Consider the following 57,104-nt stretch of genomic DNA (forward strand, 5'->3'; position numbering starts at 1 on the left):
CGGGCGCCGGCGGAGCACTCCCCCGGTGCCGTGATCGGCTCAGACGGTGGGCCCGTCCTGTCGCACGATCTGCTCGGAGACCCCGCGCGCGTCGTCGTCACGGGGATCGGCGAGCCGGGTCTCGTGGGCCGTGCGGATGATGGCCGACCACGCGTCCTTGTGCTCGAGCAGCTGGTCGCGCCAGCGCTGGTCCAGGGCCTCGGCCCGGGCCGTCCAGCGGTCCATCAGGGCGGCGGCGCGCTCGCGCTCGGCCGGGTCGGCGTCCTCGGCCAGCTTCGAGTACCGATACGAGTACTTCTCGGCGTTCTGCAGCGCCCGCAGGGCCTGGCCCTTCGGCGAGGCCAGGGAGATCGCCACGGTGATCGCCAGGATCACGACGACGACCACGAGGGACAGCGTCGTGGGGATCTCGACGACGGGCACGTTCTCGCCGCCGTTGATGAACGGCAGGTTGTTCTCGTGCAGGGCGTGCAGGATCAGCTTCACGCCGATGAACGCCAGCAGCGCGGAGAGCCCGTAGGCCAGGTAGACGAGGCGGTCGAGCAGGCCGTCGATCAGGAAGTACAGCTGGCGCAGGCCCATGAGCGAGAACGCCGTGGCGGTGAAGACGATGTACGCCTCCTGGGTCACGCCGAAGATCGCGGGGATGGAGTCGAAGGCGAAGAGGATGTCCGTGGCGCCGATCGCGATCATCACGAGGAGCATCGGCGTCATGAGGCGCTTGCCGTCCACCGTCGTGAAGAGGCGGTCGCCGTCGAACTGCTCGGAGGCGGGCAGGAACCGCTTGACGAGGCGGACCATCACGTTGTCCGCCTCGTCCTGGGCGCCCTCGGCGTCGCCGGACATCTCGCCCTTGAGCTGGCCGCCGGCGATGATCAGCAGGAACAGGCCGAAGAGGTAGAACACGTCCGACCACGCGGCGATGACGGCGGCGCCCAGCAGGATGAACAAGGTGCGCGAGATCAGCGCGAACGTGATGCCGAACAGCAGCACCTTCTGCTGGTAGTCGCGGGGCACGCGGAAGCTGGCCATGATCACCAGGAAGACGAACAGGTTGTCGACGCTGAGCGCCTTCTCCAGCAGGTAGCCGGTGTAGTACTCGACCGCGTGCTGGGTGTCGCCGAAGGCGAAGAACACGAGGCCGAAGACGAGCGCGAGGCCGACGTAGACGCCGGACCAGATCGCGGCCTCCCGGATCGACGGCGTGTGCGCCTTGCGGACATGGGCGAAGTAGTCGAACGCGAGGAGCCCGACGATCAGCGCGATCGTCAAGCCCCAGGTCAGGCCGTTGATTTCCACGGGTCACCTCTCGGCGTCAGGGGTCAGGACGGTGCCGCAAGTCTCTCCGCCCGCCGCGACCGCGGCCCGGGCCCCTGTGTCCGGCCGGCGGCGCGCTCTCGGCGGCCGCGGCGTGCTGACGTCCACAGTGTTCGGGATACTCCCCTACGTCGCCGGTCAGTCTACCCGGTCGCACGACGACGCCCCGACCCGCGGCGGGCGGAGCGGGGCGTCGTCGGGCCCGCTGGCGCAGGCCCATGAGGGCGAAGATATTGGCGGTCAGGACGATGAACCAGTTCTGGGTGAGGCCGAAGATCGCCGGGATGGAGTCCACCGCGAACATCACGTCCGTCAGGCCGATCGTGATGAACACGACCACCATGGGGGTGAACATGCGCCGGCCGTCCACGGTGGTGCGCAGTCGGTTGCCGTCGTAGTCCGGCGCCACGTTGAGGCGGCGGGTCAGGCGGGCCACGACGCCCGGCTCGGACTCCTCGTCCCCGCCGTCGTCCTTGAGCTGCTGCCAGGCGGTCCAGAGCAGGAAGGCGCCGAAGATGTAGAACTCCCACGTCAGGTGCTCGATGGCGACGGCGCCGACCGCGATGAACACCGCGCGGGCGATCAGCGCGATGATGATGCCCACCATCAGCACCTCCTGCTGGTAGCGGCGGGGCACCTGGAACGTGGCCATGATGATGAGGAACACGAACAGGTCGTCCACGCTGAGGCTGTACTCGGTGACCCAGCCGGCGAGGAACTCGGTGCCGTGCTGCGCATCGCCCAGGGCGAAGAGCAGCCCCGCGAAGAGCAGCCCCGCGAAGACCAGCGCCAGCGCCACGTAGAACCCGATCCACAGGCCGGCCTCCTTCATGGAGGGCTCGTGGGGGCGGCGCGCGACGTACAGCAGGTCGAGCAGGAGGATGACGCCGAGGACCACAAGGGTCGTGGTCTCGAAGGCGGGACTGAGCACGTCCTTGGAGGGGTTCCTTTCGTGGGGGCCGCGCCAGTCTAGACGGGTGCGGTCCCGCGCGCGGACGCGGGGGGCCGGTCTCAGACTGCGCCGGGAGCGGTCAGGCCCAGGGCGAGCCAGACGACGACGGCACCGGCGGCGGCCAGGCCCCAACTGGCGAGGGAGCCGATGAGGAACTCCTCCGCGCGCGAGCCGGCGCCGCGGTCCGCCGAGATCTCCGGGAAGCGCACGATGCCCTTGGCCGCCATCAGGGCCGCGATCACCGGATAGGCCTGCGCGAGCCCCAGGACGACCATGAGCAGTCGCTCCATGGGCCCGATGTAGCGACCGCCGCGCAGGCCGTCGGCCGCGGGGTCCGTGGGCGCGGCGGACGGCACGGTCGTGGGCTCCGCCGCGGGGTCCTCCGCCTCCTCGTCGCCTCCGTCGGCGGGCCGGCCCGCCAGGGCGAGGACCGCGCGGGTGACCCGGTTGCCGGTCTCGGTCAGGGCCAGCGCCACCGCCAACAGCGTGAGGGCCGGGGGCGCGGAGCGCAGGCCCGCGGGCGCCAGGGTCGACTCGAGCACGGCCACCAGGCCGACCACGGCCACCACCGCGACCACCCCGAGCGGCCGGTCCGGGTGCAGCCACGTCCAGCCCATCAGCAGGCCGAGGGACACCAGGCCGCCGCCCACCGCGACGGCCACGCCGGTCGGCGCCAGCACGGCCACCAGCACCGCGGCGAGGACGGCGGCCACGGCCGCGCCGGCCCGGGCGAGCCACCGCCGCCGTGGGGCGGGCCAGGCGCCGGGCAGGACGGCGTCGAGCAGGTCGTGCAGCCCCAGGGCGAGCAGTGCGAGGGCGGTCACGGCGCGACCTCCGTCGCCGCGGCGGCGAGCTCGGCGTCCAGCTCGAGCAGCCGGCCGATCCCGGACCGCGCGACGGTCTGCGACACCGCGGACTGCGTGATCCGCTCCGCCCGTGCGGCCTCCGCCTGGGTCGCCCCGCCCAGCAGGGCTGCGGCGATCCGGCGTTCGCGGGCCTTGAGCCGGCCGAGGACGTGGTCGCGCAGCAGGGCGAGCCCGTCCACGGCGGCGGTGAGGGACGGGTCCGCGGCACGGAAGGCGGTCGCGGCGCCGGCGGCCCGCTCGTGCGCGTGCTCGACGGCCTCGCGGGCCCGATACCAGGCCGTGCCGTCCTCGATGCCGTCTCCGCCGGCGTCCAGGGCCCGCCGCTGCCCCAGGCCGATCCCGAAGCGCAGGTCGAGGCCCGGGGGCAGGGCGAGCGTGACGCGGACGGTCAGCCGGAGCGCGTCCGGCCAGGTGCGGTGCAGCGCCTGGAACTCGTCGCCGACGCTGGCCCAGGCGGGGCGCAGCGGCGGGACGTCCTGTTCCGCGGCCGCGAAGGCGGCCAGGATCTGCTCCTGCGCGCGCTCCCGGTCCGGGAGGGCGCGGGAGCCGACGATGTCCGCGATCACGGCCGCGACCGGGGGTGCTGCGCTCATGGCGTCACACTATCACTGATATGACGACATTCATCAGTGTTTTCATAACACCCTGGGTCGGCATCATGCCGGGTGGTCACTGCTCCCGCTTCATCTGCCGCAGCTCCTTCTTGAGCTCGCCGACCTCGTCGCGCAGGCGGGCGGCGAGCTCGAACTGCAGGTCCGCCGCCGCCTGGTGCATCTGCTTCGACATCTGCTCGATCAGATCGGCCAGGTCCTTGGCGGGCAGCGACGCCGGGTCCACCGCCGGAGCCTCGGTGCCCTCCCCTGTGGTCGCGTCCCGGTCCAGCGAGCTGAGGCCTCGGTGGCCCATGCCGAAGTCGAACCCGGACTTCACGCCGCCCATGCCCTTGAGGAAGTCGGCGGTGTCCGCGTCCTCCCGGGCCAGCTGGTCCGTGATGTCCGCGATGCGCTTGCGCAGCGGCTGGGGGTCGATCCCGTGCTCCTCGTTGTACGCGATCTGCACGGCCCGGCGCCGCTCGGTCTCGTCGATCGCCCGCCGCATGGAGTCCGTGACGTTGTCGGCGTACATGTGGACCTCGCCGGAGACGTTGCGGGCGGCGCGGCCGATGGTCTGGATGAGGGAGGTGGTGGAGCGCAGGAACCCCTCCTTGTCCGCGTCCAGGATCGCCACGAGCGAGACCTCGGGCAGGTCCAGGCCCTCGCGCAGCAGGTTGATGCCCACCAGCACGTCGAAGGTGCCCTTGCGCAGCTCCCGCAGCAGCTCCACGCGGCGCAGCGTGTCCACATCCGAGTGGAGGTACTCGACCTTCACCCCCGCCTCGAGCAGGTAGTCCGTGAGGTCCTCGGCCATGCGCTTGGTCAGCGTGGTCACCAGGACGCGCTCGTCCTTGGCCGTGCGCACGCGGATCTGCTCGAGCAGGTCGTCGATCTGCCCCTCGGTCGGCTTGACCACCACCTGCGGGTCCACCAGCCCGGTGGGCCGGATGATCTGCTCGACGTAGCCGTCCGCCTGGCCGAGCTCGTAGGCGCCCGGCGTCGCGGAGAGGTACACGGTCTGCCCGATCCGCTCGAGGAACTCGTCCCACTTCAGCGGGCGGTTGTCCATGGCCGAGGGCAGGCGGAAGCCGTGCTCCACGAGGGTGCGCTTGCGGGACATGTCCCCCTCGTACATCGCGCCGATCTGCGGGATGGTCACGTGGGACTCGTCCACCACGAGCAGGAAGTCGTCCGGGAAGTAGTCCAGCAGGCAGTGCGGGGCGGAGCCGGCGGGACGGCCGTCGATGTGGCGCGAGTAGTTCTCGATGCCGTTGCAGTAGCCCATCTGCTGCATCATCTCGAGGTCGTACGTGGTGCGCATGCGCAGCCGCTGCGCCTCGAGCAGCTTGTCCTGGGACTCCAGCTCCTGCAGCCGCTCCCGCAGCTCGTCCTCGATGGTGGTGATCGCCCGGCCCATGCGCTCGTCGCCGGCCACGTAGTGCGAGGCCGGGAAGATGTACATCTCCTCCTCCTCGCGCACCACCTGGCCGGTGAGCGGGTGCAGGGTCTGGATGGACTCGATCTCGTCCCCGAAGAACTCGATGCGCACCGCGAGCTCCTCGTACATGGGGATGATCTCCACGGTGTCCCCCCGCACCCGGAAGGTGCCGCGGTGGAAGTCGACGTCGTTGCGCACGTACTGCATCTGCACGAACCGCCGCAGGAGCACGTCCCGGTCCATCTCCGCACCGCGGCGCAGGGTGACCATCTGCTCGATGTACTCCTCGGGCGTGCCGAGGCCGTAGATGCAGGAGACGGTGGCCACCACGATCACGTCCCGCCGGGTCAGCAGCGCGTTCGTGGCCGAGTGGCGCAGCCGCTCGACCTCCTCGTTGATGGAGGAGTCCTTCTCGATGAAGGTGTCCGTCTGCGGGACGTACGCCTCGGGCTGGTAGTAGTCGTAGTAGGAGACGAAGTACTCGACCGCGTTGTTGGGCAGCAGCTCCCGGAACTCGTTGGCCAGCTGCGCCGCGAGCGTCTTGTTCTGCACCATCACCAGCGTGGGCCGCTGGAGGCGCTCGACGAGCCACGCCGTCGTCGCCGACTTGCCCGTGCCGGTGGCGCCCATCAGGACGACGTCCTTCTCCCCCGCCTCCACGCGCTCGGCGAGCTCGGCGATGGCCTTCGGCTGGTCACCGGAGGGCTGGTAGGGGGAGATGACCTCGAACGGGGCGACGACGCGGTTGATCTTCTGGGCCAGGCTCATGGCAGAACCCTACGTCGCGCCCCGGACACCCCGGCGGTCAGTCCGCCGAGGGCTCAGCCGCGCCGGGGGCGAGGAACCGGTCCCACACCTGGTTCGCCACGGACGCGAGCCGCTCGAGGTCGGCGTCGTTGACGATGACCACGTCCGCGACGGCGCGCCGCTGCTCGTCCGTGGCCTGGGCCGCGATCCGCGCCTCGGCGTCCGCGCGGCTCATGCCGCGGTCCTCCACCATCCGGCGCAGGCGCTCCTCGAGCGGGGCCTCCACCACGATCACGAGGTCGAACGCGTCCGCCTGCCCGGTCTCCACCAGCAGCGGCACGTCCTGGACCACGACGGCGTCCGGCCCGGCCTCGGCGACGATGCGCCGGGCCGCAGCCCGGATCCGGGGGTGCACGATGCGGTTCAGGCGCTGTCGGGCGCCCTCGTCCCCGAAGACGATGCGGGCCATCTCGACGCGGTCGAGCTCACCGTCCGCGGTGATGACGCGGTCCCCGAACTCGTCCTGGACGGCGGCCAGCCCGTCGGTGCCCTTCTCGAGGACCAGCCGGGCGAGGGCGTCCGAGTCCACCAGGAGCGCGCCACGCTCCTGCAGGACACGGGCCACCGCGGACTTGCCGGCGGCGATCCCGCCGGTCAGGCCCACATGGACGCGCGGCCGTTCGGCCACCGGGTCGGTCTCGGTCATACGCGCTCTCCTCGGGCGGCCTCGAGCTGAGGCTGGATCTTGGCCTCCCAGTATGCCCGGACGGCCTCCTGCAGGTCCTCGAGCGAGCCGTCGTTCTCGATCACGGTGTCCGCGATCTCGGCCCGCTCCTCGTCCGCCGCCTCCTCGTCGATGAAGGCCCAGGCCCGCTCGCGGGTCATGTCGTGGGACTCCATGAGCCGGGCGACGCGCACCTCGGCGGGAGCGGAGACGGCCAGCACCTGGTCGAAGTCCTGTCCGGAGCCGGTCTCGGCCAGCAGGGCCAGGTCGACCACCAGCACGGAGTCCTCGCCGATCTCGCGGGCCCGGCGGTTCGCCTCGTCGCGCACCGCCGGGGAGACGATCTCGTACATGCGCGTCCGGGCGGTCGAGCTCTCGGTGGTGAGCCGGTTGAGGGTGCGCGCGTCCAGGGTGCCGTCCGCGCGGACGATGTCCTCGCCGAAGACCGAGCGGAGCTCCTCGAGCACGGGGTTGCCGGGCACGAGGATCTCCCCCATCAGGTCGTCGAACTCCACGACGACGGCGCCCAGCCGCTCGAGCTCCGCGCCGACCTCGGTGCGGCCCGCGGCGATGCCGCCGGTCAGGCCGACGGTGACGAGGGCCTTGGCCGCGTCGATGCGCTGCTGGTGCCACGTCTTCGGGGTGTGCGTGTCGTTCTCCGGCTCGGTGCCGACCTCGAACTCGGGGCGGATCACGAAGTCCGAGACGTCCACGCCGTCCTCGGTGGCGCGGCGGCGGTACTCCTCGACCGGCAGCACCTGCTTCCACTGGCGGGTCCGCATGGGCCGCGCGGCACCCGCGTCCTCGCGCAGGGCCTGCAGCAGCAGTGCGGCCTGCGTGACGGTGATGAGCAGGATGGGCAGGCCGATCACGATGATGACCTCCTGCAGCGCCGCCAGGCCGTTCTCGCCCGCGGTGAGGATGATGGCCGCGCAGACCGCGCCGATGGACACGGCCCAGAACACGGACTGGCGGCGGGGCGCGGCATCCTCGTGGCCATTGGCCATCGCGTCCATCACGAGCGCGCCCGAGTCGATCGAGGTGATGAAGAACAGCGTGATGACCACGAGCGCCACGACCGCGGCCACCGTGTAGAGCGGCGTGCCCTGCAGGTGCTGGAACAGGGCGGCCTGGACGTTGCCGTCGGTGACGATCGTCTGCGTGAGGTCACCGCCCTGGCCCGGCGCCGGCGCGGTGGCGCGGTCCGACTGGAACGCGGAGTAGCCGTAGATGCCCATCCAGATGATGACGAACGCCGTGGGCAGGCCGAGGCCGGCCATGATGAAGGAGCGGATGGTGCGGCCGCGTGAGATGCGGGCGAAGAACATCCCCACGAAGGGCGCCCACGTCACGGTCCAGGCCCAGTAGAAAACGGTCCAGTCACCGGACCACTGGCCCGAGTTGTACGTGTCGTTGTAGGTGGAGAGCACGGGCAGCATGGAGGCGTACTCGCCGATCGCCTGCACGGTGCCGCGGATGACGTCCATGCTGGAGACGGCCCACATCAGGACGTACACGAGCAGGGCGATCGCCAGCAGGATGTTGGCGTAGGACAGCCGCTTGACGCCCTTGTCCATGCCGACCAGCACGGAGGCCGTGCCCACGGCGGTGACGACGGCCAGGATGAGCGCCTGGACCCAGCCGGCCACGGGGGTGCCCAGCACGTAGTTCATGCCCGCGTTGATCTGCAGGGCGCCCAGGCCCACGGACACGCCGAGGCCGAACACGGTGGAGACCACGGCGATGATGTCGATCGTCTTGCCGATGGGGCCGTGGATGCGATCGCCGAGGAGGGGCTGGAAGGCGGAGGACACGCGCGGGGGCAGCTTGCGCTTGTACGTGAAGTAGCCGAAGCACAGGCCCGGGACGAGCAGGATCGCCCACATGTGGATGCCGAAGTGGAAGTTCGCGATCGCCATGGCCTCCGAGGCCGCGCGGTCGGAGAACGGCTCCGTCCCCGCCATGGGCGGGTTGGCGTAGTGGTTCATCGGCTCCGCGATGCCCCAGAACATCAGCACCGCGCCGACGCCGGCGGCGAACATCATGCCGAACCAGGTCAGGCCGGAGTACTCCGGCACCGCGTCGTCGTCGCCGAGCTTGACCCGGCCGTACCGGGTCACGGCGAGGATGAACAGGAACGCCACCAGCAGGGTCAGGCTGAGGGTGTAGATCCAGCCGACGTCGTAGCGCAGCCAGCTCGAGACCACGCCGAAGGCCGCCTGGACCGGGCCAGGGAACAGGCCCATCGCGGCGGTGAAGAGCACGACCGCGGCGGCCGAGCCGAAGAAGATCGCCGGACTCGTGCGGAGCCCCAACGTGTCGTGCAGGCGAGTGAGCGGGGAAGTCATGAGTCTCCCGGGACAGGGTCGTGGGAGGCCCGCGGCGGCACGCGTGCTCGCTCACCGGTGGGCCGGTGCCGGGTGGCACGGTCTTCCACTGTACCGAAGCTCACGTCCGGGCTCGACGGCGTGCCCGTCCTCGGCCGGCCCCTAGGGTGGGGTCATGCCCGATCCCGCCCCCGCCCCGACCGCGCGCTGCACGGTCCTGCCGGCGTCCGCCCGCGACCCCGACGGCTGGCTGGAACGGGAGGTGGAGATCCGCCGCAGCCGCTTCCTCACCTACCTCGGGCGCGTCGAGGACGAGGCGCAGGCGCGCGAGATGGTCGCCGTCCTGCGGCGCCGGCACCACGACGCGCGGCACGTGTGCAGCGCGTTCGTCCTCGGCCCCGCCCGGGACCGGATGCGCTCCAGCGACGACGGCGAGCCCGCCGGCACGGCCGGCGTCCCCATGCTCGAGGCCGTCCTCCAGCGCGAGACCGCGCCGGGCCGGACCGACCTGACGGACGTGTGCGCCGTCGTCGTGCGCTGGTTCGGGGGGATCAAGCTGGGCGCCGGGGGCCTGGTGCGCGCCTACTCGGACTCGGTGTCCGGGGCACTCGACGCCGCCCCGCTGCGCACCCGCTCCCGGCTGGCCCTGCTCGCGGTGGAGGCGCCCCACACCGACGCCGGCCGGTGGGAGAACGAGCTGCGCGCGGCGGGCGTGTCGGTGCTGGAAGCGAGCTACGGCGCCGCGGCGGTCCGCCTGACGGTCGGCGTGCCGGACACCGAGGAGGCCCGCGCGGCGTTCGCGGCGCGGCTCGCGGACGTCACGGCCGGCGCGGGGCGTGCGGAACGGATCGGAGAGGACTGGGTGGACCATGAGTGAGCCGTTGCCCCGGGGGGTCACCCCCGATGTCGCCCGTGGCGGGCTGCCGGACGACCTCACCGCGGGCGTGGACTTCGCGGCGCTGGATCGGTGGCCGCTGCCGACCGAGCCCGACCGCCAGGCCCACGACACGGCGGACCTGCTCCTGCTCGACACCCTGGCCGGGTGGATCGCGAGCGGGCACGTCCCCGGCCCGGTGGCCGTCCTGGAGGACCGGCACGGCGCGCTGACCCTGCCCCTGCTCACGGCCGGCCACGACGTGCGGATCCACCAGGACGACGCCTCCGCCGAGCGCTCGCTGGACGCGAACCTCGCCGCGTGGCGCGCCGCCGGTCGCCTCGGCGGGGAGACGGGCGAGCTCGAGCGAACGGCCACGCCTGAGGAGGCGGCCCGGGGCGCCCGGACGGTCCTGCTGCCGCTGCCCCGCTCGCTCGACGAGCTCGACCGGCTGTCCCGGATCGTGTCGGCCGCCGCCGACCCCGGCGTGGTCCTGCTGGCCGGCGGCCGCGACAAGCACATGAGTCCGCGCATGAACGCGGTGCTGGGCGCGGCGTTCGAGGACGTCGTCGCCGGACGGGGACGCCGCAAGGCGCGCGTGCTCACGGCCCGGGGCCCACGTCCCGGCGTGACCGCCCGGCCGCCGGAGGAGGCCGACCGCGACGTCCCCGGCGTGGGGCGCCTGCACCTGGTGGCCCACGCCGGCACCTTCGGCGGAGCCGCCGCCGACCCGGGCTCCCGTCTGCTGCTCGCCTCGCTCGCCGACGACCCGCGCCCGCCGGGGCGCGTCGTGGACCTGGGCTGCGGCAACGGGCTGCTCTCGGTCGGGGCAGCGCGGCTGTGGCCGCACGTCACCGTGGTGGCCACCGACCAGTCCGCCGTGGCGGTGGCCTCGACGCTGGCCACGGCCCGTGCGAACCGCGTGGCGGACCGCGTCCGGGCCGTGCGCGACGACGCGCTGGCCACGTGGCCGGACGGGGAGGAGGAGTGCGTGCTCCTGAATCCCCCGTTCCACGACGGCAACGCCGTGGACCCCTCCGTGGCGCACCGGCTGGTGGCGGCCGCGGCGCGGGTGCTGGAGCCGGGCGGCCGGCTGTGGTGCGTCTGGAACTCGCACCTGCGGTACCGGTCGGTGCTGGAGGACCTCGTCGGGCCGACTCGGCAGACGGCGCGCGACCGCACGTTCACCGTGACGGTCTCCGAGCGCCGCTGAGCGCGGCCGCCGGGTCCCGTCCGCTCCCCCGCGGCCAGTCCCCCGGGACACGACGACGCCCCGCCCCTCCGGAGGGAGGGACGGGGCGTCGGGTGCTCGGCGCGGGCCGTCAGGGACGGCCACGCACGGCGGCGATCAGTTGCCGGTGAGCTTCTCGCGCAGGGCGGCGAGGGCCTCGTCGGAGGCCAGGGTGCCTCCGTCCGAGGACGGGGCCTCGGAGGAGTAGGACGAGCCGCCCAGGCCCGCACCGGCGTCGGCGCCGGCGGTGGCCTCCTCCTGGAGGGAGCGGCGCACCTGCTCCTTGTGGGCCTCCCAGCGGGCCTGAGCGTCGGCGTACTGCTGCTCCCAGGCGGCGCGCTCGGTCTCGAAGCCCTCCATCCACTCGTTGGTCTCGACGTCGAAGCCCTCGGGGTACTTGTAGTTGCCCTCCTCGTCGTACTCCGCGGCCATGCCGTAGAGCGCCGGGTCGAACTCGGTGCCCTCGGGGTCCACGCCCTCGTTGGCCTGCTTGAGGGACAGGGAGATGCGGCGACGCTCGAGGTCGATGTCGATGACCTTGACGAACAGCTCGTCGTTGACCGACACGACCTGCTCGGCGGTGTCGATGTGGCGCGAGGCCAGCTCCGAGATGTGCACGAGGCCCTCGATGCCGTCCTCCACGCGGACGAACGCACCGAACGGCACGAGCTTGGTGACCTTGCCCGGCACGACCTGGCCGAGGGCGTGGGTGCGGGCGAAGAGCTGCCACGGGTCCTCCTGGGTCGCCTTCAGCGACAGGGAGACACGCTCGCGGTCCATGTCCACCTCGAGGACCTCGACGGTGACCTCCTGGCCCACCTCGACGACCTCGGACGGGTGGTCGATGTGCTTCCAGGACAGCTCGGAGACGTGCACGAGGCCGTCCACGCCGCCCAGGTCCACGAAGGCGCCGAAGTTGACGATGGAGGACACGGTGCCGTTGCGGACCTGGCCCTTCTCCAGCTTGTGGAGGAAGTTGGAGCGGACCTCGGACTGGGTCTGCTCGAGCCAGGCGCGGCGGGACAGGACCACGTTGTTGCGGTTCTTGTCCAGCTCGATGATCTTCGCCTCGAGCTTCTGGCCGATGTAGGGGGCCAGGTCGCGCACGCGGCGCATCTCCACGAGGGAGGCCGGGAGGAAGCCGCGCAGGCCGATGTCGAGGATGAGGCCGCCCTTGACCACCTCGATGACGGTGCCCTCGACGACGCCGTCCTCCTCCTTGATCTTCTCGATGTCGCCCCAGGCGCGCTCGTACTGGGCGCGCTTCTTCGAGAGGATCAGGCGACCCTCCTTGTCCTCCTTGGTGAGGACCAGGGCCTCGACGGTGTCGCCCACGGCCACGACCTCGTCCGGGTCCACGTCGTGCTTGATGGACAGCTCGCGGGACGGGATGACGCCCTCGGTCTTGTAGCCGATGTCGAGCAGGACCTCGTCGCGGTCCACCTTGACGACGGTGCCCTCGACGAGGTCGCCATCGTTGAAGTACTTGATGGTCGCGTCGATGGCGGCGAGCAGGTCCTCGGCAGAGCCGATGTCGTTGATGGCGACCTGCGGGGCGTTGGAAGTGGTGGTCATGTAGGAGGGACTCCGTTGGGATCGGGGGTCACGTCGGGATCGATGCCGCCGGTGGGCGGCATCCGGGCACCAGAGGGGCCCCACCCGGCGTGGGTCGTGATGGACATGTATCAAACGCGCACGAATGTGCTCGTCCAGCGTATCAGAAGCCGACGAGGGTGTGCAGGGGTCGGCTGGGTCGCACAAGCCCGTCGAACGCCTCCGCCGCGCCGGCCCGCAGCTCCGCCACGACACCGGCCTCCGCCAGCACCGCGGCGCCGGCCCCGCGGGAGTGCCCGCCGAGCCAGAGCGCGGAGAACCGGGCCGCGTCGAGCCGGAGCCCCGCGCCCATGCGGACGGCGTCGGCCGCGGGGCCCAGCCGCTCGGCGGCGCCGCGCCCCTGGCGGACGGTGAGCCGCCACGTCCCGTCGATCGCGCCGAGCGCGTCCTCGACGGCGACGACGACCTCCCCGTCGCCCGCCCAGCCACGGGCCGCCATGGCGGCGGGCAGGTTCAGGACCCGCAGGTACAGGTCGTCGGAGCCGCGGTGCCGACTCACCCGCCGCTCGTCGACGAAGAGCGCCTCGAGCCAACCGGGCTCGGGTGCGCGGCCCCACTCGATCCGCTCGACCAGGTCCAGCCGGGCCAGGTGGTGGACGAGCCCGCGCCGCGCGTCGGCGGTCGCCGCGAGGAACGCGGTGACGGTGATCGTGGGCGGCTCCTTCTCCCAGCCCTCGAACCGATACAGCGCGACGCCCTGGACCCGCCCGTCGTCGTCGCGGTGGACCGCCGCGTACAGCCCCGAGCCGCGCCCCTCGTTCCGGCTCGCCTCGCGGTCCTCCCAGCGAGGCACGCTGAACGAGGTCCGCTGGACCGAGCCGGGGGTGGCCGGCAGCACCCGTCCGTACAGCTCGTCGACGAGGCCGGGCATCTCCCGCGGCTCCTCGACCGTGACCCGCCCGCCGGCCGGGGCACCCGTGAGCGCGGGGGCGCCCGAGACGTCGATCCGCACGGCGTGCCACCGGGTGGCGGCCCCGAAGCCGAAGCGGCCGTAGATGGCGGCCTCGGTCGCGGTCAGGGCGGCCGCGCACAGGCCGGCGTCGCGGGCGTCCGCGAGGGACCTGAGCATCATGGCCCGCAGCACGCCGCGCCGGCGGGCGTCCGGCGAGACGGTCACGTCGGTGATCAGCCACGCGTCGACGGCGCGGCCGGGCCACGTGGTCAGCGGCTGCACGAAGTCCTCGAAGGTGGCGGCGGGGCGGCGGGCCGCCGGGTCCTCCCCCGGCGCGTAGACGCCGAGCCGGCGCCGTCCGTCGGCCGCGTGGGCCTCGAGCTGCTGGCGGAGCGCGGCGCCCGTGGGCACCGTCTCGTAGAAGCCCCGTTCGACCGCGGCCGCGAAGTGCGATGCGGCGGGGTCCTCGGGGCCGAGGACCCCGAGGTCGCGCAGCGCGAGGCCGTGCTCGCCGAGCCGGGCCTCGGCGGCGTCGGCCAGCCGCCGCAGCGACGGACCCTCCGGTGTGTCAGTGTGCGGCGTCATGCCAGCTCCTTCCCCGGCCGACGTGCACGTCGAGCGGCACGGAGAGCTCGGCCGCCCGGCCCATCCGCTCCTTCAGGAGCGCCGTGGCCTGCTCGAGCTCGGCGGCCGGGACCTCGAGGATGAGCTCGTCATGGACCTGCAGCAGCAGCCGCGAGGCCAGCCCGTGCTCCTCGAGGCCGGCCTGCACATCGAGCATCGCGCGCTTGATGATGTCCGCGGCCGAGCCCTGGATGGGGGCGTTGAGCGCGGCGCGCTCGGCCATGTCCCGCAGCTGACGGTTGTCCGAGCTGAGGTCCGGCAGGTAGCGGCGGCGCCCCTCGATCGTCGAGGTGTACCCGTCCTGCCGGGCCTGCGCGACGACGTCGCGCAGGTAGTCGCGCACGCCGCCGAAGCGGTCGAAGTAGCCCTTCATGAGGCCGCGCGCCTCGTCCACCGAGATCTTCAGCTGCTTGGACAGCCCGAAGGAGGACAGCCCGTAGGCCAGGCCGTAGCTCATCGCCTTCACCTTGGCACGCTGCTCGGCGGTGACGTCGTCCGGGTCCACGCCGAACACCTGCGAGCCGACGAACGAGTGCAGGTCCTCGCCCTCGCGGAAGGCCTGGATCAGCCCCTCGTCCTCGGACAGGTGCGCCATGATGCGCATCTCGATCTGGGAGTAGTCGGCCGAGAGCAGCACGGCCTGCTCGCCGGCCACCTCGTCCGCCACGAACACCTCACGGATGCGGCGGCCCGCCTCGGTGCGCACCGGGATGTTCTGGAGGTTCGGGTGCAGCGAAGACAGCCGGCCCGTGGCGGCGGCGGTCTGCGAGTAGGTGGTGTGGATGCGGCCGTCCGGGGCGACGGTCTCGAGCAGCCCCTCCACGGTCTGCCGGAGCTTCGTGGCGTCACGGTGGGCCATCAGGTTCTCGAGGAACGGGTGCCGGGTCTGCTCGAGCAGGTCCTGCAGCGAGTCCACGTCCGTGGAGTAGCCGGTCTTCGTCTTGCGCGTGCGCGGCATGTTGAGCCGCTCGAACAGCACCTCCTGCAGCTGCTTGGGCGAGCCGAGGTTGACCTGCATCCCGCCGGTCTCCTCCGCGACGGACGCCCACGCGGACTCCTTGGCGGCGTCGGCGGCGTCGGTGAAGTCCTCGCGCAGGCCGGTCAGGGCGTCGACGTCGACGGCGATGCCGGTCAGCTCCATCCGGGCGAGCAGCCGCGAGAGCGGGATCTCGAGCTCCTGCAGCAGCCGCTGGGCCCCGCGGTCGAGCACCTGGGGCGTGAACTGGGTGGAGAGACGGCGCACCACCCAGGCGGCCCTCACGGCGTCCGCGGCGCGGTCCGCGCGTTCGGCGGCGGCCTGACCCCCGTCGAGGTCGAACGTCCCCTGCGCCCGCTGCTGCGCGGGCTCGCGCGGGGCGGTGAGGGGGGTGTGCAGATGCGCCTCCGCCAGCGCCTCGAGCGAGGTGTCCCGCCGGTCCGGCTGGATCAGGTAGGCCGAAAGCAGCACGTCGTCCACCACGCCGTCCAGGGCCGCGTCCCGGCCGAGCCCGTCCCCCTCGGTGGGCGCGGCCAGCGCCTTGAGCGTGCGCTTGAGGTCGTGCACGGCCTTGGCCAGTCCGCCCTCGCCCAGGGCCTCGCGCACGGCGGCCACCAGCGCCGGGTCCGGGGCGTCGCCGTCGAGGGTGACGTGCAGGCCCGCGTGCTCGCCCACCAGCGCGACGCCGACGGGCGTGCCGAACGTGCCGGGCACGGGCACCTTGCGGCGGGGCAGCAGGGCCGGGCCCTCGACGTCCACGTGGACGCCGAGCAGGTTGCCGGCCTCGGCGGCGAGGAAGGATCGCACGTCCTCGGCCGTCGTCGCCTCGGTGAACTCCGGGGCGGCCTCGGCCTCGGGGGGCGGCGCGTCCTCGCCCACCCGCTCACCGAACACCTCGAACACGCGCTCCCGGATGCGGTTGAACTGCAACGCGTCGAACAGCTCCTCCACGGGCTCGCGCTCCGGCATCTCGAGCCGCATCGCCTCGAGCCCGATCGGCAGGTCGAGGTCGCGCACGAGGGCGTTGAGGCGGCGGTTGCGGCGCACGTCCTCGAGATGCTCGCGCAGCGCCTCCCCCTTCTTGCCCGTGATCTCGTGCGCGTGCGCGAGCACGCCGTCGAGGTCCCCGTACTGCTTCAGCCACTTCGCGGCGAACCCGGGGCCGACGCCGGGCACTCCGGGCAGGTTGTCCGCGGCCTCGCCGACGAGGGCCGCGAGCTCGGGGTACTGGGCGGGGGCGACCCCGTACTTGGCCATGACGGCGTCCGCATCCATCGGCGGGATGTCGGAGACGCCCTTCTTGGGGTAGAGCACGGTGGTGCGCTCGGAGATGAGCTGGAACGCGTCCCGGTCACCGGAGACGACGACGGCCTCCCACCCCGCCTCCTCGGCGCGCGCGGACAGTGTGGCCACGATGTCGTCGGCCTCGTAGCCCTCCAGCGTGAGCGTGGGGATGCCCAGGGCCTCCATGACCTTCACGGTCAGCTCGATCTGGCCCGCGAACTCCGCGGGCGTCTCGGAGCGGCCGGCCTTGTACTCCCCGTACTCCTCGGAGCGGAACGTGGGCCCGGAGAGGTCGAACGCCACGGCCACGTGCGTGGGCCGCTGCTGCCGGATCATGGTCAGGAGCATGGCGGTGAAGCCGTACACGGCGTTCGTGTGCTGGCCCGTGTCCGTGGCGAAGTTCTCGGCGGGCAGCGCGTAGAACGCGCGGAACGCCATCGAGTGCCCGTCCAGGACCAGCAGCCGCTGTGGGGCCTCTGGGGTCGGATCTGCCGCCATGGGTGCTCACGTCTCCTCTCGGCGCGCGGCGCGGGGCGCACCGGTCGCGTGTGCCAGCCTAGTGCTCATGAGTGAGCACACTGCGACCACCCCCGCCGCCTCCGACCGCGTGTACCGCCCCGGCGTCACCCCCGAGCTGAGCCCCGCCGAGCTGGCGGCGGCCTGCGCCGAGGCCGGTCTGACGCCCGAGCTCGTCGCCGCGCTCGGCGGCGCGGCGATCAGCCCCCTCGCCCAGAAGATGGGTCTGCGCTTCCTCGAGCTCACGGCCGAGCGAGCCGTCGCCACCCTGCCCGTGGCGGGCAACGAGCAGCCCGTCGGGCTGCTGCACGGCGGCGCCCACCTCGTGCTCGCCGAGTCCCTGGGCTCGATGGCCGCGAAGATCCACGCCGGGCCGGACCGCAACGTCGTCGGGGTCGAGATCAGCGCCACGCACCACCGGGCCGTCCGCTCGGGCCTCGTGACCGGCACCGCGACCGCCGTCCACCTGGGCGGCACCCTCGTCACCCATGAGGTGGTGATGACGGACGAGCAGGGCCGGCGGCTCTCGACCGCCCGCATCACTAACCTGGTCCTGGCGCCGCGCCCCTGAGGCGGCACGGCCCGCCCCGGGAGACGGGACGGGCCGGTCCGACGCCGCGTGCGAGCGGTCTCAGACCTCGTCCGGCGCGCGGGGAGCGGGCTCGCCGTGCTCGCGCCCCGGGGTGTCCTCGGCGAGCTCGTCGTAGTGCCCGGGGTTCATGGGCACCCCGGTGAGGTAGGCCGAGCGGCCCAGGGCCATGGTGGCCACCGAGGCCGAGCCCAGCTGCAGCACCACGATCAGGGCCACCTTCACGAACGCGGCCACCCCCGGGGCCAGTAGCAGGGCGCCCACCACGATCAGGATCATCCCGACGCCGCCGGCGGTGCCCACGGCGGAGACGCGGGTGTAGGGGTCGGGGAACCGGATCAGACCGAGTCCCGCGGTGACGAACGCAAGGGCTCCGATCACCACGAGCACGGAGCCGGCGGCGGTCAGGACGACGTCCACGGGTGCGACCTCCTCAACGCTTGCCGCGCGTGAGCGCGCGGGCCAGGGACATGCCGGACAGGAAGGCCACGACCGCGGCGATCAGGACCAAGTCGAACGTCCACGGGTTGTCCGCCCGGACGCCGAACAGCACGAGCATCCCGAGCACGCTGAACGTGAGCAGGTCGCCCGAGACCGCGCGGTCCGCGTCGAGCGGGCCCACCACGATCCGGTACGCGGACACGAGCGCCGACACGGTCAGCAGCGCGATGGCCAGGTCGATCCCCACCAGGGACCAGTCGTAGGCGAAGGGCATCATGCCACCCCCGTCTTCCGCATCGCGTGGAGCATGCGCGCCTCCATGTCGTGGATCTCCGCGCGCAGGGCGTCGGCGTCGTCAGCGTACAGGCCGTGCACGTAGAGCAGGCGCCGCGCGTCCGGGTCACCGTCCTCGTCACCGACGGCGCCGGCACGCCGGGTGCCCAGCGTCAACGTGCCGGGCGTCAGGGTGATCAGCGCCGAGAGCAGGGTGACCTCGGCGTCCGTGCGGCAGTTGCTGCGCACGCGGGCGATGCCCGAGCGCGCCTGGACGCCGGGGGTGACGAGGTCCTTGATGACCGCCTTCGAAGAGGTCACCAGGGCCCACGCGTACCAGCACCAGAACACGAGCCACCGCCAAGGCCAGGACACGGCGGAGGCCGTGCCGGGCGCCAGGTCGACGGTCCCGTCGGCGGGGGCGACGGTGTGCATGGGGGCGTCTCCTTCCGGAGGCTGCGGGAGTGCGGTGCTCATGGGTTGAGCACCGCCTCGATGTACCTGCTGGGGTCCATCAGGCCCTGAGCCGCGAGGTCGGTGACGGTCCACAGGGCCTGACCGCCGAGCCCGAGGGCGAGGGTGGCCATAGCTAGGACGACGGCGGGGGCGGCCAGCCGGCCTGGGATGCGGGAGCGCGTGACGTCCTCGTCCGGATCCACGGTCACCGGCAGCACGCCCGTGGGCGGATCGAGGGTTTCCTGCGAGGCCCACGACTCGGTGCGCTCGTGGTCGGTGCTCGAGCCGCGGCCGGAGGGCGACGGCACGGAGCCCGCCCGGCCCACGATGGGCATGGCCGCGGTGGCCAGGCGCTCGCGGTGCCCGTGTGGGGCAGTCGGAGCGCCCCAGAACCAGGCGTCCCACACCCGCAGCAGAGCCCACAGGCTCACCAGGGAGGCGCCCAGCACCAGCGCAGCGGTGACACCGCGGCCGGCGTCCAGGCCGGCGCTGACGAGCATGAGCTTGCCCACGAACCCGGAGAAGGGCGGGATGCCGACCAGGGAGAGCAGGCCCACGAAGAAGGCGACGGCGATCAGCGGCTCGCGCCGGGCCAGGCCCTGCAGGTCCGCGAGACGGCCGGTGCCGTAGCGCACCTCGATCGCGCCGGCGGCCATCAGGAGGCAGCCCATCGCCACCATGTGGTGCACGAGGTAGAACAGGCCCGCCGCGAGACCCAGGCGCGTGGAGAGCCCGAGTCCGACGAGGATGCCGCCGATGCCGCTCACCATCTGCCACGACAACACGGCGCGCACACCGTGCTCACCGACCGAGGCGAGCGCACCCACCACGAGGGTGGCGAGGGACAGGACCAGGATGAGCGGCAGCAGACGCGCATCGCCGTCGTACATGACGGAGTAGATCCGGTAGAGCCCGTACACGGCGACCTTGGTGTGCAGGGCGGCGAAGAGGGCCGTCACCGCCGGGGAGGTCGAGGAGTACGCCCAGGCCAGCCAGCCGTGCAGCGGGGCCACCGAGGCCTTGATGGACAGTGCGAACAGCACCATGCCCGCGGCGATCGCGATGCGTGGGTCCGCCGCGGCGGACCCGGCGAGCATCGCGAGGTTCACCGAGCCGGTCAGCCCGTAGACGAAGCCGACGCCGACCAGGAGGATCGTGGAGGTTAGCAGGTTGAGGGTGACGTACAGCCGCGCCCCGTCCACTCGGCGCAGGGGCTCACGGCGGTTGGCGGAGAGGACGTAGAGGCCGTAGCTGGGCACCAACATGACCTCGATGAACACGAACAGGTTGAACAGGTCCGCCGTCAGCAGGGCGCCGTTGACTCCGCCGATGAGGATCAGGAGCAGCGGGGCGAAGAACTGGGAGTTAGCGACGCGGGAGCCGTAGGCGAACGCCGCGCCCACGATCGTGAGGGCGCTCGTGAGCACGAGCATCAGGGCGGACAGCATGTCCGCTGCGAAGCCGATCCCGATGCCCCCGGGCCAGCCGCCCAGCGAGGTGGCGAGCACGGACCCGTCGAGGGCGTGGACGCCCAGGGCCAGCCCGCCGGTGGTGACGAGTCCGAGCACCGCGAACAGGACTGCCCGGTGGAGGCGGGGACGCTCCCCCGCCAGCACGAGCAGACCGGCGGACAGCAGCGGGACGGCGGCGAAGAGGGGCAGCAGCTGGCCCAGCGGGACGGCGCTCATCGACGCACCTCCGGGCCCTGGCCGGCGTAGTGCTGCGCGATCCGGCCGGCCGCGGCGTGCCGCTCCTCGCGCGGGAAGCGTGCGTCGGCGGCGGCCTGCTCCAGGGAGTCGCGGGTCTCCCCCGGCGAGGCCACCGCGTCGTCCGCGCGCCCGGTGACGGCCAGCGCGAGCAGCAGCACGGTGATCGCGAAGGCGATCACGATAGCGGTCAGGACGAAGGCCTGCGGCAGGGCATCGGCCTGCACCTCGACGTCTGAGGTCCCCGCGAAGGGCAGCCCGCGGCGGTCGGTGCCGCCCGCGGCGATGATGGCCAGGTTGGCGGCGTGGCCCAGCAGGACCATGCCGAGGATCACGCGCAGCAGCTCGCGCTTGGAGAACAGGTAGAACGCGCCGAAGGTCAGAAGTCCCACGGTAAGGGCGACGGTCATCGGGTGACCTCCTCTCGTGCAGTCGTGGTGGTCGGGGCCGAGGGATCGGAGGACGGGGCCGCCGGCGCGACGCCGGGGTCACGGCTCGAGGCGCGGAGCGGGTCCTCACCCGGCCGCTCGGGGCCGAGCAGGGAGAACGCGGCCACGATCAGGCCGATCACGGCCAGGTACACGCCCATGTCGAACGCGAGCGTGGTGGAGAGCCCGTAGTCCAGGACCTTCACTCCCGCGGCTCCGAGGAAGCCCTTGCCGGTGAGGTAACCGACGATCCCCGTCGCGGTGCCGACGGCGATGCCCGAGCCGATGAAGGCCAGGTACGGCCACCGCAACTCCGGGGCCGTGTCCGAGTCGGCGGCCAGGTAGAGCAGGGCGTAGCCGGCACCGGCGACCAGTGCGGCGATGAAGCCGCCGCCGGGCTCGTAGTGCCCGCGCAGCAGCAGGAACGCGGACAGCAGGATGATCAGCACGCCGAAGACACGGCCGAACACCCGGATGTGGACGAGGTTCTCGCGCACGTGGGCGAGTGGGGAGCGCATGTCCACGGCGGAGGGCTGTGGAGGCGTCGGCCGACGGTTGAGCAACAGGGCCGCGATGGTCAGCGCCGTCGCCCCGAGCACGGTCATCTCGCCCCACGTGTCCACGGCGCGGAAGTCCACGAGGATCACGTTCACCACGTTGGTCCCCCCAGCCTGGGCATAGCTCTGGGTCAGGTAGAAGTGGGCGATCTCCGACATGCTGGAGCGGCCGGTGAACGCGAGCACGCCCAGGGTCGCGGCGACGCCGGCGACGGAGGCGGCGAGGACCGCCTGCATCCTGCGCGGGGTCGGCTCGTCGCTGAAGCGGGCGGGCAGGCGGCGCAGCAGCAGCACCATGACGCACACCGTGAGCACCTCGACCATCAGCTGGGTCAGGGCCACGTCCACGGCGCCGAGGGTGAGGAACCACAGGGTCATGCCGAACCCTACGACGCCGACCACCACCATGGCGGCGATGCGCGTCTTGGCGCGGATGGTGGCGATCACGCCGGCACCCACCAGGACGACCAGCACCCAGTCGTGCCAGCGCGAGGGCTGGCCGACGACGGCGGGCAAATCCTCGATCGTGGCGACACCGGCCACGGCGAGGAGCCCCAGGACCAGGGCGGGGATGAGGAGGTGGGGGCGGGGAGCCAGGGTGCCGGAGGCGCGCGAGACGACCGCGCCGACGCCGATCAGCCGGTGCCGAACCTCGTCCACCGCATCCAGGGCGGAGAACGGCAGGGCGGCGTGGGAGGCCACGCGCTCCACCGGGCGGCGCAAGGCCACCAGCAGCAGACCGAGCACGATGATGGCGGCGGAGACGAGCAGGGCCGTGTTCACGCCGTGCCACAGCGCCAGGTGCGCGTGCACCTCCGCGCCGGAGGCGGCCTCGGCCGCGTAGGAGACGGGGGTGTCCAGCACACCGGGCAGCAGGCCCAGGGCCACGCCCGCGGCCGCGGCCAGCACGGGCACGCCCCAGAAGGTGGCAGGAGCCTCGTGGACCTCGTCCTCCCGGCCGGTCGGCCACGAATGGGCGGCCCCGTCCGGGCTTGGACCCCAGAGGCCCAGGGCGCCGAGCACGAGACGGCCGGAGTAGGCCACGGTGAAAACGGAGGTCAGGGCGATGCCGGCGGTGACGAGGACGGGGAGCCATGCGGGACCGGGGGTCCCGAGAGCGGCCTCGACCAGGCCCTCCTTGGAGATGAAGCCGAACAGCGGCGGGATGCCCGCCATCGACAGGGCGGCGACGGCGATCGCCGTGCCGGTGACCGGCATGCGCACGTGGCGGGCCGCGAGCTCTCGCAGGTCGCGGGTGCCGGCCTCGTGGTCGACCACGCCGATCAGCATGAACAGCGCCGACTTGAACAGCGCGTGCGCCACGGTGTGCACGATCGCCGCGGTAAGCGCGACGGGGGTGCCGATGCCGATGGCGGTCACCAGCAGGCCCAACTGGCTCATCGTGGAGTAGGCCAGCAGACCCTTGAGGTCGTGGCGACGGATCGCGGAGACGGCGCCCAGCAGGGCCGTGATGAGGCCCGAGCCGATCAACAGCGCGGACCACACCGGGTTCCCGGCCAGGACCGGGCTGAACACCAGCAGCAGGAAGATGCCGGCCTTGACCATCGCCGCGGCGTGCAGGTAGGCGGAGACCGGGGAGATGGCCACCATGGAGTCCGGCAGCCACGCCTGGAACGGGAACTGGGCGGACTTGGTGAACGCGGCCACCGCCAGCAGGACGGCGACCGTGGTGGTGAAGCCCGCCTCGGACCACACGTCCGAGGCCAACACCCCGGACAGCGAGGCAGTGCCGGTCCGCACGGCCATGAGGGCGACGGCGGCCAGCAGCGCGAGGCCGCCGCCCACGGTCACGAGCAGGGTCCGGATCGCGGGGTCGCGGGCATGGTCCCCCGAGCGCCCGATGAGGAAGAAGGAGGTGAAGGAGGTGAACTCCCACGCAACGAAGAGGACCACGATGTTGTCGGCGAGCACCAGCAGCAGCATCGACGCCGCGAACGCGGTCATCAGCAGGTAGAAGGAGCCGGGTCGGCTCTCCGTGCGGTCCCGACTGAGGTACCGGCTGGAGTAGGCGAGGATCGCGGCGCCGATGACGAGGACGATCATGGCGAACACCAGGGCCAGGCCGTTCAGCCGGAGGTCGAGGTCCACCCCGACCGCGGGGATCCACGGATGGTGCTCCGTCCGGACGTCGCCCGTCCACGCCGCGATCAGCACGCCGGCCGCGGCGAGCAGGGGTGCGGCCAGGACCCAGCCCGCATCCCTGCCCAGCACGCGGGAGGCCGGAACGGCCGCCACCACCGAGAGGAGGGTCAGCAGGAGACTGGTCAGGAGCACAGGACACCACTCAGCTCGGGTCGATCGGTCACGGACACGGCGCACACGACGGGTGGCCGCGCGCCGACGGTGCCCGAAGTGGGACTCGAACCCACACGCCTCTCGGCACCGCATTTTGAGTGCGGCGTGTCTACCGATTCCACCATTCGGGCAGTGCCGCCCGGAGGCGGGACTGGATCACCCTATCAGCGCCCCGACCCGGCGTCCCCGGCCTTCCGGCGGGCGGTCCCCGCCGCCGCGCCCGCGCCGCGCCCATGGCGCACGGTAGCCTGGTGGACCACCAGCGGCGCCACACCGACGCCGTCCCGGCCCGCACGAAGGAGCTGCCGTGTCCACGCTGACGCCTCCCGAGGAGACCGGCCTGCGGGCCGTCGTCGCCGAGGACGAGACCCTGATCCGCCTCGACCTGGTGGAGGTGCTCACCGGGGCGGGATACCGGGTGGTCGCCGAGGCCGGCGACGGCCGCGCCGCCGTCGAGGCCGTGCGCGAGCACCGCCCGGACATCGTGGTGATGGACGTGAAGATGCCCGTGATGGACGGCATCGCGGCCGCGGGCGAGATCGCCGGGGAACGGCTCGCCCCCGTGGTCATGCTGACCGCCTTCAGTCAGCGCGAGCTGGTGGAGCGCGCCCGGACCGCCGGGGCCATGGCCTACGTGGTCAAGCCCTTCACCGAGGCCGACCTGGTCCCCGCGATCGAACTGGCCGTGGCCCGCTTCGACGAGCTGCGCAGCCTCGAGGCCGAGGTGCGGGACCTGGGCGACCGCCTGGAGACCCGCAAGATCGTGGACCGGGCCAAGGCGCTGCTCCAGGAGCGGATGCGCCTGACCGAGGCCGAGTCCTTCCGCTGGATCCAGAAGACCTCCATGGACCGGCGCCTGACCATGCGGGAGGTCGCGCAGGCCGTCATCGACCAGGTCGGCTGAGCGGCGCCCGCGCGCTCGTCAGAGCGGGGAGCGGGCCGGCCAGAAGCCGACGGGCTCGCGCGTCTGCGGCGACGCCGCGGACGAGCCGCCCGCGGCGTCGCCGCCCACGCGGTGCACGCGCAGCGTGTTCGTGGAGCCCACGGCCCCGGGAGGGGACCCGGCGGCGATGACCACGAGGTCGCCGTGCTGGGCGATGCCCTCCGATGTGAGCGACTGCTCCACCTGGAGGGTCATCTTGTCGGTGGAGTCCTGGAACGGGACCATCTTCGGATAGACGCCCCACGTCAGGCACAGGATGTTGTGCGTGTGCTCGTGGTGGGTGAACGCGTAGATCGGCTGACGCGGCCGCAGGCGGCTGAGCCGACGGGCCGAGTCGCCGGACTCGGTGAACGTGGCGAGGAACGGGATCTCGAGCTGGTTCGCGACCTCGACGGCGGCCCGGGTGATCGCGCCGCCGCGCGTGCGCGGACGCGAGCCGAGCGGGTGGATGAGCTCGAGGCCGTGGGTCTCGGTGGACTCGATGATCCGGGCCATCGTCTGGACCGTCTCGACCGGATACGCGCCCACTGAGGTCTCGCCCGAGAGCATGACGGCGTCCGCGCCGTCGAGCACGGCGTTGGCGCAGTCCGAGGCCTCGGCGCGCGTCGGGCGCGGGCTGTCGATCATCGACTCGAGCACCTGCGTGGCCACGATGACCGGCTTCGCCCAGCGGCGGGCGAGGTCCACTGCGCGCTTCTGCACCACGGGCACGTCCTCGAGCGGCAGCTCCACGCCGAGGTCGCCGCGGGCCACCATGATGGCGTCGAACGCGTCCACGATGGCCTCGAGGTTCTCCACCGCCTGGGGCTTCTCGATCTTGGCGATGACCGGGACCCGGCGCTCCTCCTCGTCCATGATCTCGTGCACCCGGTCCACGTCCGCGGCGTCCCGCACGAAGGACAGCGCCACCATGTCCACGCCGGTGCGCAGCGCCCAGCGCAGGTCCCGCTCGTCCTTCTCGGACAGGGCCGGCACGTTCACCGCCACGCCGGGCAGGTTGATCCCCTTGTTGTCCGAGACCATGCCCGGCACCTCGACCTCGGCCAGCACGTCCGTGTCCGTGACCTCGACGGCGCGCAGGCGCACCTTGCCGTCGTCCACCAGGAGCACGTCACCGGGGGCGACGTCCCCGGGCAGCCCCTTGTGGGTGGTGCCGACCAGCTCGCGGGTCCCGGGCACGTCCCGGGTGGTGATGGTGATCCGATCGCCCCTCTCGAGCAGATGCGGGCCGTCGGTGAAGCGGCCGAGGCGGATCTTGGGGCCCTGGAGGTCCGCGAAGATCGCGACCGGGCGCCGCTCCTCCACGCTCAGCCGACGCACCCGCTCGTAGGACGTCTCATGCACCGCGTGGTCGCCGTGGCTCATGTTGAGGCGGACGACGTCCGCCCCCGCGCGGATGATGGCGCGGGTGGTCTCGTCGGAGTCGGTGGCGGGCCCAAAGGTGGCGATGATCTTCGCGTGTCGCATGCGACCCACGATAGGGGGCGGGCCCGCCCTCGGTGGAGGGCGGGCCCGCGTGGCGTCGGAAGATGAGACGGAGGACTCAGCCGAGGACGAGGCCGCGGTCGTCCGGGTCCACGGGGTGCGGCAGTCGGGACCAGCGCTCGAGCGACTCGTCGACCTCCTGCGCGCACGCACGCCCCTCGGCGATGGCCCAGACCACCAGGGAGGCGCCGCGCCCGGCGTCGCCGCACGCGAACACGCCCGGCTCGTCGGTCTCGTACCCGTCCTTCCGGGCCACGAGCCCGCGTGTCACGTGCACGCCGAGCTGCTGCGTGAGCAGCCCCTCCTCGATGCCGGTGAAGCCCAGCGCCAGCAGCACCAGGTCTGCCTGGACCTCGCGCTCGGTGCCCGCCTTGGGCCCGCGCGTGCCGTCCTCGCGGTACTCGGTCTCCGCCACGCGCAGGGCGCGCACGCGGCCGTGCTCGTCGCCGAGGAACTCGACCGTGGAGGCAAGGTGCGCGCGGGCGCCGCCCTCGGCGTCGGCCGTGGTCTGCTGGTGGACCTTGGGGATCGTGGGCCACGGCTGGTGGACGGGGCGCTCGACCGGCAGCTGCTGGCCGATCGCCAGCGTCGTCACGGACGCCGCCCCCTGGCGGTGCGCGGTGCCGATGCAGTCCGCGCCCGTGTCGCCGCCGCCGAGGATCACCACGTGGCGCCCCTCGGCGGAGATCTGGTCCGGGACCTCGTCGCCGGCGACCGCGCGGTTGGACTGCACGAGGTAGTCCATGGCGAGGTGGATCCCGTCGAGGCCGCGGCCGGGGACGGGCAGCTCGCGGGCCACGGGGGCGCCGGTCGCCACGATCACGGCGTCGAAGCGGGCCTTGAGCTGGTCCCAGGGCAGGTCGACGCCGATCTCCACGCCGGTGCGGAACCGGGTGCCCTCGGCCTCCATCTGCGCCAGGCGCCGGTCCAGGACGTCCTTCTCCAGCTTGAAGTCCGGGATGCCCAGCCGCAGCAGGCCGCCGAGGCGCTCGTCGCGCTCGTAGACCACCACGGTGAAGCCGGCGCGGGTGAGCTGCTGCGCCGCGGCCAGTCCCGCCGGGCCCGAGCCGACGACGGCCACGGTGTGGCCGTTCAGGCGGGCCGGCACGACCGGCTCGAGCCAGTCGTTGTCGAAGATCTGCTCCGCGATCGCCACCTCGGTCTGCTTGATGGTGACCGCGGGCTGGTTGATGCCCAGGGTGCAGGAGTCCTCGCACGGGGCGGGGCAGATCCGCCCGGTGACCTCGGGGAAGTTGTTGGTCGAGTGCAGTCGCGCGGCGGCCTCGTCCCAGCGTCTCCGCCGGACCAGGTCGTTCCACTCCGGGATGAGGTTGCCCAGCGGGCACCCGGAGTGGCAGAACGGGATGCCGCAGTCCATGCACCGGCCGGCCTGGGTGCGCACGATCGCCTCGTCCTGGCGGACGTACACGTCCTTGAAGTCCATGATGCGCACCGGCACCGGACGCGTGGGGCGCTCGACGCGCTCCCGGTTCTTCAGGAATCCGCGCGGATCAGCCACGGGTCACCTCCAGCAGTCGGTCCCAGACGGCCTCCCCGTCCGGGTCGAGTCCCTCGGCCGTCGCGGCCTGACGGGTGCGCAGCACGAGGTCGTACTGCCGGGGCAGGACGGTCGTGAAGCGGTCCCACGCGGCGTCGGCGGCGTCCCCGCCGGCCCGCAGGTCGGCGAGCAGCGCGGCGGCGACGGCGGAGCCCGTCTCCGCGCGGTGCAGCTCCAGCAGCTCGGCGATCCGCAGCCGGTCCTGCGCGGACGGCGCCTCGAGGATCAGGGCGTCCTCGCGGACGGCGAGTGGGTTCAGGTCCTCCCGGTCCAGGTCCAGCACCCAGGCCCGCCCGCCGGACATGCCGGCGGCGAGGTTGCGGCCGGTCTCGCCGAGGATCAGCGCCTCACCGCCGGTCATGTACTCCAGGCCGTGGTCGCCGATGCCCTCGGCCACCGCGGTGGCGCCGGAGTTGCGCACGAGGAACCGCTCCCCCACGCGGCCGCGCAGGAACAGCTGGCCCGAGGTGGCGCCGTAGCCGATCACGTTGCCGGCCACGGTGTTCTCCTCGGCCACGAACGGGGCCTCGGCGTCGGGGCGGACGATCACGCGTCCCCCCGACAGGCCCTTGCCGACGTAGTCGTTGGCGTCGCCCGAGAGCCGCAGGGTGACGCCGGCGGGCAGGAAGGCGCCGAGGGACTGGCCGGCCTCGCCCGTCAGGCGCACGGTGATCGTGTCGTCGTCCAGCTCGTCGGCGAGCCGCGTGCTCGTGACGTGGTAGCCCAGCAGCGTGCCCACGGACCGGTCCGTGTTCACGACGGCCTCGTCCATCACGACGGGCGTGCCCGTCGTGAGCGTGTCCCCCAGCCGGGCGATGAACCGGTGGTCGATGTGGGAGGCGAGGTCGTGGTCCTGCTCGGTGGTGCGGCGCATGGGCGCGTCCTCGTGGCCCGGACGCCGGCCGACGGAGGGGTCCGCGAGGATGCCCGAGAGGTCCAGGCCCTCGGACTTCCAGTGGTGCAGGGCCGCGTCCACGTCGAGCAGCTCGCGGTGGCCGATCGCCTCGTCGAGCGTGCGGAAGCCCAGCTGCGAGAGCAGCTCGCGGACCTCCTGCGCGATGAACTCGAAGAAGTTGACGACGAACTCGGGCTTGCCCGTGAAGCGCGCGCGCAGCTCGGGGTTCTGGGTGGCCACGCCCACGGGGCACGTGTCCAGGTGGCACACGCGCATCATGATGCAGCCGGAGACCACGAGCGGGGCGGTCGCGAAGCCGAACTCCTCGGCCCCGAGCAGTGCGGCGATCACGACGTCCCGGCCGGTCTTGAGCTGCCCGTCCACCTGGACGGTGACGCGCTCGCGCAGGCCGTTGAGCATGAGCGTCTGCTGCGCCTCGGCCAGGCCGATCTCCCACGGGGTGCCCGCGTGCTTGAGGGAGTTCAGCGGGGAGGCGCCCGTTCCGCCGTCGTGGCCGGAGATGAGCACGACGTCGGCGCGCGCCTTGGCGACGCCCGCGGCCACCGTGCCCACGCCGGACTCGGAGACGAGCTTGACGTGGACCCGCGCGGTCGGGTTGGCCCGCTTGAGGTCGTGGATCAGCTGCGCCAGGTCCTCGATCGAGTAGATGTCGTGGTGCGGCGGCGGCGACACCAGGGAGACGCCCGGGGTCGAGTGCCGCGTGCGGGCGACCCACGGGTACACCTTGGTCCCCATCAGCTGGCCGCCCTCGCCGGGTTTGGCGCCCTGGGCCATCTTGATCTGCAGGTCGGTCGCGGTGGCCAGGTACAGGCTGGTGACGCCGAACCGGCCCGAGGCGATCTGCTTGATCTTCGAGCGGCGCTCCGGGTCCAGCAGGCGCTCGGGGTCCTCGCCGCCCTCGCCCGAGTTCGAGCGGGCGCCGAGGCGGTTCATGGCGATCGCGAGGGTCTCGTGCGCCTCCTGCGAGATGGAGCCGTAGGACATCGCGCCGGTGGAGAAGCGGCGCACGATCGACTCGACGGGCTCCACCTCGGAGACGGGCACCGGCGGCCGCTCGCCCGTGCGCAGGCGCATGAGCCCGCGCAGGGTCATGAGCTCCTCCGCCTGGTCGTCCACGCGACGCGTGTAGTCCTTGAAGACGTCGTAGCGCCGCTCCCGCGTGGAGTGCTGGAGGCGGAACACGGTCTCGGGGTTGAACAGGTGCGGCGCGCCCTCGCGCCGCCACTGGTACTCGCCGCCCACCTCGAGCTCGCGGTACGGGTTGATGTCGTTGCCGTCCGGCGGATACGCGAACTCGTGGCGCGCCTGGATCTCGGCGGCGACGACGTCGATGCCCACGCCGTCGAGCGGGCTCGTGGTGCCCACGAAGTAGCGGTCCACGAAGCGCCGGGACAGGCCGAGCGCCTCGAACGTCTGGGCGCCGGTGTAGGAGGCGACCGTGGAGATGCCCATTTTGGACATGATCTTCTGGACGCCCTTGCCGAGCGCCTTGATCAGGTTCGCCACGGCCTGCTCGGCGGTGACGCCCGAGACCTCTCCCGTGCGCACGAGCTCCTCGGCGGACTCCATGGCCAGGTACGGGTTGACCGCGGAGGCCCCGTAGCCGAGCAGGACGGCCACATGGTGGACCTCGCGCACGTCGCCCGCCTCGACGATCAGCGAGCTCTTGGTGCGGTTGGCCGAGGCCAGCAGGTGGTGGTGCACGGCGGAGGTCAGCAGCAGGGACGGGATCGGCGCCCACTGGGCGGTGGCGCCGCGGTCGGACAGCACCACGTACTCCACGCCGCGGTTGACGGCGGCCGAGACCTGCTCGCAGATCGCCTTCAGCTGGGCGCGGAGCTCCTCGACGCCTCCGGCCACCCGGTACACGCCGTTCACCTTGAGGGTCAGGCGGGTGCCGTCGGCGTCGCGCAGGTGCTGGATGCGGGCCAGCTGGTCGTTGTCGATCACGGGGAACGGGACGTCGACCTGGCGGGTGCGCACCTGCTCGAGGGAGAGCACGTTGCCCTGCGGGCCGATCGCGGTGCGCATCGAGGTCACCTGCTCCTCGCGGATCGCGTCGAGCGGCGGGTTCGTCACCTGGGCGAAGGACTGCACGAAGTAGTCGAAGAGCAGCCGGGGCCGCTTGGCGAGGACGGCGATGGGCGTGTCCGTGCCCATCGCACCGAGCGGCTCGGCGCCCGTCTGGGCCATCGGCCCGACGAGGATGCGCAGCTCCTCCGAGGTGTACCCGAAGATGCGCTGACGCTGCAGGATCGACTCGGAGGTGTGGCGGACGTGCTCGCGCTCGGGGAGCGACTCCAGGTCCAGGAGGTTCTGGCGCACCCAGTCCTCCCACGGCTGGGCGGAGGCGACCTCGGCCTTGATCTCGTCGTCGCCGATGATCCGGCCCTGCTCGGTGTCCACGAGGAACATGCGCCCCGGGGCCACGCGCCCCTTGCGCACCACCGCCGAGGGCTCGATCGGCACGACGCCGACCTCGGAGGCCAGGACGACGAGGCCGTCGTCGGTGACCCACCAGCGGGCGGGGCGCAGGCCGTTGCGGTCCAGCACGGCGCCCACCTGGGTGCCGTCGGAGAAGGCGACGGCGGCCGGTCCGTCCCAGGGCTCCATGAGCATGGAGTGGTACTGGTAGAAGGCGCGGCGGGCCGGGTCCATGGTCGCGTGGTTCTCCCACGCCTCCGGGATCATCATCATGATCGCCTGGGTGAGCGGGCGCCCGGAGAGCATGAGCAGCTCCGCGACCTCGTCGAAGGAGGCCGAGTCCGAGCCGATGGGGCTGATCAGCGGGAACAGGTCCTCGGGGACCTCGCCGAGCATCGGGTGCTTGAGCTGGCCCTGACGGGCGCGCATCCAGTTGCGGTTGCCCTTGACCGTGTTGATCTCGCCGTTGTGCGCGATGGTGCGGAACGGCTGGGCCAGCGGCCACGAGGGGAAGGTGTTGGTGGAGAACCGCGAGTGGACCACGCCCAGCCGGGTGGTGAACCGCTCGTCGGAGAGGTCCGGGTAGAACGGCTCCAGCTGGGCCGTCGTCAGCATGCCCTTGTAGACGATCGTCTGGGACGAGAGCGAGGGGAAATAGACGCCGGCGCGGGACTGGGCGCGGCGGCGCACCCGCCACGCCCGCACGTCCAGCGACTGCCCCGGCTCGGTGCCGTCCTGACCGTCCGCCAGGGACAGGAACAGCTGCTCGAACGCGGGCATGGCCGCCCGGGAGCCGACGCCCAGGGCCGAGGGGTCGGTGGGCACCTCGCGCCACGCCAGGACCTGCAGCCCCTCCTCCTCGGCCAGCCGCTCGACGGCCTCCTTCGCCTCGGCGCGCTCGCCGTCGACGGGCGGCAGGAAGGCGGTGCCGGCGACGTACTCGCCCACGGGGGGCAGCTCGGCGTCGACGACGGCACGGAACAGCTCGTCGGGGATCTGGGTCAGCAGGCCGGCGCCGTCGCCGGTGCCCTCGTCGGCGCCCACCGCCCCGCGGTGCTCGAGCGCGCGCAGGGCGGTCAGCGCGTGCTGGACGATGTCGTGGCCCGGGGTGCCCCGCAGGGTGGCGATGACGGCGAGGCCGCAGTTCTCGGTCTCCCGGGACGGGTCGTAGAGGCCCTGGGCGGCGGGGACGTCCGCATAGCGGACGAAGGGATCCACCGGTCCCCCCGCGCGGGGGGCCGAGGCGGGCGAGGATGCCACGGGCATGGTGCCGTCCTTTCCGGAGAGCAGGGGCTCGGACGGGGACGGCGCTGGCCCCGACGCTCGGGGCCGACGGCCCCGAGGTGGAAGAGACGCTACCGGGCGCGACGTCCCACTGTGCGGAACCGGACGTTCTGTGACACGCCGAATGTCCACCATGTGGGACACCGGGGCCCCGGGCGCCCCTCGCGGGCGCGCCGGGGAGCGGGTCAGCGCCGGACGGCGTCGTCCTCCGCCGCGCCCACGGCGTGGGACCCGGAGCGGCCCGCGGCGACGGCGGCGCCGTCGTCGCCCTCGGGGGCGTGTCCGGCGCGCCACACGCTCTGGTGGGCGTGGGGGCCGGCGGCCGCGCCGCGATGGCGCAGCAGGATCCCGACGATGAACGCGAGGGCGATGACGAACACCAGCAGGGACGTCCACACGTTGAGCCGCTGGGTGACGCCGAAGAGCGTGACCATCTCGGCGTCGTCGATGCGCAGCATCTCGATCCACGTGCGGCCCGCGGTGTACCAGGCGACGTAGGACCACAGCATGAGGCCGTGGCGCAGGTGCAGCGCGCGGTCCACGAGGAGCAGCAGCGCGACCCCGGCCAGGTTCCACAGGCACTCGTAGAGGAACGTGGGGTGGAACAGCGTGTCCGGGGCGTAGCCGGCCGGGAAGTTCGGGCTGGCCGGGTCGACCTCGAGCCCCCAGGGCAGGGTCGTCGGGCCGCCGAAGAGCTCCTGGTTGAACCAGTTGCCCCACCGGCCGATGGCCTGGGCCAGCAGGATGCCCGGCGCGACGACGTCGCCGAAGGCCGTCAGCCGCAGCCCGTAGCGGCGGCACGCGATCCACGCGCCCACGGCGCCGAGGGCGATCGCGCCCCAGATGCCCAGTCCACCGTTCCACACGTACAGGATCTGGATCGGGTCGCCCGTGCCGTCGAAGCCGGGCCCGAAGTACCGGTCCGGTGAGGAGAACACGTGGTAGAGCCGACCGCCCACGAAGCCGAACGGGATGGCCCACAGGGCGATGTCGAGCACACGGTCCTCGGGGCCGCCGCGGGCGCGCCACCGACGCTCGGCGAGCCACAGCGCCAGGACGATGCCCAGGATGATGCACAGCGCGTACGCGTGGATCTTCACCGGGCCCAGCTGGAACCCGTCCCACCCGGGGGCGGGGAAGGCGGCGAGCGGGGCCAGGGCGGCGGTCACCCTCAGCCCTCTCGGACCGTGCCGGCGGCGAGCTCGCGGGTCAGCGTGCCCACGGCCTGCGGCCCGCCGTCCGTCAGCGCGCGCACCAGGGCCGTGCCGACGATCGCGCCGTCGGCGTAGGCGCCGATCTCGCGGACGTGCGCCGCCTGGGAGACGCCGAGGCCGACGCACACGTGCTCCGCCCCGGCATCCTGAGCCCGGCGGACCACGGTCTCGGCGACGGTGGACACCGCGTCGCGGGTGCCGGTGACGCCCATGACCGACACGGCGTACACGAAGCCGCGGGAGGAGTCGACGGTGAGGCGCACCCGCTCGTCCGTGGACGAGGGCGCGGTGAGGAACACGCGGTCCAGGCCGTGACGGTCCGAGGCCTCCATCCAGGCGCCGGCCTCCTCGGGCACGAGGTCAGGGGTGACGAGACCGGCGCCCCCGGCCTCCGCGAGGCGGCGCGCGAACTCGTCGACGCCCATGCGGTCCACGAGGTTCCAGTAGGTCATCACCAGCACCGCGGCGTCGGTGCGCTGGGTCACCCGTCGGATGATGTCGAAGACGTCGGCCACGCGGAAACCCGCCTGCAGCGCCGTCTGGGTCGCGGCCTGGATCACGGGGCCGTCCATCACGGGGTCCGTGTAGGGCAGGCCCAGCTCGATGACGTCGGCGCCGTTCTCCGCGGCGGCGACGACGGCCTCGACGCACTCGTCCACGGACGGGTAGCCGGCCGGCAGGAAGGCGACGAGGCCGGTGCGGCCGGCCGCCTTCGCGGCGTCCAGGGCCGCGGCGGTCTTGGAGTGCACGGTCATGCCGGTCACTGCTCCTCTCCGGGGGTCATCTCCTCGAGCGGGTCCTTCTCCTCCGCGGCCGTGCCGAGGCCGAACCAGGCCGCCGCCGTGGCGACGTCCTTGTCCCCGCGGCCGGAGAGGTTCACGATGATGATCCGCTCCTCCCCCTCCGGGGCGTCCGGCCCCACGAGGCCCTCGTCCGCCCAGCGGCGGGCCAGGCGCAGCGCACCGGCCAGGGCGTGGGCCGACTCGATGGCGGGCGTGATGCCCTCGGTGCGCGTGAGCCGGAGGAAGGCGTCCATGCACTCGGTGTCCGAGACCGGCTCGTAGACGGCGCGGCCCGTGTCGTGCAGGAAGGCGTGCTCCGGGCCGACGGCCGGGTAGTCCAGGCCGGCGGAGATCGAGTGGGAGTCGATCGTCTGCCCGTCCTCGTCCTGCATCAGGTACGTGCGGGCGCCGTGCAGCACGCCGGTGCGTCCGAGCGTGATGGACGCGGCGTGGCGACCGGTCTCGAGGCCCTCGCCCCCGGCCTCGAAGCCGTAGAGCTCCACCTCAGGGTCGTCGAGGAAGCCGTGGAACAGGCCCATCGCGTTGGACCCGCCGCCCACGCACGCCGCGACGGCGTCCGGCAGGCGGCCGGCCTGCGCCAGGATCTGCTCGCGGGCCTCTTCGCCGATCACGGAGTGGAAGTAGCGCACCATGGCGGGGAACGGGTGCGGGCCCGTGACCGTGCCCATCAGGTAATGCGTGTTGTCCACGGAGGCGACCCAGTCCCGCAGGGCCTCATTGATCGCGTCCTTCAGGGTGCGGGCGCCGATCGCCACGGGCACCACCTCGGCGCCGAGCATCTGCATGCGCGCCACGTTCAGGGCCTGGCGGCGGGTGTCCTCCTCCCCCATGTACACGGTGCACTCCATGCCGAACAGCGCGGCCGCCGTCGCCGTGGCCACGCCGTGCTGGCCGGCGCCGGTCTCCGCGATCAGACGCGTCTTGCCCATGCGACGGGCGAGCAGCGCCTGGCCGATCACGTTGTTGATCTTGTGCGAGCCGGTGTGGTTGAGGTCCTCGCGCTTGAGGAAGATGCGCACCCCGGGGGTGTCCGCGGCGAACCGCGGCACCTCGCTCAGCAGGGAGGGCCGGTTCACGTAGTCCCGGAACAGGGTCCGCAGCTCGGCCTCGAAGGCGGGGTCCTGCCGCGCCTGCTCGTAGGTGCGGGTGAGCTCCTGCAGCGCGGCCATGAGGGACTCGGGCATCCACTGCCCGCCGTAGTCGCCGAAGTAGGGTCCGGCCTGACCCTGATAGGGCCCCTCGAACTCGATCGCGGGCTCGGTGCTCGGACGGTCGGCGCTCATGGCGACCACGCTCCTCGGGTCTGGTTCGGTCAGCGGACGGTGAGGGACGCGGCGCGGAACGCGCGCAGCGCCTCCTCGGGGGCGCCGTGGCGCACGAGGGCCTCGCCCACGAGCACGACGTCGGCGCCCGCGGCGGCGTAGGCCTTGATCTGCTCCTCGGACTCGACGCCCGACTCGGCGACCCGGACGACGTCCTCGGGCAGCCCGTCGGCCAGCGCTGCGTAGCGGGCCGGGTCGACGTCCAGGGTCTTGAGGTTGCGCACGTTGACGCCGAGGATGCGGGCGCCGGCGGCGACGCCGCGCTCGATCTCCTCGGGCGTGTGGGCCTCCACGAGGGCGTGCATGCCCAGGGACTCGGTGAGCTGCAGGAAGCCGGCCAGCTCGGCGTCGTCGAGGGCGGCCACGATCAGCAGGACCAGGTCGGCCCCGTGGGCGCGGGCCTCGTGGATCTGGTACTCGGTGACGGTGAAGTCCTTGCGCAGGACCGGCAGATCGACGGCGGCGCGCACGGCGTCCAGGTCGGCCAGGCTGCCGCCGAAGCGGCGGGCCTCGGTGAGCACGGAGACGGCGCTGGCGCCGCCGCGCTCGTACGCGCGGGCCAGGGTGGCCGGCTCGGGGATCTCGGCGAGCGCGCCCTTGGAGGGGCTCGCCCGCTTCACCTCGGAGATCACCCGGATCCCCGCGGGGTCGGTGCGTCCGCCGTGCAGGGCCGCGTGGGCGTCACGCGGCGCGGGGGCGGCGGCCACCAGCTCGGCCAGGCGCGCCTCGGGCAGGGCACGGCGACGTGGCTCGAGGTCCTCGCGGACGCCGTCGATGATCTCCTGGAGGACGGACACGCGGATCAGTGACCGTGCTGGCCGCGCCCCGCGCCGGCCTTGCCGGCGACGATGCCCACGACGACGCCCACGGCCATCAGGGCGAGCCCGATCCACACGACGACGCTCCAGTCGGCGAGCAGGCCGACGCAGCCGGCCACGAAGCCGACGAGCACGAGCGCCACCATGGCCCACGCGCCGGGCGAGTTGCCGTGGCCCGGCAGCTCGAGGTGGGTCGGGTCGTTGAGCACCAGGCCGTCCTCGGTGACGACGACGTCCTCGACGGCGCCGCGGCGGGCGGCGCGACGGGTGGTGGGCTCGGTGTGCGCGGTGTTCGCGGTGTGGCTCATGGCTGTCCCTCACTGGTGCGTGGTGTACATGACGACTGTCCCTCATTGTGCCATGCGGGCACGGGACCGGGCCCGCGTGACCCGGGACGACCCGGGCGGTGCGGGGCGGTCCGAGAGACGGGCGCTCACGTGGGGTCGTTGCCGCGGGACAGCTCGTCCCACGCGTCCATCTGGTCCACGCGCCGGCGCTGGGCCGCCTCGCGGGCGGACTGCGCGGGCTGCTCCCCGGCGGCGGCCGGGCCGGGCTCGGAGGCCGCAGGCGCCTTCTCGTAGCGCCGGGACGAACGCCAGCCACGGCCCGCCAGTGCCGCCACGACGCCGCACAGCGCCGCGAGCACGCCGCCGGCCGCCGCGACCCACGGCCACGCCGTCACGGCGTAGTCCTGCGCGAGCGCAGTGGTCCCGGTCGCGTCGGCGACCGCGGCGGCCGCCGTCGTCGCCGGATCCAGGGCGGCGGTGACCGAGGTCGAGGCGATCACGACCCCAGCCAGCGCCATGAGCACGCCGACGATCACGGCGCCGAGGCGCCGGGCGGTGGTCAGGGCGAGGGCACCGGCCATCACGACCAGGGCCATGGCGGTGGCGACGGGCGCGGCGGCGCCGCCCGACGTCGTCGCCTCGGAGGCGATCCCGCCGGACAGGCCCGTGGCGGTCACCCAGGTGCGGCCCGCCGTGAGCAGCACGAGCCCGCCGGCGGCCAGCGCGGCGAGGACCACGGTGCGGCGGCGCATCACGCCTGCCCCAGCTCGCCCGCGGTCAGCACGGACCGCAGCGGCGCCGTCGCCTTGGTGACGGTCTCGGCGGTCTCGGCGTCGGGATCGGAGTCGGCGACGATGCCGGCGCCGGCCTGCACGTGCGCCTGGCCGCGGTGCAGCGTGGCCGAGCGGATGTTGATCGCCATGTCCATGTTGCCCGCCAGGTCGAAGTAGCCGACGACGCCGCCGTAGGGCCCGCGCTCGGTCGGCTCCCACTCGTCCAGCAGCTGCAGGGCGCGGGGCTTCGGGGCGCCGGACAGCGTGCCGGCGGGGAAGGCGGCGCGGAGGACGTCGAGCGCGTCGACATCGTCGCGCATGCGGCCCTCCACGTGGGAGACCAGGTGGAGGATGTGGCTGAACGCCTCGAGCTCCATGAACTGGGTGACCTCGACGGTGCCGGGGCGGCACACGCGCGAGAGGTCGTTGCGGGAGAGGTCCACGAGCATGAGGTGTTCGGCCCGCTCCTTCTCGTCCTCCAGCAGGTCCTTGCCGAGGAGGCGGTCGTCCTCCGCGGTGGCCCCGCGCCGCCGTGAGCCGGCGATCGGATGGGTGACCACGCGGCGGTCCCGCACGGTGACGAGCGCCTCGGGCGAGGAGCCCACGATCTCGTACGGCTCCCCGTCCGGGGTCTCGAAGGAGAAGAGGTACATGTAGGGGCTCGGGTTCACCATGCGCAGGACGCGGTACACGTCCAGACCGGTGGCGTCCGTGGTGACCGAGAGGCGGCGGGAGACGACGGCCTGGAACACCTCGCCGTCGCGGATCGCCCGCTGGGCCTTCCCGACGGCCTCCCGGAAGCCTTCGGCGCCCCACCGGTCCTCGGCCTGGGCGGCGACCTCGTCCGCGTCCGCCTCGAGCCAGCGGCGCGGGACGTCGCTGACCGGGTCCGCGGCCGGGGCGGTCAGGCGCTCGACCATGGCGTCCAGACGGGCGAGCGCGTCGTCGTAGGCGCGGTCCGCGCCGGTGGCCAGGCCGTTGCCGTTCACCGCGTTGGCGATCAGCGTCACGGTGCCGTCCAGGGCGTCGTGCACGGCCAGGTCGGTGACGAGGTTCATCGCGAGGTCGGGCAGGCCGAGGTGGTCCTCGGGCGGGTGCGGCAGGCGCTCCCACGCGCGGACCGTGTTCCACCCCAGGAAGCCGGCCATGCCGGAGACGAGATGCGGCAGGACGCCTCCGACCTCGGCGCGCACGTCCGTGCTCAGCAGGCGCAGGCACGCCGCGAGCACGTCCAGGGCGCGGCCCTGCGTGGGCAGCCCCTCGGGCGGGGTGCCCTGCCAGTGCGCCTCGCCGTCCCGCGAGGTCAGGGTGACGGCGGAGCCGGCCCCGATGAAGCTGTACCGGGACCACGCCGCGCCCGGGGTGGCGGACTCCATCAGGAAGGTGCCGGGGCGGGAGCCGGCCAGGCGCCGATGGATCGCCAGCGGCGTGAGGCCGTCCGCCAGCACCGTGCGGACCACGGGGATCACGCGGGCGGTGTCCGCCAGACGCAGGAACTCCGCACGGGAGGGAGTGGTGGCGGCGGTCATCGGGCGGCCTCCTCAGGGTCGACGGCGGCCGGCGGCATGACGAGCTCGCGGCCGGTGAAGCAGGTGCGGGTGCCCGTGTGGCAGGCGGGGCCGGTCTGGTCCACGGTGAGCAGCAGGGTGTCGCCGTCGCAGTCCGCGTGGACCGCGCGCACCCGCTGCAGGTGGCCCGAGGTCTCCCCCTTGCGCCACAGCTCGCCGCGCGAGCGGGACCAGTAGGTGGCCCAGCCGGTCTCGAGCGTCGCGCGCAGGGACTCCGCGTTCATCCACGCCATCATGAGCACCTCGCCGGTGCCCTCCTGCTGGGCGATGGCGGGCACCAGGCCCCGGTCGTCGAAGGTCACGGAGGCCACGAGGTCGTCGGGCGGGGAGATGCTCATGGAGGTCCAGTCTAGGGAGCCGGAGCGGGGCGTGGCCGCCGGGGTCAGCGGACGGTGTGCCCCGCCTGCCGCAGGGCGTCCTTGACGCGGGCGAGCATGTCGTCCGGGCCGAAGTGGAACAGGGAGGCGGCGAGCACCGCGTCCGCACCGGCCGCGACGGCGGGTGGGAAGTGCTCGGGCTCGCCGGCGCCGCCGGAGGCGATCAGCGGCACGCGCGTCACGGCGCGCACGTCCCGGATCATCTCCAGGTCGAAGCCCTCGCGCGTGCCGTCCGCGTCGATCGAGTTGAGCAGGATCTCCCCCACCCCGCGCTCGGAGGCCTCCCGGCACCAGGCGACGGTGTCGATGCCGGTGCCCCGGCGGCCGCCGTGGGTGGTGACCTCATAGCCGGAAGCGCATCCCGGGTCCTCCGTGCGCCGGGCGTCGAGGGAGAGCACGAGGACCTGGGACCCGAAGCGCCGGGTGATCTCCGTGATCACCTCGGGCCGGGCCACGGCCGCGGTGTTGACGGAGACCTTGTCCGCCCCCGTGCGCAGCAGCCGGTCCACGTCCTCGACGGTGCGCACGCCGCCGCCCACGGTCAGCGGGATGAAGACCTCCTCTGCCGTGCGGGTCACGACGTCGTAGGTCGTGGCGCGGTCCGAGGTGGAGGCGGTGACGTCGAGGAACGTGATCTCGTCGGCGCCCGCGGCGTTGTAGCGGCGAGCGAGCTCGACCGGGTCGCCCGCGTCCCTCAGGTTCTCGAAGTTCACGCCCTTGACCACGCGCCCGGCGTCCACGTCCAGGCAGGGGATGACACGCACGGCGAGGCTCACGTCGGCTCCTTCGTCTCGGGGGGCTCGGGCGGGACGGCGCGGGCCGTCAGAGGCGGATCGCGTGGATCGCGGAGATCAGGATGCCGCGGGCGCCCAGGGCGTACAGCTCGTCCATGACGCGGTTGGCGTCCGGCTTGCGGACCATGGAGCGCACGGCGACCATCGTCTCGTCCCGCAGCGGGGAGACCGTCGGTGACTCCAGCCCCGGGGTGACCGCGGTGGCCGCCTCCAGCAGGTCACGACGGATGTCGTAGTCGATCATGACCCAGCGGCGGGCCACGAGCACGCCCTTGAGGCGGCGCAGCAGCACGTCGAGGCCCTCGGGGCGCTCCCCCGCGCGGCCGATCAGCACGGCCTCCGAGTCGAGGATGGGCTCGCCGAAGACCTCCATGCCGGCGGCGCGCAGGGTGCTGCCGGTCTCCACGACGTCGGCGATCGCGTCCGCCACGCCGAGCTTGACGGAGGACTCCACGGCGCCGTCGAGGTGCACCACCGTGGCGTCCAGGCCGGTGCGGGCCAGGTAGTCGGAGAGCAGGCCGTCGTAGCTCGTGGCGATGCGCTTGCCGGCGAGCTGCTCGGCGGAGGTGAAGGAGCCGACGGGGGCGGCGAGACGGAACACGGAGCGGCCGAAGCCGAGCGCCATGATCTCCTCGGCGGTGTCCCCCACCTGCGCGTCGCAGAACAGGTCGCGGCCGGTCAGGCCGACGTCGAGGGTGCCCTGGCCGACGTAGACGGCGATGTCCCGGGGACGCAGGTAGAAGAACTCGACGTTGTTCTCGGGGTCCACGAGGACGAGCTCGCGGGAGTCCCGGCGTTGCCGGTAGCCGGCCTCGGTCAGGATCTCGCGGGCGGACTCGGACAGGGCGCCCTTGTTGGGCACGGCGATGCGCAGCACGCGTCGGTCTCCTCGGGGTGCGGTGGGGCGGGCGGGGAACGGGGCCGGCGGCCTCAGAGGTGGCGGTAGACGTCCTCGAGGCTGATGCCGCGGGCGATCATCATGGTCTGCACGTGGTACAGCAGCTGCGAGATCTCCTCGGCGGCGGCCTCATCCGACTCGTACTCGGCGGCCATCCAGACCTCGGCCGCCTCCTCGACGACCTTCTTGCCGATCGCATGGACGCCGGCGTCGATCTGGGCCACGGTGCCGGAGCCCTCGGGGCGCTCCTGCACCTTGCGCGTCAGTTCCGCGTACAGCTCGTCGAAGGTCTTCACGGGACCACCCTAGCGACCCTGCCCCTCCAGCCCAGACCGGAGTCGGTCATTGTGACGTACGGGACGGCGGGGTCTTCGCCACGCGCTGCACCTACGGGCCCACGTGGGACGTGCCGGCCGCTCAGCGTCCTCCCCCTCCCATGTCTGCACGTTCCTTCACTCCCATCGGGGCACGCGCGCGAGGCGGCCGTGGACGTGGGGATGACGGGCTGAACGTGCCCGTCCGGTCCGCACGCATGGCCCGGGCGACCTCCGACAGGTGGGCACGACACGCTCGTTTCTGACCCCAGCGACGACACCGCTCCTTGCACACCTGAGACACCACCAGGTCGATCACTGCCCCGAACCCCGCCCGGGCCCACCGCACCAGATCTCTTCCGCGACGCACACATCCATCTCGTCGACTGTCCACGCGTCCGGGCCTCGGGTCCAGGCCCTGGAGGTCACCGGCGGGCGGCGCGGCCGCGCCCACGTCGCCGACGGAGAACAGGAATGATGCGGCGAGAGGATCTGGGGGTAGCCGTCGTGGCCCTCCTCCCCTTCCCGGACGAGGAGCAGAGCCCCGCGCTCGGACCCGCGAACTGGAGCATGACCCACCACGATGAAGGCGACCCATCCCGTCCCGCACACCGAGTGAGCGCCCGGTTGCAGCGAGCGCAGAAGATCCTCTCCCGCTGGCGGGTGGCCACGGGCAATGCGGTGGAAGGCATGGAATGGGAGCGGGATCCCGGTGATGCGCAGCTCGTGGAGATGGCTCGGCTGCCCAGCAGTGCCGAGCTGCCCAGCGCTGGAGCCTGGCTTCCGGGGCTGGAGATCCTCATGGGCCTTCGTCGCAGACCTGGTGCCGGGCCCCCTCAACCACCGGCTCGCCACGTGCTCGTTCTATCGGGAGAAGGCTTCGGCGCCCGTCCCCTCGGCGCGTCGCCATGCTCGCCCTGACGTGAGCCGACGTTCGTGGGTGCGGGGCGTCGGCCGACTCCCACGGGGGTGGCCTCACACGCACCCGACGGTCTGTCCCACCACGTCTCAAACCCTCCGACACTTCTGTCCAACAGCTCGGTTTGGGACCGTTTCTGACGTGATGCTCTCGTGGGCGGACGGGGCGTGTAAAGGGGTATACCCGGCTGGACATCCTGGCGGGCAGATGCCCGATGTCGGCGGCGAGGCCACACCCCACCTTGCCCTGCGACCGGTTACCGGTGGTAATGTGCCGCCATTATTCATTCGACCCCTTATGGAGCCCCTGAATACATGAGCGACGGCCCAGCCGCCTGCCCTGGTGACAGTCCGAGCGTCACCCCCACCCCACCCCGCAGCTGGCGGGGTCGCCTGCACCTCGTGGGGAGGTGACTCAGGCATGGATCCAGTCCTGACACTGATCCTCGGATCCCTCATCATCCTGGCGATCATCGCCGCCAACGGCTTCTTCGTGGCCCAGGAATTCGCGTACATGTCTGTAGACCGCGTCCGCCTGCAGACCGCCGCCAAGGCCGGCGACCGCGCCGCCGCCCGCGCACTGCAGGTCACTCGCCGCACCTCCTTCATGCTCTCCGGCGCGCAGCTGGGGATCACGGTCACAGGCCTCATGGTGGGCTACGTGGCAGAGCCGATGGTGGGTGCGGCCCTGACCGAGTTGCTCGGCGGCACCGCACTGCCTTCTGAAGTGGTCATCGCCATCTCCACGCTGGGCGTACTGGTGGTGGCCACCCTGGTGCAGATGATCATCGGCGAGCTGTACCCCAAGAATTTGGCCATCGCCAACCCCGAGCCCCTGGCCCGCGCTCTGGCCCGGCCCACACAGATCTACCTCGGCCTGTTCGGCTGGCTCATCTGGGTCTTCGACAAGGCGGCCGAGGTGCTGCTCAAGCTCCTGCGCATCGAGCCAGTGCACGACGTCGACAGCACCGCCTCCGCCGAGGACCTGGACCGCATTGCCCTGGACTCCAGAGCTTCCGGATCCTTGCCCGCGGAGGTCTCCGTCCTGATCGACCGGGTGCTGGACTTCCCAGACCAGGACGTGCAGCACGCGATGGTGCCCCGCTCGCGTGTGGACGAGGTTCAGCCCCAGACCTCCCTGGCTCAGGTGCGCGACCTGATGGCCACCGGCCACACCCGCTACCCGGTGATCTCGAACGAACACGAACCGCTCGGGGTAGTCCACCTCACCGACCTGCTCGGTGAGACCCGGATGGCCCCGGACACCCCCGTGTCCGCCCTGATGCGCCCTGCACTGGTGCTGCCCACGATGATGTCCCTGCCCGACGCAGCCCGGGAGCTCGACGGCTCAGGGCAGCAGATGGCGTGCATCGTGGACGAGTTCGGCGGCTTCGTCGGCGTGCTCACAGTGGAAGACCTCGCGGAGGAGCTCGTGGGCGAGCTCACGGACGAGCACGACCTGCACCCCCAGGAGGAGATCACCGCCACAGGCCTGCACTCCTGGGTCCTGAGCGCAGAGGCCCACCTGGACGAGCTCGAGCGCCTCGTCGGGCACCCCCTGCCCGTGACCGAGGCCGAGTCCGCCGCCGGTCTGACCATCGACGCTCTGGGCCGTCTGCCCCGGGAAGGCGAGGTCATCACGATCGACCTGCCCGAGGACCCACGAGACTTCGGGGCTGAGGAGGTCTACGACCGCCACCTGCAGGTCGAGGTCCTCTCCATCCAACGCAGGGTCCCAGCTCGACTGCGGATCCACCTCATCGAGGTGCCCCGCTCTGACACCGCCGGCAGCCATGCCGCCCACGAGGCCCAGCCCGACGCCACCACGGACGAGGAGCGATGATGCACGGTCCACTGATCGTCATGCTCGTGACCACAGCGCTGATCGTGCTCAGCGCGATCTTCGTCATCATGGAGTTCTCCCTGCTGGGCGCCCGCCGGCACCGACTGGAGGCCGAGGCAGGACGCAGCCGCGCCGCGCGGGCCGCTCTCAAGGGAGTCGACGAGCTGACCCTCATGCTCGCCGCAGCCCAGTTGGGCATCACCTTGTGCACCTTCGCCCTGGGGGCGATCACCAAGCCGGCCGTCGACGCATGGCTCGGCCCCGTCCTGGAGGACTGGGGCATCCCCGCAGCGGCAGCCGGAACCGCCTCCTTCGTCCTGTCCTTGCTGGCCGTGACCTTCCTTCACCTGGTCATCGGGGAGATGGCCCCCAAGTCCTGGGCCATTGCCCACCCCGAGACCGCAGCCAAAGCCGTGGCCGTGCCCGCACGCGCCTTCGTCTGGACCGTTCGCCCCCTGCTGCTGCTGGCCAACCGGCTGGCCAACCGCCTGGTGACCCTCAGCGGCGTCACCCCCGTGGACCAAGCCGCCGTGGGCGGCTACGACGCAGCGGCCATTCGTCAGCTGGTTGAGCACTCCGCCGCCGCCGGCACCCTGGACCGGCAGAACCATGAAGCCTTGGCCGGTGCCCTGGACCTTCAGACCCTCACTCTCGGGGACCTCCTCCCCCAGGGTCAGCACCCGGTCAAGGTCGCCCCCGACGCCGACGTCGAGGCGGTCCAGAATGCCGCTGCGTGCTCAGGGCACTTGCGTATCCTGGTCCAGCCGGACCATACCCCTGAGAGCGTTCCGGGCGTCGTCCACGTGCGGGACACCCTCACGATGGAGCCTTCTGCGCCAATCCAGCCGCTTATCCAGCAGGCTCTGACGCTGCCCTCCACCACACCGTTGCACGAAGCACTTGCCTCCATGCGCCGCAACAGCCGCCAGCTGGCCGCAGTGACCCAGGACAACCGGTTCACTGGGGTCGTCACCCTCACCGACGTCTTGCGCGGAGTGTTGCCCCGCGCGGCTTGAGTCCACACCTCGGCAACACCACCGCGGGGGCCGCTGAAACGGCCCCCGCGGTGGTGTGGACAAAGAATCAGAATCGGCACAGTGGCCTCGCCCCCCATTCCGGCCTCAATGGGCTCAGTCATGCTCCGACTCACGGGCGTGTAACGGCTAAATCGGTCGTTTGTGGCGGCTGCTCGGTGTGCCGCCCGGTGTCATGTGTGGCTTGCGCCGCTATATGGCGGGGTTCTGTCGGAGCTCAGTGGCGGCCTCCAAGCACGCGGGCAAGAGGGCGCTGCGAGTGAGGCTCACGTTCCGCAAGCCGATCCTTCACCGGGACAGCGGCCGACGGCAGGCCGGAGGAATAGGCGTCGCGATAGGGTGCACCCCGCGCAACAGAACCGTTGCGAAAGGTCTAACACCCCAACGCAACAGAGTGGGCCGCCATGCGCTGCCACGGGCCCGTGAACTTCGGTGTCACAGGTAGCGGCAGACATCCTCGGGGGAGCACATGGCCGGGTCGCCGGCGGCGGCGTCCTCGCGCAGGTCGGCGATCGTGGTGCGTAGCTGCGCGAGCTCGGCGAGTTGCCGGTCGATCACATCAAGGCGGGTGTCGAGCAGGTCGGTGACGTGCCGGCAGGGGGCCTGCCCCCGGTCGCGGATGTCCAGCACCTGACCGATCTGGGCCAGGGTCAGCCCGGCCGCTTGCCCCCGGCGGATGAAGTCCAGCCGGTCGAGCACCTCGGCGCCGTAGTCCCGGTAGCCCGCCGGGGTGCGGTCCGCGGCGGGTAGCAGCCCGACCTCCTCGTAGTACCGCAGGGTCTTGCTCGTCGTGCCCGACGCCCGAGCCACCTCACCGATCCGCATGCCACTCATTCTCCCCCTTGACCTTCCAGTGCACTGGAAGGTCGATCCTGAGGGCGATGAAGGAGGAGTTCATGACGGCAACGGCTAACAGCAGGTCGTATGACCTGGCAATGATCGGGTCCGGTGGGGCGGCGTTCGCGGCCGCGATCCGCGCCACCAACCTCGGCAGACGGGTGGTGATGATCGAGCGTGGCACCGTCGGCGGTACCTGCGTGAACACCGGGTGCGTGCCCTCCAAGGCCTTGCTCGCGACCGCCGAGGCCCGCCACGTCACACTCGACGCCTCCCGGTTCCCCGGGCTGCCGCTCCCCGAAGTCCGGCCGGTCGACATGCCCGCCTTGATCGCCGGCAAGGATCGGCTCGTCGGGTCACTGCGTGGCGAGAAGTACCTGGACCTGGCCACCGAGTACGGATGGGATCTCCACCCCGGGGACGCCACGTTCGTCGGCACACCCAGCGAGCCGGCACTGCGCGTCACCGGCCCTGACGGCACGGTGGAGACGGTCCGGGCCGCGCACTACCTCATCGCCACCGGCTCCAGGCCCTGGGCGCCGCCGGTCCCCGGCCTGCAGGAGGCCGGTTACCTGACCTCGACCACCGCGATGGAACTGGACCACGTCCCGGAGTCGCTGCTGGTCATCGGCGGCGGCTACGTCGCGATGGAGCAGGCCCAGCTCTTCGCTCGGCTCGGCGTCCGGGTCACCATGCTGGTCCGCTCACGGCTGGCGTCCCAGGAAGAACCCGAGGCGTCCACCGCCCTGGATGAGATCTTCACGGACGAAGGCATCCAGATCATCCGCGGCGCGGTGCCCAGCGCGGTCCGCCGCGACCCGGCCACCGGCGAGGTCACGGTCACTGCCACCACCACTGACGGCTCACAGGAACTCCGGGCGGCCGAGGTACTCGTCGCCACCGGGCGCCGCCCGGTCACCGCCACGCTCGGTCTCGACACCGTCGACGTGCGCACCGGCGACCACGGCGAGGTGGTCGTCGACAGCCATCTGCGCAGCACCAACCCGCGCGTCTGGGCTGCCGGTGACGTCACCGCCCACCGTCAGTTCGTGTACGTCGCCGCGGCCCACGGCGCCCTCGTCGCCGACAACGCCCTCACCGGCGCCGGCCTCGAGGTCGACTACCGCCACCTGCTCCGGGTCGTGTTCACCAGCCCCGCCCTGGCCGCCGTCGGGATGACCGAACGGCAGGCCTCCGCTGCCGGGATCCGCTACGACAGCCGTGTCCTGTCACTCGCGCACGTCCCACGCGCGATCGTCAACCGCGACACCTGCGGGTTCATCAAGATGGTCACCGACGCCGACACCGGCCGCATCATCGGCATTACCGCCCTGGCCCAGGACGCCGGCGACCTCGCCGCCGCCGGGGTCTACATGCTCGAGGCCGGCATGACCACCAGCCAGGTCGCCAACCTCTGGAGCCCCTACCTGACCATGGCCGAAGGCCTCAAGCTCACCGCGCAGGCCTTCACCACCGACATCGCCAAGCTCTCCTGCTGCGCGGCGTGAACCTGCCCCGCACACAGGGACACCGATAGGGGACCGCCTCGCCCCGGGGCGCGAGACAAGAAAATGGGCGCCGATCAGCCCTACTTACTGGCACCCCTGCGTATCGGACCTGCAACCACCGGGGAGTTCAGTCGATGCAAGAACTCCCGTCCCAGGCCTATATCTGGACGTCTTCACGACCTCTACGTGCTCGACCCGACGAGGACAGCACTGGACGACGCGATGACCGCCTTGCGGCGCCGCCATGAGGCCGCGGTCCGTTTGGGCCGCGTCACCGCACCACCATGACCACGATCGTCACCACGTAAGCCGCGGCGACCAGACCGATCCCCAGCAGGGTGAGCACCACCCCGCGCCGGGCCGGCCGCTGGCCCTCGTCCGGCCCGGGGCCCTTGCCGTGCTTCGCGGCCATCGCGCGCTCCTAAGACGTTGCTCAAGCATGTGCGGCTCTCGCGAGCGGGCTTCCGTGCCGAGTGCTACCAGCTCAGGTCGTGACAGCCGTCGCTGCCGGCGCCCTCCACCTGCAAGGTGGCATGGGCGATACCGTAACGGTCGTGCAGCACCCGGCGCGCGCCGGCAAGCACGGCGCCGTGGTCCGCGCCCTGGTCAGCGACCAGGTGGGCCGTGGCCACGTTCATCCCCGACGTCAGGGTCCACAGGTGCAGGTCGTGGACCTCCTCCACCCCCTCGACCGCGTCCAGGTCACCGGCGACGTCCTCCGGGTCCACCCCTTCCGGGGCGTGCTGGCCCAGCACCGCGATCACCTGCCTGCCCAGAACCACCGCCCGGATGATGACGAAGACCGCGATGAGCGCCGCGACCACGACGTCCCAGATCGGCTGGCCGGTGAGAATGATCAGCACGCCGGCGACCATGACACCCACCGACCCGGCGGCGTCGGCGATCACCTCGTAGTAGGCGCCCTTGACGTTCAGGCTGTCCTTGGCCCCGCTGCGCAGCAGCAGCATGGAGATGATGTTGATCACCAGGCCGGCGAAGCCGACCGCGAGCATGGCGCCGGAGGCCACCTCCGGCGCGTCGCCCAGCCGGCTGATGGCCTCGACCACCACGTACACCCCGACCGCGAGCATCGCCAGCACCGCCAACGCCGAGGCGAACACCTCGGCCCGGTAGGAGCCATAGGTGCGTCGCCCCGTGGAGTCCGGCCGGCTCGCGATGCGCGTCGCCAGCAGCGCCGCACCCAGCACCACCACATCGGCAGCCATGTGCCCGGCATCCGACAGCAGCGCCAACGACCCCGACACCAGCCCCGCGACCAGCTCGATCAGGAAGAAGCCCGCCGTCAGGGCGAACGCCCCCGCCAGCCGCCGACGGTAGCGGCCACCGGCATGCCCGGTCGCCGGGGCATGGCTGTGTCCCGCCCCCATCAGCCCTGCCCCTCGTGGCGGGCGTGCTCACGGGAGACGTCCAGCAGCATCCGCACATGCCCGTCAGCGAGGCGGTAGTACACCATCCGCCCCTCCCGGCGGTTCTCGACCACCCCAGCGGTACGCAGCACCCGCAGCACCTGGGACACCGACGCCTCCGCGACATCGACCGACGCCGCCAGGTCACACACGCACAGCTCGCCGGCCTCCAGCAACGCATACAGCACCCGGGCACGGCGCGGGTCCCCCAGGAGCTTGAACAGCCCGGCCAACCTGCCGGCCTCGCGCTCGTCGGGGATCCTCTCCCGGGTCAGCGCCACCTTCTCCGGATGGACGGCGGTGACCTGACACGAATCCAACGGCGTCACACTCATGCCACGACCATACACCTATGCAGATGTGCAGATATCAGCAGCGGGAGCCACACACGAGAGGTCAGCAGGTTCTGTATGCTCAGCGCATGCTGACTATTGCTTCGCGGCTGGACGTGATGAACCGGCTGGGCCGGGCGATGGCCGACCCGACCCGCTCCCGCATCCTCATGACACTCCTCGAGGGCCCGAGCTACCCGGCGGTACTCGCCCGCGACCTAGGGCATGTCTGACAATCGTTTTGACCATGCGAGCACAGCATTCAGGACCACAGCGGCCCTGTAGATGATCGCGTACTTGTCATACCGGGTCGCCAGACCCCGCCACTGCTTCACGTGCGCGTACTGACGCTCGATGACGTTGCGGCCCTTGTAGGCGGCCGCGTCGAGGCTGACGGGGCGCCCGCCGCGGGCACCGCGCCGTCTGCGGTGGCCCTGCTGGTCGGCCGGTTCGGGGATGACCGCTTTGATCCCACGGGCGCGTAGGTGGGTGCGGATCGCCCGGGAGGAGTACGCCTTGTCGCCCAGCACCGCCGCAGGGCGGGTCCGGGGCCGCCCTACTGGCCGGGTCACGCGCAGCTGCTCCAGAAGAGGAAGCAGCATCGGGGAGTCCCCTGCCTGGCCGGGGGTGATCAGGCTGACCAGCGGCAGCCCGGTCCCGTCCACGAGCTGATGGATCTTCGTGCTCAGCCCGCCACGGGAGCGCCCGATGCCGTGATCGGCCGGTTCCTCATGCGGATTCTTGTAGTTCGATCCATCCCCCTGTGTGGCGGGTGATGTTCGTCGCGTGCTGGTGGGCGCGGGCGATCGTGGAGTCCACCGAGACCGACCAATCGATCAGGCCTTCGGCGTCAGCGGCGGCGGTCAGCGTGGCCAGCACCGTGTCCCATGTGCCTTCTTCGGCCAAGCGCCGATGCCAGGTCCACACGGTCTGCCAGGGCCCGTAGACCTCGGGCAGATCCCTCCAAGCGATTCCGCACCTGTATCGGTAGATGATCGCCTCCACCATGGTGCGGGCGTCGGCGAACGGCCTGCCGGCGCGGCCGGTCCGGGTCGGGAGCATCGGGGCGATCAACTCCCATTGGGTGTCAGAGAGCATCTGGAACCGGGACATGTCCCCAGGGTCTCAGCTGACTCGTGCATCTATTCTCAGACACGCCCTAGGGCTTCGATGACCGCGGCCTGGCTGGGCGTTGCCGGGTTCGTGGCGGCCTCTCGACGCACCGCGTCGCGGATCGCTTCGGGCACTCGCACGTTCAGGGCCACGGTCGGCGCCCCACGCCGCGCCAGGGGCGCATACCCACCGGCCGGGTCCGAGGTCGTTGCCGGTTCTGCGGGGATCACCGCTCCGGGAGCCGGGGTCTGGGGGGCCGGGGTGGGCTTGCGTCGCTGTGCTCGCAGACTCAGATCGGGCTCAAGCTGCTTCTCGTTCATGCGGTGATCCTTTCGAAGATGAGGCCGGCCAGGTCGGCGTAGGCGGAGGCGACGGGTTCGCGCTTCTCATAGTGGCCCAGCCAGTCGCAGGCCAGACGTGCACCGGGGACGATGGAGCGGGCCGGCACCAGGGGGTGAGCAGCAGCCCGGTCTCGCGCAGCTCCCAGCAGGGCCATGGACTGTTTGAACGCGGCCACGCTGCGGCAGGCTCCGTGCACCCCGACGCAGTCGTCCGAGGCGGGGCGGGCCGCATAGATCACCCGTCTGCGGCGGTGAACGCGTTGGGGGTCAACGGCCCGCCCTGACGGTCGGGGCAGTGGACGACGAGCTGTGGATGCCGCGAGCGAGACGAAGGGCGGGGGCTTCGCGTCTCCGCCTCTATCGTCGGGTCCCCGCGCCCTCCGGCCGACCCCATCCATGACGGCGCGGGGCTGCCGGCGTTCCGGACGGGCCCGGTTGACCGGCCTGCGATCACCCCACCGGCCCCGGGGACAGGGTCCACGTCGAGAGCAGCCGACCCAGCAGGCAGCCCCGCCCGGCCACCCTCAGTCCCGCGGCGTGACCGAGCGCAGCGCGAGCTCGGTGAGCACCGCCGCCTCGAGGGCCTCGCGGCCCTTGTCCTCGCGGGATCCGGGCAGGCCCGCCCGGTCGCGGGCCTGCTGCTCGGTGTCCACGGTGAGCACGCCGAAGCCCACGGGAACGCCTGTGCGCACCGAGACCTCCGTCACGCCCTGGGTCACGGACTGGCACACGTAGTCGAAGTGCGGGGTGTCCCCGCGCACCACGACGCCCAGGACCACGACGACGTCGAATCGCTCCGCCAGCCGCGCCGCGGCGACGGTGAGCTCGACGGTGCCGGGCACGCGCACGAGCACGGTTTCCAGGCCCAAATCCGCCGCGGCGGCCTGCGCCCCGGCGATCAGCCCGTCCATGATCTCCGTGTGCCACTGGGCGGCGACGATCGCCACGTTCAGGCCGCTCGCAGCGGCGGGGTCGGGGGTGAAGGTCGGGGCTCCGGCGCCGCTCATGGGGTGTCCTCCTGGTGGGTGGGGTGGGTCGGGTCGGTGGTCGGGTCATCGGCCGGCGTGGCGGGGCCGCCGGTGGCCGTCGGCGGTTCGAGCACGCGGTCCGCCAGGGCGTGGGCCATGCGGTCCCGCTTGGTGCGCAGGTAGACCACGTTGTGCTCGGTGACGGGCGTGGGGGCCGGGACACGCTCGACGACGTCGATGCCGGCCGCCCGCAGCCCCGCGACCTTCGCGGGGTTGTTGGTGACGAGGCGGATGCGCCGATGGCCGGCGGCCGTGAGGACGGCGGCGGCCCCGGCCCAGTCGCGCGCCTCGGCGGGCAGACCGAGGGCGAGGTTGGCCTCGACGGTGTCCATCCCCTCCTCCTGGAGCCGGTAGGCGCGGATCTTGTTGGCCAGGCCGATGCCGCGTCCTTCGTGGCCCCGGAGGTAGAGGACGGCGCCGCCCTCGGTCGCCGCGCGGGCCAGGGCGTCCTCGAGCTGGGGGCCGCAGTCGCAGCGCAGGGAGCCGAGGACGTCGCCGGTGAGGCACTCCGAGTGCACGCGGACGGTGAGGGGACGCTCCGGGTCGGTCTCCCCCGCCACGAGCAGCAGGTGTTCGGCCCCGGTCTCGGCGTCCACGTGCACGCTCACGCGGAACAGGCCGTGCCGGGTCGGCAGGGTGGCCTCGGCGGGCACGGCGGTCAGAGCCGGCGTCGTCTCCTCCAGGTGGGCCACGAGGTCCTCGATGGAGATCAGCACGAGGCCGTGCTCGTCGGAGAACTCCCGCAGGGCGGGCAGGCGCATCATGGTGCCGTCGTCGTGGACGAGCTCGGCGATGGCGGCCACGGGCGCGACGCCGGCCAGGCGGCACAGCTCGACGCCGGCCTCGGTGTGGCCGCGGCGGGCCCGGACGCCGCCGGGGACGGCGCGCAGGGGGAACACGTGACCGGGCCGGGTCAGGTCGCCGGGGGCGGCACCGGGGTCGGCGAGCACGCGGAGGGTGCGGGTGCGGTCGGCGGCGGAGATGCCGGTGGTGACGCCGGCGGCGGCGTCGACGGACACGGTGTAGGCGGTGCCCTTGGGGTCCTCGTTGACGGTGGTCATGGGCGGCAGGGCCAGGCGGTCGGCCAGGCCGGCCGGCAGGGGCGCGCAGATGACGCCCGAGGTGTGGCGGACGGTGAAGGCGGTGACCTCGTCGGTGGCCAGGGCGGCGGCGTAGATCAGGTCGCCCTCGTTCTCGCGGTCGGCGTCGTCCACGACGACGACCGGCCGGCCGGCGGCGATCGCGGCGATCGCCGCGGGGACGGGGTCCAGACGGATGTGCTCGCTCACGGGCGGGCCTCCTCGGTGGGTGCGGCGGGGGCGGACGGGATGAGCGCGAGACGCTCGGCGTACCGGGCGAGCACGTCGGTCTCGAGGTTGACGCGGTCGCCCGGCCGCAGGGCGCCCAGGGTGGTGGCCTCGAGCGTGGCCGGGATGATGCCGACCTCGAACCAGTGCGCGGCCGCGCCCGGGTCGGAGACGGCGGTGACGGTGAGGGAGACGCCCTGCAGGGCGATGGCCCCCTGCGCGGGGACGTAGCGGGCCAGGCGGGCGGGCAGGCCGATGCGCAGAGTGGTCCAGGCCCCGTGCGGGGTGACCGCGAGGACCTCGCCGGTCCCGTCCACGTGGCCCTGGACCACGTGCCCGTCCAGGTGGTCGGTGGGGCGCAGGCAGCGCTCGAGGTTGACCCGGTCCCCCGGGGCGCGGTCGCCGAGGCTGGTCATGCGCAGCGTCTGGCCCATGAGGTCGGCACGGAACACGCCGGGGCGCTCCGTGGGCTCGTCGAGGGCCGTGAGGCACACGCCGTCGACGGCGAGCGAGCCGCCGGCGGGCAGCCCGTCGAGGGCGCCGCCGGCGTCGAGGGTCAGCAGGGCGGTGTCGGCGGCCGCGTCGTGCTCGAGGGCGACGACGGTGCCGAGATGGGTGACGATGCCGGTGAACACTCAGTCCTCCTGGAAACGGGTCGGGGCGGGGGCGGTGGGCAGGCGCGGGGCCGGCACCGGGCTCAGGTGGGTCCAGACGTCGTCGCCGAGGGCACGGACGGGGCCGCCCTCCGCGGGGTCGGGGTGCCAGCGCAGTGCCTCGGACAGCGTGGCGACGTCCAGGCCCGCGACGGCGGCGCGGCCCGGGCCGAGCAGCAGGGGCGCGGTGTAGACCATGAGCTCGTCCACGAGGCCGGCGCGCAGCCACGCGCCGAGCACGCGCGGCCCGCCCTCGATGAGCACGTGTGCCGGGCGGTCCCCGCTGCGGGGCCAGGGCCCGGGATGGGCGGCGAGCGCGGCGAGGACGGCGTGCGGGTCGTGGTCCGGCACGTGCAGCAGGACCGGGTGGGTGCGCAGGGCGGCGCCGTCGGGCACGGGCCGGTGACCCTGGACGACGGGCACGGGCTGGTGCGCGAGTTCGGCGCCGGCGGCGTCACGGGCGGTGAGGCGGGGGTCGTCGGCCAGGACGGTCCCCGTGCCGACGACGATGGCGTCGACGCGGGAGCGCACCTCGTGGGCGTGGACGCGGGAGTCCGGGCCGGTGATCCACTGGCTCGTGCCGTCGGCGGCCGCGGCGTGGCCGTCGAGGGACTGGGCGAGGTGTCCGGTCACCCACGGACGGCCTGCGTCGCGGACCTCGCGCCAGCGGGCGGTGAGCGTGAGGGCGGCCGCCTCGCCGGTGGGGCCGGTGACGTGCACCCCGTGCGCGGCGAGGCGGGCCGCGCCGCCGCCGTCGTGGCCGGTGGGGTCCGCGACGGCGTAGCGCAGTGCGCCGATCCCCGCGTCCAGGACGGCCTGCGAGCAGGGGCCGGTGCTGCCGGTGTGGTCACAGGGCTCGAGGGTGACGTGCAGCGTCAGGCCGGCGGGGTCGAGGGCAGCCAGGGCCGGATCCGCGGCGCGGGCGGCCCGCCAGCGGGTCAGGGCGTCGACCTCGGCGTGGGCGGTCCCCCGTCCGCGGTGGTGCCCGACGGCCAGGATGCGGCCGGCCGCGTCGGTCAGGACGGCCCCGACGAGGGGGTTGGCGCCGCGCACGCCGCGCAGCGCGGCGCCGACGGCGAGGTCCATGGGGTCGGCGGACGGGGTCTCGGCGGCGTTCATCGGGCGACGTCCCCCTCGGGGCCGTCCGGCAGCAGCGTCTCCACGGCGGGCTTGTCCCGGTCTGTGGCGCGCAGCCACACGAAGAAGCCGATCAGGGTGAAGGCGCCGTAGAAGGCGTACATCACGGCCGAGGCGTAGTAGCCGGTGCTCCACAGCAGGGGCACGCCGACGACGTCCACGGCCACCCAGATCAGCCAGAACTCCACCCAGCCGCGCGCCATGCCGTAGGTCGCCAGCAGCGATCCCACGAACGTCCAGGCGTCCGCCCACACCGGCTCCCACGAACCCAGCGCGCGGAACACGGGGGTGAGGGCGACGGTGCCGACCGCCATGGCCGTCACGAGGAACACGCGCCCGCGCCAGCCGGCCCACTCCGGGGTGATGGCGGGAGCGTCCTCGGCGTGGCCCCGGCGGGCCTGACGCCAGCGCGCCCAGCCGTAGACGGAGACGGCGATGAACATGACCTGTCGGCCGGCCTGACCGAGCAGGGTGGCGTGATCGGCCCCCGTGAACAGGGAGGCGAGGAAGACCGTCAGCAGGATGAGGTTGCCGAGGATGCCCACGGGCCAGGCCCAGACCCTGCGCGCCATGCCGCCCAGGGCGGAGGCGAGGCCGAAGACGTTGCCCAGCACCTCGCGCATGAGCAGGCCGCCGCCGGCGACCGGGATGGTCCAGTTGAACGCGTCCACCAGCCAGTCCATGACCGTGACGCCACCTCCTCGGATCGGGACTCCGAGGGGTGCGCTCCGCAGCCCTCCCGCGCAGGGCGCGGAACGGCTCCGCCGCGTGCCTCTCCCATCCCGACTGTACGGTCGGCACCGGAATTCCACCGGTCAGGCCGCTCGGCACCGCCTCGGATGAGGACGGGCCGCGCGGTTAGCGGGCTGTCACCGCCGGTGCGGACTTCCACCGCATCTCGGAGCACGTTGCTGTCCAGCAGTATCGCACGCCCGGCCGGCCGCGCATGCCGGACGTCGCCGGACGACGCCGGGCGACCGCGTCGCCGGGCTCAGTGGCAGGCGCGGGCGGCGGCGGTGCGCAGGCCGACGAGCGCGGCGTCGGGGTCCTCGGCGCCGAACACGGCGGAGCCGGCCACGAACACGTCGGCCCCGGCCTCGGCCGCGCGTTCGATGGTCTCCCGGTTCACGCCGCCGTCGACCTGGAGGGCCAGCGGGGCGGGCCCGCCGTCGAGGGCGCGGCGGGCCCGGCGGATCTTCGGCAGCACGACGTCGAGGAACGCCTGCCCCCGAAACCGGGCTCCACGGTCATCAGCAGGAGCATGTCCAGCTCCGGGAGCATGTCCAGGTAGGGCTCGACCGCGGTCGTCGGCCGCAGCGCCATGCCGGCCTTCGCTCCGGCCGCGCGCAGCTCGCGGGCCAGTCGGACGGGCGCCGCCGACGCCTCGGCGTGGAAGGTCACGGACTCGGCCCCCGCCTCCGCGTAGCCGGGCGCCCAGCGGTCGGCGTCCTCGATCATCAGGTGGAGGTCCAGCGGCAGGTCCGTGGCGCGTCGGATCGCCTCGACCACGGGCAGGCCGAGGGTGAGGTTCGGGACGAAGTGGTTGTCCATGACGTCCACGTGCACCGCGTCTGCGCTGGGGATGCGGGCCAGCTCGTCGGCGAGGCGGGCGAAGTCCGCGGACAGGATCGAGGGGTGCAGGCGCGGGGCGCGGGCGGTCATGGGCGGGTCCTCTCGGTCAGGCGCCGGGGGCGCGCAGCAGGGCCAGGAACATGGCGTCGGTGCCGTGCCGGTGCGGCCAGAGCTGGGCCGTGCGGGCGACCACATCGGCCGGCTCCGGCGCGCCGGCGGGTTCGGCCTCGTCCAGGCGCAGGTCGTCGAGCGCGACGGTGTCGAGGGCGGTGCGGGCGTCGAGCACCTCCAGCTCGGGGTGGCGGCGCACGAGGTCCTGGACCTGGACGACGGTCTCCGCGACGTGCGGGGAGCAGGTGACATAGGCGAGCACGCCGCCGGGGGCGAGGACGGAGACCGCCGCGTCGAGCAGCTCGGCCTGCAGGCCGGTGAGCTCGGCGAGGTCGGCCGGGGTGCGGCGCCAGCGCGACTCGGGTCGGCGGCGCAGCGCACCGAGGCCGGTGCAGGGGGCGTCCACGAGGACGCGGTCGAACGC

General features: G+C 72.7%; 50 protein-coding genes, 1 tRNA gene, 2 pseudogenes and 1 riboswitch (1 of these 54 running past the window's edge). Of the genes and pseudogenes, 8 read left to right on the plus strand and 45 right to left on the minus strand.

The genetic code is table 11. From position 1 onward, the window contains the following. Positions 1-39: 39 nt before the first annotated feature. The 7 genes from POD19_RS09700 to coaE (POD19_RS09730) form a co-directional block, all read right to left on the minus strand. Positions 40-1,299, minus strand: coding sequence for a TerC family protein (locus POD19_RS09700; protein WP_069941287.1), 1,260 nt, complete (start codon positions 1,297-1,299; stop codon positions 40-42). A gap of 16 nt (positions 1,300-1,315) precedes the next feature. Then, complete coding sequence (locus POD19_RS09705) at positions 1,316-2,248, minus strand: TerC/Alx family metal homeostasis membrane protein (protein WP_100058671.1); 933 nt, start codon at positions 2,246-2,248, stop codon at positions 1,316-1,318. 80 nt (positions 2,249-2,328) lie between these two features. Further along, on the minus strand, positions 2,329-3,093 hold the full coding sequence (locus tag POD19_RS09710; RefSeq protein ID WP_129866770.1) for a hypothetical protein: 765 nt from the start codon (positions 3,091-3,093) through the stop codon (positions 2,329-2,331). Then, positions 3,090-3,728, minus strand: a complete 639-nt coding sequence (locus POD19_RS09715; RefSeq protein WP_044658956.1) for a SatD family protein — start codon at positions 3,726-3,728, stop codon at positions 3,090-3,092. Before POD19_RS09715 ends, POD19_RS09710 begins: the two co-directional genes overlap by 4 nt. Positions 3,729-3,804: 76 nt before the next feature. Then, complete coding sequence (uvrB, locus tag POD19_RS09720) at positions 3,805-5,934, minus strand: excinuclease ABC subunit UvrB (protein WP_100058001.1); 2,130 nt, start codon at positions 5,932-5,934, stop codon at positions 3,805-3,807. Between the two features lie 37 nt (positions 5,935-5,971). Further along, complete coding sequence (gene coaE / locus POD19_RS09725; RefSeq protein ID WP_036315330.1) at positions 5,972-6,619, minus strand: dephospho-CoA kinase; 648 nt, start codon at positions 6,617-6,619, stop codon at positions 5,972-5,974. Continuing rightward, a complete protein-coding gene (gene coaE / locus POD19_RS09730; protein WP_041102705.1) occupies positions 6,616-8,985 on the minus strand; it encodes a dephospho-CoA kinase in 2,370 nt (789 codons plus the stop codon). Before coaE (POD19_RS09730) ends, coaE (POD19_RS09725) begins: the two co-directional genes overlap by 4 nt. A gap of 154 nt (positions 8,986-9,139) precedes the next feature. Between coaE (POD19_RS09730) and POD19_RS09735 the strand changes: the two genes are divergently transcribed. Both POD19_RS09735 and POD19_RS09740 read left to right on the plus strand, forming a co-directional pair. Then, positions 9,140-9,841, plus strand: coding sequence for an IMPACT family protein (locus POD19_RS09735; RefSeq protein ID WP_041102704.1), 702 nt, complete (start codon positions 9,140-9,142; stop codon positions 9,839-9,841). Next, positions 9,834-11,051: a class I SAM-dependent methyltransferase gene (locus POD19_RS09740; RefSeq protein WP_223247536.1), complete on the plus strand. Its 1,218-nt coding sequence runs from the start codon at positions 9,834-9,836 to the stop codon at positions 11,049-11,051. The genes POD19_RS09735 and POD19_RS09740 overlap by 8 nt, the downstream gene beginning before the upstream one ends. A gap of 135 nt (positions 11,052-11,186) precedes the next feature. Here the strand turns inward: POD19_RS09740 and rpsA are convergent, their stop codons facing one another. From rpsA to polA, 3 genes are all read right to left on the minus strand, one after another. Continuing rightward, entirely contained in the window at positions 11,187-12,644 is a 1,458-nt protein-coding gene (rpsA, locus tag POD19_RS09745) for a 30S ribosomal protein S1 (RefSeq protein WP_036315338.1), read from the minus strand. A gap of 142 nt (positions 12,645-12,786) precedes the next feature. After that, a complete protein-coding gene (locus tag POD19_RS09750) occupies positions 12,787-14,160 on the minus strand; it encodes a GNAT family N-acetyltransferase (protein ID WP_101965466.1) in 1,374 nt (457 codons plus the stop codon). Next, complete coding sequence (polA, locus tag POD19_RS09755; RefSeq protein WP_070708812.1) at positions 14,144-16,957, minus strand: DNA polymerase I; 2,814 nt, start codon at positions 16,955-16,957, stop codon at positions 14,144-14,146. The genes POD19_RS09750 and polA overlap by 17 nt, the downstream gene beginning before the upstream one ends. Before the next feature lie 67 nt (positions 16,958-17,024). Between polA and POD19_RS09760 the strand changes: the two genes are divergently transcribed. After that, complete coding sequence (locus POD19_RS09760; RefSeq protein WP_070708811.1) at positions 17,025-17,546, plus strand: PaaI family thioesterase; 522 nt, start codon at positions 17,025-17,027, stop codon at positions 17,544-17,546. Between the two features lie 60 nt (positions 17,547-17,606). Here POD19_RS09760 and POD19_RS09765 read toward each other — a convergent pair whose 3' ends face one another. The 7 genes from POD19_RS09765 to POD19_RS09795 all read right to left on the minus strand — a co-directional run bounded on the left by POD19_RS09765 (position 17,607) and on the right by POD19_RS09795 (position 23,872). Then, positions 17,607-17,984 carry a cation:proton antiporter gene (locus POD19_RS09765; RefSeq protein WP_036315347.1) on the minus strand — a complete coding sequence of 126 codons (378 nt, stop codon included), beginning with the start codon at positions 17,982-17,984 and terminating at the stop codon, positions 17,607-17,609. Between the two features lie 13 nt (positions 17,985-17,997). Beyond that, entirely contained in the window at positions 17,998-18,282 is a 285-nt protein-coding gene (locus POD19_RS09770) for a monovalent cation/H+ antiporter complex subunit F (RefSeq protein ID WP_010078747.1), read from the minus strand. Beyond that, complete coding sequence (locus POD19_RS09775) at positions 18,279-18,713, minus strand: Na+/H+ antiporter subunit E (protein WP_010078748.1); 435 nt, start codon at positions 18,711-18,713, stop codon at positions 18,279-18,281. Before POD19_RS09775 ends, POD19_RS09770 begins: the two co-directional genes overlap by 4 nt. A gap of 38 nt (positions 18,714-18,751) precedes the next feature. Next, entirely contained in the window at positions 18,752-20,422 is a 1,671-nt protein-coding gene (locus POD19_RS09780) for a monovalent cation/H+ antiporter subunit D family protein (RefSeq protein ID WP_010078749.1), read from the minus strand. After that, the gene (locus POD19_RS09785) at positions 20,419-20,850 is read right to left on the minus strand and encodes a cation:proton antiporter subunit C (protein WP_010078750.1); all 432 of its coding nucleotides are present in this window, start codon (positions 20,848-20,850) and stop codon (positions 20,419-20,421) included. The genes POD19_RS09780 and POD19_RS09785 overlap by 4 nt, the downstream gene beginning before the upstream one ends. Continuing rightward, complete coding sequence (locus POD19_RS09790; RefSeq protein ID WP_041102699.1) at positions 20,847-23,720, minus strand: DUF4040 family protein; 2,874 nt, start codon at positions 23,718-23,720, stop codon at positions 20,847-20,849. Before POD19_RS09790 ends, POD19_RS09785 begins: the two co-directional genes overlap by 4 nt. Before the next feature lie 70 nt (positions 23,721-23,790). Beyond that, positions 23,791-23,872: transfer RNA gene (locus POD19_RS09795), tRNA-Leu, on the minus strand. 176 nt (positions 23,873-24,048) lie between these two features. Between POD19_RS09795 and POD19_RS09800 the strand changes: the two genes are divergently transcribed. After that, the gene (locus POD19_RS09800) at positions 24,049-24,645 is read left to right on the plus strand and encodes an ANTAR domain-containing response regulator (RefSeq protein ID WP_010078752.1); all 597 of its coding nucleotides are present in this window, start codon (positions 24,049-24,051) and stop codon (positions 24,643-24,645) included. 18 nt (positions 24,646-24,663) lie between these two features. Here POD19_RS09800 and pyk read toward each other — a convergent pair whose 3' ends face one another. The 14 genes from pyk to POD19_RS09870 form a co-directional block, all read right to left on the minus strand. Then, on the minus strand, positions 24,664-26,151 hold the full coding sequence (pyk, locus tag POD19_RS09805) for a pyruvate kinase (RefSeq protein ID WP_122054301.1): 1,488 nt from the start codon (positions 26,149-26,151) through the stop codon (positions 24,664-24,666). 76 nt (positions 26,152-26,227) lie between these two features. Then, positions 26,228-27,688, minus strand: a complete 1,461-nt coding sequence (locus tag POD19_RS09810; protein ID WP_020624213.1) for a glutamate synthase subunit beta — start codon at positions 27,686-27,688, stop codon at positions 26,228-26,230. Further along, positions 27,681-32,333: a glutamate synthase large subunit gene (gene gltB, locus POD19_RS09815; protein ID WP_049147614.1), complete on the minus strand. Its 4,653-nt coding sequence runs from the start codon at positions 32,331-32,333 to the stop codon at positions 27,681-27,683. The genes POD19_RS09810 and gltB overlap by 8 nt, the downstream gene beginning before the upstream one ends. Before the next feature lie 203 nt (positions 32,334-32,536). Then, the gene (lgt, locus tag POD19_RS09820) at positions 32,537-33,520 is read right to left on the minus strand and encodes a prolipoprotein diacylglyceryl transferase (protein ID WP_010078757.1); all 984 of its coding nucleotides are present in this window, start codon (positions 33,518-33,520) and stop codon (positions 32,537-32,539) included. Between the two features lie 2 nt (positions 33,521-33,522). Then, positions 33,523-34,329: a tryptophan synthase subunit alpha gene (trpA, locus tag POD19_RS09825; protein ID WP_073116851.1), complete on the minus strand. Its 807-nt coding sequence runs from the start codon at positions 34,327-34,329 to the stop codon at positions 33,523-33,525. Beyond that, positions 34,326-35,651 carry a tryptophan synthase subunit beta gene (gene trpB / locus POD19_RS09830; RefSeq protein WP_122054299.1) on the minus strand — a complete coding sequence of 442 codons (1,326 nt, stop codon included), beginning with the start codon at positions 35,649-35,651 and terminating at the stop codon, positions 34,326-34,328. Before trpB ends, trpA begins: the two co-directional genes overlap by 4 nt. Before the next feature lie 29 nt (positions 35,652-35,680). After that, complete coding sequence (trpC, locus tag POD19_RS09835) at positions 35,681-36,487, minus strand: indole-3-glycerol phosphate synthase TrpC (protein WP_049146874.1); 807 nt, start codon at positions 36,485-36,487, stop codon at positions 35,681-35,683. 5 nt (positions 36,488-36,492) lie between these two features. Further along, entirely contained in the window at positions 36,493-36,816 is a 324-nt protein-coding gene (locus POD19_RS09840) for an HGxxPAAW family protein (protein WP_010078761.1), read from the minus strand. 125 nt (positions 36,817-36,941) lie between these two features. Beyond that, positions 36,942-37,547, minus strand: a complete 606-nt coding sequence (locus tag POD19_RS09845) for a Trp biosynthesis-associated membrane protein (protein WP_044658968.1) — start codon at positions 37,545-37,547, stop codon at positions 36,942-36,944. Beyond that, a complete protein-coding gene (locus tag POD19_RS09850; RefSeq protein ID WP_049146872.1) occupies positions 37,547-39,097 on the minus strand; it encodes a chorismate-binding protein in 1,551 nt (516 codons plus the stop codon). The genes POD19_RS09845 and POD19_RS09850 overlap by 1 nt, the downstream gene beginning before the upstream one ends. Continuing rightward, the gene (gene hisI / locus POD19_RS09855; protein ID WP_010078764.1) at positions 39,094-39,474 is read right to left on the minus strand and encodes a phosphoribosyl-AMP cyclohydrolase; all 381 of its coding nucleotides are present in this window, start codon (positions 39,472-39,474) and stop codon (positions 39,094-39,096) included. Before hisI ends, POD19_RS09850 begins: the two co-directional genes overlap by 4 nt. A gap of 44 nt (positions 39,475-39,518) precedes the next feature. Beyond that, the gene (gene hisF / locus POD19_RS09860; protein ID WP_049146869.1) at positions 39,519-40,289 is read right to left on the minus strand and encodes an imidazole glycerol phosphate synthase subunit HisF; all 771 of its coding nucleotides are present in this window, start codon (positions 40,287-40,289) and stop codon (positions 39,519-39,521) included. 46 nt (positions 40,290-40,335) lie between these two features. Continuing rightward, the gene (gene hisG / locus POD19_RS09865) at positions 40,336-41,184 is read right to left on the minus strand and encodes an ATP phosphoribosyltransferase (protein ID WP_036315380.1); all 849 of its coding nucleotides are present in this window, start codon (positions 41,182-41,184) and stop codon (positions 40,336-40,338) included. 53 nt (positions 41,185-41,237) lie between these two features. Beyond that, complete coding sequence (locus POD19_RS09870) at positions 41,238-41,501, minus strand: phosphoribosyl-ATP diphosphatase (RefSeq protein ID WP_010078767.1); 264 nt, start codon at positions 41,499-41,501, stop codon at positions 41,238-41,240. Positions 41,502-42,858: 1,357 nt separating this feature from the next. On the opposite strand from POD19_RS09870, the gene POD19_RS09875 reads away from it, so the two are divergent. Then, the gene (locus POD19_RS09875; RefSeq protein WP_036337238.1) at positions 42,859-44,280 is read left to right on the plus strand and encodes a hemolysin family protein; all 1,422 of its coding nucleotides are present in this window, start codon (positions 42,859-42,861) and stop codon (positions 44,278-44,280) included. Further along, positions 44,280-45,296 (plus strand): CNNM domain-containing protein, encoded by a 1,017-nt coding sequence (locus POD19_RS09880; RefSeq protein WP_036337237.1) that lies wholly within the window; start codon positions 44,280-44,282, stop codon positions 45,294-45,296. The genes POD19_RS09875 and POD19_RS09880 overlap by 1 nt, the downstream gene beginning before the upstream one ends. A 453-nt stretch (positions 45,297-45,749) precedes the next feature. Here POD19_RS09880 and POD19_RS09885 read toward each other — a convergent pair whose 3' ends face one another. Then, positions 45,750-46,139: a heavy metal-responsive transcriptional regulator gene (locus POD19_RS09885; RefSeq protein ID WP_101966230.1), complete on the minus strand. Its 390-nt coding sequence runs from the start codon at positions 46,137-46,139 to the stop codon at positions 45,750-45,752. A gap of 56 nt (positions 46,140-46,195) precedes the next feature. On the opposite strand from POD19_RS09885, the gene merA reads away from it, so the two are divergent. Then, positions 46,196-47,659 carry a mercury(II) reductase gene (gene merA, locus POD19_RS09890; RefSeq protein WP_070708674.1) on the plus strand — a complete coding sequence of 488 codons (1,464 nt, stop codon included), beginning with the start codon at positions 46,196-46,198 and terminating at the stop codon, positions 47,657-47,659. 271 nt (positions 47,660-47,930) lie between these two features. On the opposite strand, the gene POD19_RS09895 is transcribed toward merA, so the two are convergent. From POD19_RS09895 to POD19_RS09905, 3 genes are all read right to left on the minus strand, one after another. After that, positions 47,931-48,071: a hypothetical protein gene (locus tag POD19_RS09895; protein ID WP_165381393.1), complete on the minus strand. Its 141-nt coding sequence runs from the start codon at positions 48,069-48,071 to the stop codon at positions 47,931-47,933. 64 nt (positions 48,072-48,135) lie between these two features. Then, a complete protein-coding gene (locus tag POD19_RS09900; RefSeq protein WP_044659924.1) occupies positions 48,136-49,047 on the minus strand; it encodes a cation diffusion facilitator family transporter in 912 nt (303 codons plus the stop codon). Beyond that, positions 49,047-49,421: an ArsR/SmtB family transcription factor gene (locus POD19_RS09905; protein ID WP_036334148.1), complete on the minus strand. Its 375-nt coding sequence runs from the start codon at positions 49,419-49,421 to the stop codon at positions 49,047-49,049. The genes POD19_RS09900 and POD19_RS09905 overlap by 1 nt, the downstream gene beginning before the upstream one ends. An 86-nt stretch (positions 49,422-49,507) precedes the next feature. Between POD19_RS09905 and POD19_RS09910 the strand changes: the two are divergent. Further along, positions 49,508-49,639 (plus strand): annotated as a pseudogene (locus tag POD19_RS09910) (ArsR family transcriptional regulator); the annotation flags it as partial. Here the strand turns inward: POD19_RS09910 and POD19_RS09915 are convergent. From POD19_RS09915 to POD19_RS09960, 10 genes and pseudogenes are all read right to left on the minus strand, one after another. After that, positions 49,637-50,531 (minus strand): IS5 family transposase gene (locus POD19_RS09915; protein ID WP_340309449.1). Its coding sequence is split into 2 segments (ribosomal slippage): positions 49,637-50,173 and positions 50,175-50,531, totalling 894 coding nucleotides; the frame shifts between segments, so codons are not numbered across the junction. The pseudogene POD19_RS09910 and the gene POD19_RS09915 overlap by 3 nt on opposite strands. Positions 50,532-50,566: 35 nt before the next feature. Further along, the gene (locus POD19_RS09920; RefSeq protein ID WP_122054294.1) at positions 50,567-50,851 is read right to left on the minus strand and encodes a hypothetical protein; all 285 of its coding nucleotides are present in this window, start codon (positions 50,849-50,851) and stop codon (positions 50,567-50,569) included. After that, entirely contained in the window at positions 50,848-51,048 is a 201-nt protein-coding gene (locus POD19_RS09925; RefSeq protein ID WP_340309450.1) for a hypothetical protein, read from the minus strand. The genes POD19_RS09920 and POD19_RS09925 overlap by 4 nt, the downstream gene beginning before the upstream one ends. A gap of 348 nt (positions 51,049-51,396) precedes the next feature. After that, positions 51,397-51,879, minus strand: a complete 483-nt coding sequence (gene ribH, locus POD19_RS09930) for a 6,7-dimethyl-8-ribityllumazine synthase (protein ID WP_144818466.1) — start codon at positions 51,877-51,879, stop codon at positions 51,397-51,399. Further along, positions 51,876-53,189 (minus strand): 3,4-dihydroxy-2-butanone-4-phosphate synthase, encoded by a 1,314-nt coding sequence (gene ribB / locus POD19_RS09935; protein ID WP_144818464.1) that lies wholly within the window; start codon positions 53,187-53,189, stop codon positions 51,876-51,878. The genes ribH and ribB overlap by 4 nt, the downstream gene beginning before the upstream one ends. Next, positions 53,186-53,842, minus strand: a complete 657-nt coding sequence (locus POD19_RS09940) for a riboflavin synthase (RefSeq protein ID WP_010078770.1) — start codon at positions 53,840-53,842, stop codon at positions 53,186-53,188. Before POD19_RS09940 ends, ribB begins: the two co-directional genes overlap by 4 nt. Further along, entirely contained in the window at positions 53,843-54,979 is a 1,137-nt protein-coding gene (gene ribD / locus POD19_RS09945; protein WP_144818462.1) for a bifunctional diaminohydroxyphosphoribosylaminopyrimidine deaminase/5-amino-6-(5-phosphoribosylamino)uracil reductase RibD, read from the minus strand. Beyond that, positions 54,976-55,680: a nicotinamide riboside transporter PnuC gene (pnuC, locus tag POD19_RS09950; protein WP_004167571.1), complete on the minus strand. Its 705-nt coding sequence runs from the start codon at positions 55,678-55,680 to the stop codon at positions 54,976-54,978. The genes ribD and pnuC overlap by 4 nt, the downstream gene beginning before the upstream one ends. A gap of 82 nt (positions 55,681-55,762) precedes the next feature. Then, positions 55,763-55,907, minus strand: a riboswitch (FMN riboswitch). Between the two features lie 81 nt (positions 55,908-55,988). After that, positions 55,989-56,764: pseudogene (rpe, locus tag POD19_RS09955) on the minus strand (ribulose-phosphate 3-epimerase). Further along, a protein-coding gene (locus tag POD19_RS09960) for an RsmB/NOP family class I SAM-dependent RNA methyltransferase (protein WP_144818460.1) crosses the window boundary here: on the minus strand, positions 56,676-57,104 show its final stretch. Its footprint extends 1,203 nt past the window's final position; the window shows 429 of its 1,632 coding nt (coding positions 1,204-1,632); the start codon falls outside the window, past its right edge; the stop codon is at positions 56,676-56,678. Before POD19_RS09960 ends, rpe begins: the two are co-directional and overlap by 89 nt.

Source organism: Micrococcus sp. GPGPB33 (assembly GCF_037853785.1).
GTDB classification, from domain to species: Bacteria; Actinomycetota; Actinomycetes; order Actinomycetales; family Micrococcaceae; genus Micrococcus; species Micrococcus luteus.

Excerpts from the sequence above, each read along its gene's own strand:
- POD19_RS09715 (WP_044658956.1), bottom strand. The coding sequence starts at position 3,728 with ATGAGCGCAGCACCCCCGGTCGCGGCCGTGATCGCGGACATCGTCGGC.
- uvrB (WP_100058001.1), bottom strand. The coding sequence starts at position 5,934 with ATGAGCCTGGCCCAGAAGATCAACCGCGTCGTCGCCCCGTTCGAGGTC.
- coaE (WP_036315330.1), bottom strand. The coding sequence starts at position 6,619 with ATGACCGAGACCGACCCGGTGGCCGAACGGCCGCGCGTCCATGTGGGC.
- coaE (WP_041102705.1), bottom strand. The coding sequence starts at position 8,985 with ATGACTTCCCCGCTCACTCGCCTGCACGACACGTTGGGGCTCCGCACG.
- POD19_RS09735 (WP_041102704.1), top strand. The coding sequence starts at position 9,140 with ATGCCCGATCCCGCCCCCGCCCCGACCGCGCGCTGCACGGTCCTGCCG.
- POD19_RS09740 (WP_223247536.1), top strand. The coding sequence starts at position 9,834 with ATGAGTGAGCCGTTGCCCCGGGGGGTCACCCCCGATGTCGCCCGTGGC.
- rpsA (WP_036315338.1), bottom strand. The coding sequence starts at position 12,644 with ATGACCACCACTTCCAACGCCCCGCAGGTCGCCATCAACGACATCGGC.
- POD19_RS09750 (WP_101965466.1), bottom strand. The coding sequence starts at position 14,160 with ATGACGCCGCACACTGACACACCGGAGGGTCCGTCGCTGCGGCGGCTG.
- polA (WP_070708812.1), bottom strand. The coding sequence starts at position 16,957 with ATGGCGGCAGATCCGACCCCAGAGGCCCCACAGCGGCTGCTGGTCCTG.
- POD19_RS09760 (WP_070708811.1), top strand. The coding sequence starts at position 17,025 with ATGAGTGAGCACACTGCGACCACCCCCGCCGCCTCCGACCGCGTGTAC.
- POD19_RS09770 (WP_010078747.1), bottom strand. The coding sequence starts at position 18,282 with ATGATGCCCTTCGCCTACGACTGGTCCCTGGTGGGGATCGACCTGGCC.
- POD19_RS09775 (WP_010078748.1), bottom strand. The coding sequence starts at position 18,713 with ATGCACACCGTCGCCCCCGCCGACGGGACCGTCGACCTGGCGCCCGGC.
- POD19_RS09780 (WP_010078749.1), bottom strand. The coding sequence starts at position 20,422 with ATGAGCGCCGTCCCGCTGGGCCAGCTGCTGCCCCTCTTCGCCGCCGTC.
- POD19_RS09785 (WP_010078750.1), bottom strand. The coding sequence starts at position 20,850 with ATGACCGTCGCCCTTACCGTGGGACTTCTGACCTTCGGCGCGTTCTAC.
- pyk (WP_122054301.1), bottom strand. The coding sequence starts at position 26,151 with ATGCGACACGCGAAGATCATCGCCACCTTTGGGCCCGCCACCGACTCC.
- gltB (WP_049147614.1), bottom strand. The coding sequence starts at position 32,333 with ATGCCCGTGGCATCCTCGCCCGCCTCGGCCCCCCGCGCGGGGGGACCG.
- trpB (WP_122054299.1), bottom strand. The coding sequence starts at position 35,651 with ATGAGCGCCGACCGTCCGAGCACCGAGCCCGCGATCGAGTTCGAGGGG.
- POD19_RS09840 (WP_010078761.1), bottom strand. The coding sequence starts at position 36,816 with ATGAGCCACACCGCGAACACCGCGCACACCGAGCCCACCACCCGTCGC.
- POD19_RS09845 (WP_044658968.1), bottom strand. The coding sequence starts at position 37,547 with ATGCGCCGCCGCACCGTGGTCCTCGCCGCGCTGGCCGCCGGCGGGCTC.
- POD19_RS09850 (WP_049146872.1), bottom strand. The coding sequence starts at position 39,097 with ATGACCGCCGCCACCACTCCCTCCCGTGCGGAGTTCCTGCGTCTGGCG.
- hisI (WP_010078764.1), bottom strand. The coding sequence starts at position 39,474 with ATGAGCATCTCCCCGCCCGACGACCTCGTGGCCTCCGTGACCTTCGAC.
- POD19_RS09875 (WP_036337238.1), top strand. The coding sequence starts at position 42,859 with ATGGATCCAGTCCTGACACTGATCCTCGGATCCCTCATCATCCTGGCG.
- POD19_RS09880 (WP_036337237.1), top strand. The coding sequence starts at position 44,280 with ATGCACGGTCCACTGATCGTCATGCTCGTGACCACAGCGCTGATCGTG.
- POD19_RS09885 (WP_101966230.1), bottom strand. The coding sequence starts at position 46,139 with ATGCGGATCGGTGAGGTGGCTCGGGCGTCGGGCACGACGAGCAAGACC.
- merA (WP_070708674.1), top strand. The coding sequence starts at position 46,196 with ATGAAGGAGGAGTTCATGACGGCAACGGCTAACAGCAGGTCGTATGAC.
- POD19_RS09895 (WP_165381393.1), bottom strand. The coding sequence starts at position 48,071 with ATGGCCGCGAAGCACGGCAAGGGCCCCGGGCCGGACGAGGGCCAGCGG.
- POD19_RS09900 (WP_044659924.1), bottom strand. The coding sequence starts at position 49,047 with ATGGGGGCGGGACACAGCCATGCCCCGGCGACCGGGCATGCCGGTGGC.
- POD19_RS09905 (WP_036334148.1), bottom strand. The coding sequence starts at position 49,421 with ATGAGTGTGACGCCGTTGGATTCGTGTCAGGTCACCGCCGTCCATCCG.
- POD19_RS09920 (WP_122054294.1), bottom strand. The coding sequence starts at position 50,851 with ATGAACGAGAAGCAGCTTGAGCCCGATCTGAGTCTGCGAGCACAGCGA.
- ribH (WP_144818466.1), bottom strand. The coding sequence starts at position 51,879 with ATGAGCGGCGCCGGAGCCCCGACCTTCACCCCCGACCCCGCCGCTGCG.
- ribD (WP_144818462.1), bottom strand. The coding sequence starts at position 54,979 with ATGAACGCCGCCGAGACCCCGTCCGCCGACCCCATGGACCTCGCCGTC.
- pnuC (WP_004167571.1), bottom strand. The coding sequence starts at position 55,680 with ATGGACTGGCTGGTGGACGCGTTCAACTGGACCATCCCGGTCGCCGGC.